A 55,547-nucleotide genomic window follows, 5' to 3' on the forward strand; every position below is an offset into this window, starting at 1 on the left:
CGAGGCCATTCCCTTATTTATTATTGGTGCCGAGAAATCTGTGCGTATCATTACCGAGGATATGGAGCGACCGCCGGAGCAAGGGGAGAAAATTGTCGCGTTGCAGCCGCCGAAAATGTCGCTGATCAAAGATGCTCAACAAAACGGCTCAAGCAAAAATCCGCAGTTGCAGGCAACGAAGAATCCGAATTAAAGGAATAAAAATCAGGCAACAAAAAACCCGACATAAAGTCGGGTTTTTTAGCATATGCTGTAAAAGCTAAGAATCAAATTACTTGATTTTCGCTTCTTTGAAGATCACGTGCTTACGAACTTTAGGATCGTATTTTTTGATCTCCATTTTTTCAGGCATGTTACGCTTGTTTTTGTCGGTAGTGTAGAAGTAACCAGTACCGGCAGTTGAAACTAGACGAATCTTATCGCGCATGACTTAGGTTCCTTAAACTTTTTCGCCGCGAGCACGGACTTCTGCTAGAACCGCGTCGATGCCTTTCTTATCGATAATACGCATACCTTTAGTAGTAGTACGTAGTGATACAAAGCGTTTTTCGCTTTCAACCCAAAAACGGTGAGTTTGTAGGTTAGGTAGGAAACGACGCTTAGTCGCATTGCGCGCGTGTGAGCGGTGATTACCTACCACTGGGCGCTTACCTGTAACTTGACAGACTTTAGACATGTCTATTTATCTCCAATAACTTCGCTCGAGCTTAATTTTCCCTTATGGCCTTTTTGTATACTGCCCCGGGATAAATCGAAGGGCGCTCTTTATACAGCATAGACAGGCAAAGTTCAAGAAACCTGATCTCAGAATCAGCTCATGTATGAATTTTGATAGCGGCCAATTATAGAGATCTAGGCGGCAAAGGGAAAGCAAAAACTGCATTTAAATTGCACTAAAGGCGTTTATTTTTGTGCTTTACTCTGAGCGCCATCTAAACGCCTTCTGCTCGCTGTGTGAACTAACTACATACTCTGAAACGAACAACAAATAACGGAAAGAGTTTAGAGCAGTCCCTGCTCGGCAAAAGACACGCATTGACTGCCGCCTACAACCAGGTGATCCAGCACCCGAATATCCACCAGCGCCAACCCCTGAGTGAGTTTATGGGTGATCAGTTTGTCCGCCTGACTGGGCTCGGCCACGCCGCTGGGATGATTATGAGCCAAGATCACCGCTGCGGCATTGTGCTTCAGTGCCGCCTTTACCACCTCGCGCGGATAGACGGACGCTGCATCTATGGTGCCCTGAAACAAGACTTCCCTGGTGATTAAGCGGTGCTGCGCATCCAAAAACAGCACTAAAAACTGCTCCCGCTGCTGAGTTTTTAGCTCAAGCAGCAAAAAATCACGCACCGCCTGCGGCGAATCAAACAAGGTGTCGCGCTCTAAGGCGCTGAGCAAATGTCGTCTTGCCAACTCGATGGCCGCCTGTAATTGCACATACTTAGCCGTGCCCATACCGCGCCAGCGGCAAAAATCATCATGCTCGGCGCTCAACAAGGGCGACAGCCCCTGGCTGTGGCTTAACACCTGCTGCGCCAGCTCCACGGCATTGGCGCCGGGCACACCGGTACGAAAGAAAATGGCCAGTAATTCGGCATCGGATAAGCTGTGAGCGCCGCTGGCAAGCAGCTTCTCACGCGGCCTTTGCGCCTGGGGGATGTCGGTGATACGCATAAGCACTCCTTGCTTTGCTAATTGCTAAACTATAGTGCAAGGGGCCGACATCTGGTATCTTTTACCCCAGTTTGGGGCGTTATACCCGTTTAAATATCAACTGAATTATTGTTCGCTATGCAAAACAAAAAAGTGGTCCTTGGGATCAGCGGCGGCATTGCCGCCTACAAATGTGCCGAGTTAACACGTCGCCTTAAAGAGCGCGGTTGTGAGGTTAAAGTGGTGATGACCGACAGTGCCAAACACTTTATCACGCCACTGACCATGCAGGCGGTATCCGGTGAAATGGTGTCGGACTCCCTGCTCGACCCTCAAGCCGAAGCGGCCATGGGCCATATCGAATTTGCCAAATGGGCGGATCTGATTTTAGTTGCCCCTGCAACGGCGAACATAATTGCCAAAATGGCTGCCGGCATTGCCGATGATCTCCTCACCACCCTGTTGCTGGCGACGGATGCCGACGTTGCCATCGCCCCGGCGATGAATCAACAAATGTATGCCCACCCGGCCACCAAAGCGAATTTAACCACCTTGGCTCAACGCGGTGTCGCCATTTGGGGCCCGGGCAGCGGCGAGCAGGCCTGTGGCGATGTGGGTGCCGGACGTATGCTGGAGCCGATGGAATTAGTAGAGCTGATCTGCACTCCCGCGCACGAGCAGGTGTTGGCGGGCAAAACCGTCACCATCACCGCCGGACCAACCCGCGAGGCGCTCGATCCGGTGCGCTACATTACCAATCATAGTTCGGGGAAAATGGGCTATGCCCTGGCCGAAGCGGCACTGGCTCTGGGCGCTAAGGTGAATTTGATCTCCGGCCCGGTGAGCCTGACGCCACCGGCGCAATGCCAAGTGTATGGTGTTCAAAGCGCACTGGAGATGCACCAACAAGCATTGGCCTTAGCGCCGCAGTCGGATATTTTTATCGGCTGTGCCGCGGTGGCGGATTATCGTGCCGCCGATATCGCCGAACAAAAAATGAAGAAACAAGGGGAGGAGCTGACCCTGACTTTGGTGAAAAACCCGGACATTATTGCCGACGTGGCCGCCTTAACCAAACAGCGTCCGTTTACCGTAGGTTTTGCCGCCGAAACTCAGGATGTTGCCACTTATGCCAAAGGCAAATTGCGCAATAAAAACCTGGATATGATCTGTGCCAACGACGTGGCAAAACAGGGACAAGGCTTTAACAGCGACAGCAATGCCCTGACCTTGTTTAGCGCCGACAGCGAACTAAGCCTGCCATTAACCGACAAGCATAAGTTAGCGCTCACTGTCATGGAAAATATTGCTGCAAAGTTGATTTAAAGCATGTAAAAAACTGGAAAGGGATTTCAGAAAGCATTAAGATGGCGTTCATAATAAAGGTCAAAGACCACTAAAGAGCTTTAAAAAGGAACGCCATGGCTGCCACACGCCGCACTAATCGCAAAGAGCAGATTCTCCAATCACTAGCGCAAATGTTAGAGACTAGCCCAGGTCAACGTATTACCACCGCCAAGCTGGCAGCTGAGGTGGGGGTATCGGAAGCGGCGCTGTATCGTCACTTTCCAAGCAAGGCACGTATGTTCGAAGGCTTAATCGAGTTTATCGAAGACACCCTGCTCTCACGCATCAACATCATTTTAGAAAACGAAAAAGAAACGCAAAGCCGCGTGTATAACATGCTGATGCTGGTGTTGGCTTTTGCCGAGAAGAATCCGGGCATCACCCGCATCCTGACCGGCGACGCCCTGCAAGGGGAAAATGAGCGTCTGCGCGAGCGCATCCAAAGCCTGTTTGAAAAGCTGGAAACCCAGTTTAAGCAAGTTCTACGTGAACGTAAGCTGCGCGAAGGTAAGGCTTTTGCCAGCGACGAAGCCACATTGGCCAACCTGTTCCTTGCCTATGTGGAAGGCAAGATGAACCAGTTTGTGCGCTCTAACTTTACCGCCAAGCCCAGTGCTCAGTTTGAGAAGCAGTGGCAAGAGCTGCAAAAGATCTGGTTGTAGCTCCCCCCCTCGCACCTTATAGGTCGGTGCTTGCGCCGACATATCAAAAAATGGTGCATCTTTGTCGGGGTGAACCCCGACCTACAGGGGTAATGGCCAGCGCTGCATCTCGATCAAACGCGACTGGGTACGGGCAAATTCAAACGCCAAACGCTCGCCCTGGTATAAATGAGTCAGCTCCCCCTGAGCGGCAATGACAATCAATTTCCCCGTATCGTAAAACTCATCCACCAGCGCAATAAAACGCCTTGCCTCATCGTCAAACAGGGCATGACTGATCTGCTCCCGCTCACGTATGTAGCCCTCTTCAATGCCTTGAGCGGTAAAGTGTTGTACTTTTTCCACGCCCATTAAGGGTACCTTATCCACGTAGAGCACATCGAAACGCTGGGCGAGAAACATATAATCGGCACTGGATCGCCCCAACCCACATAGCTCAAGGAAATCGATACAGGCGGCGCGCTCACCGAGGGCTTGAAAACGCACGGCCCTATAGTGGATCAACAAGGCCTGGCTGTGGGCAGCTTGTTTTTGCTCCTTGCTAAAACGCTGCAACAGGCGCTCCGGCTGATACTCGATAAAATGCCGAAAGCCGTTAAACCCGTGCAGACGATAATCTTGCTCGCCGCTGACATCACAGACCTGACAATGAGCTTCAATTAAGGCAATTGTCGGCTCAAAACGGGCGCGCTGTAGGCCATTGCGGTATAACTCATGGGGCTGGCAGTTACTGGTTGCAACCAGTACCACGCCTTCGGCAAACAGGGCTTCGAACAGGCGTGCCATGATCATGGCATCACCGATATCGCTGACAAAGAATTCATCAAAGCAGAGCAAGCGTGTCTGCGACGCATAGTCATTGGCAAGTTGTCGCATGGGATTTTTAGTCCCTTGCAATGCCTGCAAGCGCTCATGCACCCAGGCCATAAAGTGATGAAAGTGTAGGCGCTGTTTATTTGCTATCGCTATCTGCTCATAAAATAAGTCCATCAGCATGGACTTGCCCCGCCCTACCGGACCATGTAAATAAAGCCCGTGAATAAGGCGTTTGCGCTGCCAGAAAAAGCGAGGGGATGCTTGGTCTGCCTCCAAAGCCGACGCCAGCTTTGCCAGCGCCTTGATCGCACGCAACTGCACGGGATCGGCGAGGATCTCTTTATTGCCAATAAGCTGGCAGTATTGGTCGAGGATTTTACTCAAGGTGGCTGTTTTCACTATGCGGCATGGGCTATACTCGCGCCATTGTAACCAAGTTTAAGCCCGTCCCCAATGAAGTTCCCCTGCCGATTAGACAAGTTTATTAGCAACCTGGCGGAAATTCCGCGCACTCACGCCAAAGCCGCCATTAAGAAAAAGCGTGTCACCGTCAACGGAGAAGTCACTAGGCAGCTTGATCAAGCAGTGACTGAACAAGATGAAATTATGCTCGATGGTGAGATTCTCACCTATCAAGGGATACGCTACTTTATGCTCAATAAGCCGGAAGGTTATGTGTGCGCCAATAGCGATGAGCTCCATGCCACCGTGTTTGAACTGCTTGATGAGCCCAACCTGAGCGAGTTACACATTGCCGGACGCTTAGACATAGACACCACGGGTTTGGTGTTGATCAGCAATGATGGTCAATGGAGCCACCAGATCACCAGCCCGAAAAAGCAAAAATTCAAAACCTATCTGGTCGAGCTGGCCGAGCCGCTTTCAGAGCAAGCGGTTAGTGAACTTGAGCAAGGTGTGCAGCTTCATGGTGAGCGCGACCTCACCCTACCCGCCAAGGTCGAAGTGTTGGCGCCATACCAAATTCGCCTGCATATAGTCGAAGGCAAATACCATCAGGTTAAGCGCATGCTGGCCGCGGTTGGTAACAAGGTGGTGACCTTGCACCGCGAAGCCATTGCCGGCATAGAACTTGACCCGGATCTCGCCCCGGGTGAGTACCGTCTCCTGAGCGAAGAGGAAGTCGCGCTCTAGCGCTAAGTGTCCTCAGGAAAAGTCCATTGCACTGGTGTGCGGTTCACCTATAGTAATAGGTATGTACCGATTAAGCCTATGAGTAGCAATGGAAATCATTCACCACGGAGCGGTAAATGGCGTGACCGGCTCTTGCCACCAGTTGAAGGTGAGCGAGAGCGAGTCCTTATTGGTCGACTGCGGCCTGTTTCAAGGGCTTGAAGCGCGCCAGGAGCTCGGCATCGAATTTGATATCAGTACGGTGCGGGCACTCCTAGTAACCCACTGCCATATCGACCATGTGGGTCGTATCCCCTACCTGCTTGCCGCCGGTTTTAGCGGCCCGATTTACGCCTCCGAAGCCACTGCCGCCCTGCTTCCCCTCGTCATAGAAGATGCTCTCAAACTTGGCGTCACAGAAGATGAGCAACTGGTTGCCACCTGCCTGCGCCTTATTCGCCAGCAACTGGTACCCATCGCCTTTAAACAATGGCAGGCACTGGAGTACTTTAAGACACCAGTTCGCTTTCGCCTGCAACGGGCCGGACATATTCTCGGCTCCGCCTATATCGAAGTCGATGTGGGCCAAGGAAAGCAAGCGCAACGAGTCGTGTTTTCCGGAGACTTAGGCGCACCTCACACGCCCTTGCTGCCAGCGCCTAAACCACCCTACAAGGCCGACACCCTGGTGATTGAGTCCACCTATGGCGATACCCTGCATCAGGGGCGTAAAAACCGCAGTAAACGACTTAAGGAAGTAATTGAAAAGGCGGTGCGCGATAACGGCGTGGTGCTTATTCCCGCCTTTAGCATAGGCCGTACTCAGGAGCTACTCTACGAGCTGGAGCAGATCATCCACAGCGCTCCTAAAAGGTCGTTTTGGCAGGACATTGAGGTGATCATCGACTCCCCCATGGCCGCTAATTTCACCAGCGAATACCGACGCTTTAAATCACTCTGGGATCAAGAAGCCAAGGCACGTGTGGCCAAGGGCCGTCATCCCCTTAACTTTGAACATTTGTATACACTGGATAGTCATCAGGAGCATTTACAAACCCTAAACTATCTTAAGCAGAGGCAAAAGCCGGCGATTGTGATCGCCGCCAGTGGCATGTGCAGCGGCGGGCGCATAGTGAATTACCTAGAAGCTTTTTTAGGAGATCCCCGTACCGATGTGATCTTTGTCGGCTATCAGGGCCAGGGAACTCCCGGACGTGATATTCAAAAATACGGCCCGCGCGGTGGTTATGTGGTGTTAAATAAGCAAAGGATCGATATTAAGGCACAGATACATACCATTAGCGGTTACAGCGCCCATGCGGATCAGGCCAATTTAGTGCGATTTGTTAGCGGCATGACGAAGAAGCCAAGACATATCAAAATAGTGCATGGCGATACAGAGGCAAAGCAAGCGCTTGCGGATAAACTTAAAGAAAGCCTCAAAGGCGAAGTGAAGATAGAAATCGCGACCTAAGGCGTTGTAGGTCGGCCTTTAGGCCGACAAATATGCACATAATTAGTTTTGTCGGCGCAGAGCACCGACCTACAAAGGGGGCGCAAATGCACGTTGTAGGTCGGCCTTCAGGCCGACAAATATGCACATAGTTAGCTTTGTCGGCGCAGAGCACCGACCTACAAAGGGGGCGCAAATGCACGTTGTACGTCGGCCCTCAGGCCGACAAATATGCACATAGTTAGCTTTGTCGGCGCAGAGCACCGACCTACAGGTTATTACTCATAACCATTGGGGTTTTGGCTTTGCCAGCGCCAGGCATCCTGCATCATTTGCATCAAGCCGCGCTCTGCCTGCCATCCCAGCTCATTCAAAGCTTTTTGCGCACTGGCATAACAGGTGGCGATATCGCCATCACGACGCGGGGCAATTTGATAGGGTACGGGTTTATCCGCCGCCTGCTCAAAGGCCTGCACCATTTCCAATACCGAGTAACCGTTGCCGGTTCCCAGGTTATAAATATGCACGCCGCTGTGATCAAGAAGCCAGTCCAGGGCTTTAAGGTGACCCAAGGCCAGGTCGACAACATGAATGTAATCGCGCACTCCAGTGCCGTCTTTGGTTGGGTAATCATCCCCAAATACCGCCAGCTTCTCCAGCTTACCTACGGCTACCTGAGAGATATAAGGCAAGAGGTTATTGGGAGTGCCGTTAGGGTCTTCACCTATTTGCCCGCTATGATGGGCACCAACCGGGTTAAAGTAGCGCAAGATAGCAAAACGCCAACGAGGGTCGGACTTGGCTACATCTTCTAGAATCTGCTCCACCATCAATTTAGAGGTGCCGTAAGGGTTGGTGGTGCCGCCTACCAGAGCGTTTTCATCTATGGGCAAGGTTTGCGGGTCGCCATAAACCGTAGCGGATGAGCTAAATACCAAAGAGAACACTTCGGCTTCGCGCATCGCATCAATCAGGGTAAGCGACCCTTGGACATTATTTTGATAGTACATCACCGGCTTGCTCACCGACTCGCCCACAGCCTTAAGGCCAGCAAAATGTACCACGGCGGTGATATAATGATCGCTAAACACCTTATCCAAGGCCGCTTTATCGCAAATATCGCCCTGAACAAAGGTCACGCTCTTACCCGTTAGCGCCTCAACGCGACGTAGCGACTCTTGCGAGCTGTTACAAAGGTTGTCGAACACCACTACTTCACTGCCCTGTTCGAGCAGCTCCAGTACCGTGTGTGAGCCGATATAACCGGCTCCGCCGGTAACTAAGATTGTCATACCTTTTCCTGCTTTAAATTAGGCGTAAAAACCTTTATACCATTGCACAAGCTGCTTAACCCCGGAGGTAACATCGACCTGCGGACGGTAACCCGTTGCGACAAAAAGGTCTTCGGTATCGGCATAGGTTTTATACACATCGCCCGGCTGCATTTCGCGGAAGTTTTTCACCGCTTCGATACCCAGCTCGTCTTCAATCGCCTTAATAAAGTCCATCAGATTAATAGGGCTGCCATGGCCGATGTTGTAAACCTTGTAAGGAGCCGAGCTAGTCGCAGGCGAGCCAGACTCAACCTTCCACTCCGAGTTTGGCTCGGGCACCACATCGGCAATACGCACCACACCCTCGACAATATCGTCGATATAGGTAAAGTCACGCCACATATCGCCATGGTTATTCACGTCTATAGTTTCGCCGTTAAGGATTTTCTTGGTAAAAATATAAGGGGCCATATCCGGGCGACCCCAGGGGCCATACACGGTAAAGAAGCGCAGCCCGGTTGTCGGCAACCCATATAAATGAGAATAGCTATGAGCCATTACTTCATTAGACTTTTTGGTCGCCGCATAGAGGGAAACTGGGTGATCCACCGAGTCACTGGTAGAAAAAGGCGTGGTTTCATTTAAGCCATAAACAGAGCTGGATGACGCATAGACTAGGTGCCCAATCCGGTTATGGCGACAGGCTTCTAAGATATTTAGGTGGCCAACCAGATTGCTTTCGGCGTAGGCATGAGGGTTATCAATAGAGTAACGCACACCGGCCTGGGCCGCTAAGTGAATAACGCGGTCAAACCTTTCCTGCTCGAATAGTTGCGCCAGCGCCTGCTGCTGAATAAGATCCAACTCAATAAAGGTAAAACGTTCGTGCTTTATGTGCTCAAGGCGCGCCGTTTTTAGGGCAACATCATAATAATCATTAAGGTTATCTATACCAACAACTTCATGGCCCTGTGCCAGTAGCTTGTCACTTACCGCGGCGCCAATAAAACCGGCGGCGCCCGTTACCAAATACTTCACGGATAGCCTCTATTAATCACTGCCAAACAGATAGCGAGTATACACCTAACTGGCAACATCACTCAATTCATCGGTCATACGATTGGAGATTATGACATCCGAGCGCTGTTTGAGTTCCTCAAGCGAGGTGTGACCTTATGACCTGTCCCCCAAAATTAACATCATGACTTTGAGGAGATTTCCAATAAACTGGAGACAATGGAGATCTCAAAATGAAAAAACGTTACGCAGAAGAATAAATTATCGAGCAATCAAACATCGTGAAGCTGGCGCTAAAGTTGATGATATTTGCCGAGAGATGGGAATATCGACAGGCACTTTTTATAACTTGCGCAGTAAATATGAGGGCCTGGAAGTAAATGAAGCCAAGCGTTTAAAAGAGCTTGAATCAGAGAATAATAAGCTCAAGCGTTTGTTGGCTGAAAGATGCTTGAAGTTGAAGGTATGAAGGATGTGCTCTCAAAAAAGTGGTGAAGCCTTCGGATAAGAAACGGATCGCTCGCCACCTCATCGAGCTATTTAACCTCAGTGAACGAGCAGCATGCCAACTATCAGGGGTTAGCCGAACCGCATTTCGATATAGCCCAAGAACGATGGCTGATAACACACTAAGAGAGCAACTAAAGCGCTTAGCTACTGAATACCCTTGTTATGGTTATTTGATGCTTCACGGCCTGTTAAAAGCAAAAGGCTTAGTGAGGAATAAAAAGCAGACATATCGAATTTATACTGAAGAAGGACTTCAAGTTCGCACCAAAAAGCGAAAGAAATACAGCGGCCAAGACTACCTTTGGAAGTACCATCAAAGCCGAATCAACGCTATTCTATGGATTTTTTGTTTCAGTTCAGCTAGCCAATGGACGACGCTTAAGAACGCTTAATGTGGTTGGTGATTATTCACGTGAAATGATCGGGCAACTCGTGTGTGTGTCAATTGGTGGCAGACAGGTCGCTCGATTATTATCTGAGATGATAGTGTAAACCTCCCCTAATTATTTGCATCCGTAATTAGAGTTTTCAACCAGTTCATTCTTCGCTAAAAAGCACACTTGAACAAGCCGCATAGCTAAAACATGCCGACCATTTCGCTTTTTTTCAATGGGTTATAGCTATTTGTAGTAAACCGAGTCGGTATAAAGAAAATTTGAACAACCGTGTTAATCCCACTTAAGAACAATCTACACGCATCCCGCTCTTTGTTACTTGCCACATAACATAGAATAACTATGCTGCACAGCTCATATCAAGAACAGAATGCATGTGGATTTAATATATAGCAAACGGCAACGTAGAAATTTTAACGTTGTGCACTATCTGCAAGATCTGCTTTTAAAGAGCCTCTATACGATGTTCGTTCTTTCGATAAAACACCAAAGTGTCGACCTGCTTCTCTTGCACCGCTTTCAAGATAGGCACTGCCCCCTCTTCCACACTCATAATATTTGGGTTTTGAATGAGTAAGCCATTACGAATTTTGGTCTCAATGGCTCCAGGGCACATTACAGTTACGGAATAACCGTCTTTGTACATGCCCCTTGAAAGCGTCACCACGCCAGCCTTTGCTGCACAATACGAGGTCCAGTCTTTGTAACTATTAAATGCCGCTGTAGACGCTACATTGACCAAGTGAACGTCTTTGTTAGCGCGCACAGCTTCACGACTCACCAAATAAGTGCCAATGAGGTTGGCTTCAATATCACGAATCCACAAAATAGGATCCGATTCAGCAACCAAACTTGAGTACAAGGTACCAGCGTTGTTGATCACCGCATCATATCGTTTGCCTGTAAAGAAAGTATTGACTCGCTGGATTGAGGCAACATCAAGTTCTTGACGCGTTGGCGCATCCACCACATGCCCTAGCTCACGCAGCTTAACCGCTACATATTTAGCTAAGTCACCACCGCCCCCTGTGATTAAAATATTCATGACTTGGGCTCTGGGATAGGATGATCGTCGCTCGGCTTAATCAACTTCTTATACTGGTTGTAAATTTTCTTCTTAAGGTTTGTTGAGCTAACACCTTTACCATAAGGGAAATAGAAAACCTTTACACCTTGATCTTTTAAATAATCATATTTGCCTTTCCAATCATCTCCGATGACGAACACATCAATGTTTAAGTTTTTAACAGTGTCTTTATGATCGAGTGTATGTTGGGGGATTACAACGTCAGGTGCACGCAAACCTTCAATAATAGCAATGCGTTCCTCAAACGGTACAGCAGGCGGGTTTTTGTAAGAACACACTAGTTCGTCGGTACTTACACCAACAATAAGAGTGTCGCCTAAACCTAGGCCGTATTCAATCATCTTTAAATGGTTACTGTGGAACAAATCAAATGTTCCTGATACGTAAACTACTGTATTACTCATTACAATATCCTTTTATATTACGAAGCCTCGCCAGCTGCCCCCATTCAGCTTTTGAGCCCTCACTAAAAGTGTCGAAATACACTAAACTCAACGGCAACAAGCAAGAGCCAATTGTCAAATTTAGGCCCCAAACGGTTAGTGACGCGTCGCGAAACCATACAGCGATAGTACAGCAGCAGGGCGTAAAGACACGGATAATACACCAAACAGCTTGACTCGCCCACCGCAAATAAAGTGGGCGTTGGCAAACTCCTAGACGGCAAAGAAGCGATTGTGCTTACTTAAAATTTGACCGGCAAGAGTGATTAAGACGACCAACTTCCAATATTTTGAGGTGTTCGATAAAACTGCTTTAGGCATAGGGATGAGGGATACCTATAGAATAACGAACTCCGGCTTGGACCGACAAGTGGATAACGCGGTCAAACTTTTCCTGCTCGAACAGCTGCGCCAACGCCTGCTACTGAACAAGATCTAACTCAATATAGGTAAAACACTCATTGGTTATGTGCTTAAGGCTGGCTTTTTTAAGTATAAACATAATAATCATTAAGGTTATCTATACCTACAACCTCATGGCCCTGTGCCAATAGCTTGTCACTGACCGCGGCGCCTATAAAACCTGCGGCGCCCGTTACTAAATACTTCATAGCTACCCTTATTAATCACTGCCAAACAAGTCGCGAGTGTACACCTTATCCGCGACATCACTCAATTCATCGGTCATACGATTGGAGATTATGACATCAGAGCACTGCTTGAGTTCCTCAAGCGAGGTGGTGACCTTAGAATGGAAAAAGGTGTCCGACTCGAGTGTAGGCTCATATATCAGCACTTCGATACCCTTGGCTTTAATACGCTTCATTACGCCTTGAATCGCCGATGCCCTGAAATTATCCGATCCGGCCTTCATTACCAGGCGATACACACCTACAACCTTAGGTGCACGCTTAATAATTGAGTCGGCGATAAAATCCTTACGCGTGGTGTTGGCATCAACGATAGCGCGGATCATATTGTTAGGTACATCCTTATAGTTGGCCAGCAACTGCTTGGTATCTTTTGGTAAGCAGTAACCACCGTAACCAAATGAAGGGTTATTGTAATGGCTTCCGATACGCGGGTCCAAGCCCACCCCCTCAATTACCTGACGGGCATCCAAACCGTGCGACTCCGCATAGCTGTCCAGCTCGTTAAAATAGGCGACACGCATGGCTAGATAAGTGTTGGAGAACAGCTTAATGGCTTCGGCTTCGGTGGAATTTGTCAGTAATACCTCCACATCCGGCTTTTCTGCCCCTTGCTGCAAAAGGGCCGCAAACTTAGCTGCACGCTCGCTTTGCTCACCAACGATGATGCGTGATGGATATAGGTTATCTTGCAATGCCTTACCCTCGCGCAGAAACTCAGGCGAAAAGAGAATATTATCAACGTCAAACCTTTCCTTGATGCTTTTGGTGTAACCCACGGGCACGGTTGACTTGATAACAATCAGCGCCGCTGGGTTGATGTGCAGTACATCCTCAATCACCTTTTCCACGGTTTGGGTGTTAAAATAATTGGTCTCTGGGTCATAGTCGGTGGGGGTTGCTATCACCACATACTCAGCACCCTGCAACGCCATTTCTTTATCCGTAGTGGCGACTAGGTTAAGCGGTTTGTTTTGCAAAAAGTGACTGATTTCATTGTCGACTATGGGTGATTCTTGATTATTCAGTAAAGCAACCTTGTTACTGTCTATATCCAGAGCAACGACTTCGTTGTGCTGCGCTAAAAGCACCGCATTAGACAAACCGACATAGCCGGTACCAACAATAGTAATTTTCATAAAAACCTATAAATCTTCTTCAAGGACCATCAACAAAGAGAGAATGGATAGCATCCTTGTTAACTATAAACAATAAGAGATTTGTGTGCATTGGGTCTTAAAACTCGACAAAAGTACACAGCGCGAAAAAATCTCATAACCGACCGCAGCCTAGCTTGCTGCACATGCTCTAAAGGCTTTTGAGATGCGCGGTAAACGCCTCGCCTAATTCCGGATGTTGCTGAGCATAGCGTACAAATGCCTTGAGGTAGCCTAACTTATCACCACAGTCGTGTGATTTTCCGCTCATGCGAAATGCCTCAACTGGCTCTTGCTCAATCAGCATATCGATAGCGTCGGTAAGTTGAATTTCTCCACCCGCCCCTATGGGCGTTTTTTTCAATAGCGGCCAGATATTATGGGATAGCACATAGCGACCAACCACAGCCAAGTTTGACGGCGCTTCTTCCATCTTGGGCTTTTCCACCATGTGTTTGATAACGGCACTTTCACCAGGTTCAATTTGTGCGCCATTGATGACTGCAACGTTCTTCTTAGCTACCGCCTCAAGCATAACTTGGCTGGTCTAAGTATTTTATTATAAGAGTACGTTACCGGCACAAATTCTTTAATCCTCACATATAAGAATTCCTTTGGTCGCTAGTATGATGCTCGTATCAAGATCAGCTACAAGGATAACGACTTCCATATTATTTTCACGTAAGCACTTGAGAAACCTAAATAGCTAGATGAAAATCTCGCTACCAAGATTACTGAGACGAGTTGATTAACGTTTAATTTTTTCAACATCGGCCATTGCTTTTTTGCCGCACTAACGAGCGAGAGCACAAGCAGCTGTTTTTAAAAGTTTATTTCCTATTTCTCTTGATATGCTCGATTTTTTTCTTTCGCTGCAAAATTGAATCCACTTCAGGAGCTTCCAAATATGCAGAATGGCGTAATTATAAACCGCAAACAGAGCTAAAAAGCCAAAAAACATTACGCTTTCAGCCACTTGGTGATATTCACAAATGATACCAATCGCAGCAAGAAAAATAGAAGCACTACAAATAACGGCAAGTGCCCCTTTTGAGGTCATACCCGCACGCATAAAAATATGATGCAAGTGTTCCCTATCTGGTTTAAACGGAGACTGACCCTTTTTAATACGTCTAAAGACTATAGCCACCATATCCATTAGAGGTATGGCAATAATCCACAACGCTGTAACTGGGCGAAATGAAGGATTATCTCCTTGCGTGCCTAATGTCAGCATCCAAATCACACTCAGGCCAATAAACATGGAGCCGGCATCACCCATAAAGATTTTGCGCGCTTTACCCGGAAGCAAAGATAAGTTGAAAAGTAAAAAAGGTACAACGGAGAAAGCAATAATCACTGGTAACATAGCCTGTTCACGGTTACCACTAAGGTAGAACAAGACGGCAATGGCAGTGAAGGAGTTAAGTGCCAAGCTTCCGGCCAAACCATCAATCCCGTCAGTCATATTGAAGGCGTTAATTGCCGCAATAACCGCAACAATCGTAAAAACAGTTCCGATAACACCTAATTCAATATCACCAAAGTAGAATAAATTACCTAGATTGTGGATGTAGTGACCAGCCCCATAAACGAGGATGCCACCTATTAGAATTTGCGCAACAATGCGCGTTCTTACTGGCAAGTCTTGTTTGTCATCAAGCATCCCTAAAAAAACGATAAGAGCGGCTGACAACAAGAACAGTCTAATGGTAGCATCGTTAGGAAACGCAATAAGCGCCGCAGTTAATGTTCCTAAAAATATGGCGATTCCTCCAATTAGCGGTACTGCACCTTCATGGTGCTTGCGCGCGTTAGGAAGATCCACCAATCCTGCCTTTATAGCTAAAGGTTTAAGAATCGGTATAACAATCAACGTTGTCAAAAGAGCAACGAATAACTCCATTCTTATTTCTCCGTAATCTCTCAAAATCCTTGAGAGGCATGTATCCAGATATAAGCCGCAATTATAACATCAAAGAACCAGTAAGCTAGCTCCATAGATTATTTGGATGCTGGACGGGTGATTCAAATAAAACTATCAGCTAACCTTTGAAAGGTGACACAGGCCCCTTTTGCGTATTCCTATTATCGCAATACTTATCGTATACAACCCTTTATTATCAAGGTATCCCCTTTCCAAATTAGAAGAAGACTCTCGGATACTAACCTTGACTCAAAAATTTGGAAAACTCCTTCCCAAGCTCGGGGTGCTGTTGCGCATAACGTACAAAAGCCTTGAGATAGCCCAATTTATCACCGCAATCATGGGATATACCGCTCATGCGAAACGCCTCTACCGGCTCTTGCTCTATAAGCATATCAATGGCATCGGTAAGTTGGATTTCACCTCCCGCACCTATAGGAGTTTTCTTCAGCAGCGGCCAAATATTATGAGAAAGAACATAGCGGCCTACCACAGCTAGGTTCGAAGGCGCTTCTTCCACCTTCGGCTTTTCCACCATATGTTTAATAACGGCACTCTCACCGGGTTCAATTTGAACTCCATTTATATCAGCAATACCATATTTGCTTACGTCCTGCTTGACTACCGCTTCAAGCATAATTTGACTGATTTGAGTCTCTTTAAAGCGTTTCATCATAGCAGCCAGGTTTTCGCTGCTTTGATCTGCGCTGAATTCATCGAGGATCACATCCGGCAAGATCACCGCAAAGGGGTTATCTCCGACTATGGGTCTGGCACACATAATGGCATGGCCCAAACCTTTGGCTTCACCTTGGCGTACGTGCATCACAGTTACGCCTTCAGGGCAAATAGAGCGCACTTCATCAAGCAATTGACGCTTAACCCGCTTCTCTAATGTTGCTTCCAGTTCAAAACTGGTATCGAAATGGTTTTCAATGGCATTTTTAGAAGAGTGCGTTACCAGAACTATCTCTTTGATACCCGCTCGAACACATTCACTGACTATATATTGAATAAGCGGCTTGTCCACCAAGGGGAGCATTTCTTTGGGAATGGCTTTGGTCGCCGGTAACATGCGAGTACCAAGGCCAGCTACTGGAATTACTGCTTTCATGGTCAATCCTTGAAGTTAAAGTTGAATGGCCAGCTAGCGCTGGCCATTAAGATGCCTAATAATAAATACAATACACTTGATTAATCTAGTCTGTATCAAAAATATCTCTGGTATAAACCTTATCTTTTTCGTCAGCAAGAGAACCAAACATGCGGTTGACGACAATTACATCGACTTCAGCTTTAAACTTAGCCTCATCTGAGTAAACCCGGAATTAAAAAAGCTATCGCCTTCGAAGCTAGGTTCGTAAATGATAACACGGCTGCCCTGAGCTTTGAGGTGCTTCAATAATTTCTTAAATCGCAGAAGCCCTCAATTTATCAGGACCAGATTTCACAATTAAATGGCAGAGTTGTACAACTTCAGGCTCTTTCACCAAGATTGCTTCGGCAATAAAGTCTTTGCGCGTTCTAATTGCGTCAACGATTGCTGAGATAATGTTATTAGAGACATCTTGGTAATTTGCCAGCAGTTGATTGGTGCTTTTAGACAAACAGTACCCACCGTAACCAAAAGGTGGATTATTGTAGTGGTTATCAATACGCGGGTCTAAACCTACACCCTTTATAATTTGCGTAGTATCTGAGTCATGAGATTCAGCATAACTATCCGGTTTATTAAAATAAGCGACGCGCATTGCAAGATAAGCGTTAAAAAAATTTTATGGCCTAAGCTTCAGCAGAGTCGGTAAATAGCATAAGAGTAACTTCCTTAACAGCGCCTTGAGCCAGCGTATCTGCAAAGCCCGAATTCAGATAATAAGTGCCCCCACTATAATGCGAATGCGCAATTGGTAAAGATTGTCATATAACGCTTTCTCTTCACGTAGAAACTCTAGAGAAAAATAACATTTTCGGTACCAAACTACAGCCCGACCTTTTGATTAAAGCCAACCGGGACAGTTTATTTTGCGACCATTTCAGCTTATGAATTAAGCTGTAAAACATATTGACTCACTGACTCTACAGAAAGAGGTATCGAAAAAATCAGTGTCAGAGTCATAATCAGTAGGTGTAGCGACTATAACTCAGTCGGCATCTTGATATACTCCTCTACTTAAAGTTGTTGCGCGTAAATTTAACTGTTCATTTGCTAAAAAGCGCTCAACCCTGAGGTAGGAGATTGATTACCATTAATGAGTGATACTATTTCTTCTAATATATCTAATGCAATCACTTTATTATGCTGTGCCTATAGGCCAATATAGCCAGCGCAAACAACCGCGAAATTTATACCCTTTACCTGATTATTTTTGCTGGCAATCCAGCTATAACATTACCTTTCGTGAACTTTTTGGACACACAAGCCCCTGCCGCTACTGCGCAACCTGGTGGGACTTCGGCACCAGCAACAATTGTTACATTTGCGCCGACCCAAGCACCTTTATGCACTACAATAGGTGCTAACTTAGACTTTCCAAAACGGTATGAGCCGTCTACTTTTGTGTGATTTCCACTAACAACAACAGTGGCAAAACCCAACATAACCTCATCTTGCAATGACACAGAGTCAATACAATTTAAGATGCAATTTGGTGCTATATAAACATCAGAACCAACCTTTAATTTTGTCAGTCCCCTCAATATTACATTAGATGAAACTTGAAAATTTTTACCGGCCTCAATCATCGCAAAGCTATATAACCAGCCACGGAATCGCATAATTTCTGGCTGGTCTGGCAACCAAATCAACAATAATCTTACAAACCAGGTATATAATAAAGCGAACTTATGTTTCAAAACGCCTCATCCTTAAAATTATCATTTACAATATCTTTTAATTGTGCTACCCAATAAGATTGCAAGGAGTATTGAACCATATCATCCACCCCATCTTTAATTTGTTGATAATTTTCTTCAACAGAAAGATAGGTAAAAGCTTCTGCAATCTCTTTGGGCGAACCAGGTTTCACTACAACAGCATTATACTTATCTTTTACAAAGGCAGATATTCCCCCAACTTGACTTACAATCAAAGGCGTCTTATGTACCCAGGATTCCATAATAACTCGTGGAAACCCCTCGTTAGTTTTAGAGGCTATTACCACACAATCTGCCGATTCAAAATATTTGGGTAATTTATTAAATGCAACCTGTCCTTCAAATTTAACACGACTCTTAAGCGTGGGAGATTCAGCTACCACCGCCTTTACCTGTTCTAAATCAGGCCCTTCACCAACAACCGTTAGACTGATATGAGGGTGGGCACCCATCGCTTCTAAAATCTCAAAAACCCCCTTGTCATGCACTACACGACCAACGAATAATATTGTCTTTAAGCTCTGACTTTGTTTGCTCGTCACACTTTTGGACTTAGTCATCATATCCACAAACTGATGAGTACGGGATGGTGCCTTCGTCTTGGCCCACTTTTCAAGCTCAGAGCCGGAAGCCAAGTTTACAGCTCCTTCATACTTACAGATATAGTTTATTTGCAGCCTTACAATAAATGAGAAAACAAGTGCTAATAGCTTATTAATCCCACGATACTTCCTATCCTTCCATGTATGGCGCGCATCACCGCATATATGATGAAGCAGAGGTTTACCCGCTTTAATGACTCTTAATGCAAATATGATACTTCCAGGGGAAGGTGTTCTAGCCCAAAAAAGTGCATGTGGGTTCTCAGCAATAACTTCATCACAAAAATTTATAAAGGAACGAAAAAAACCAGGTCTCAGTAGTGCATTCTTATAAAAATCTTTTGTAGTGCAATTTGCGGGTAAAGGGGGTATATAGAAACGCTTTTTACTCACACATGTGCTGGACTTTTGAATACTCAAACGCTCTGGATTAGCCAACTTATCAACGGGCGAGCATACCTTAACGTTATCTTGACCGAAACAATCTTGAAGAAAAGCAGCAGAGGTCGGCGTCGCGTAGTAAGAACCGTCCACCTCGTTAAATGTTTCTCCTACAAATGCGACTATCTCAGGCATATAACCCTCCTTTCTTATGATAAATTACCCCGACTACAGCATTTGCTAAAAAAACCTCTCTAAAAAGAGCAGGCACTAAAAAATGCGAAACTGAATAATACTTTAACGTCAGCAACATTTCTTTACCCTATCACAGTAAGTTAAAGAAAATACAATAAGAAGCAAATAGATGAAAAACGCATCCTGAAGGATATACCCTTTTAACATAAAAACGAGAATATAACTTAACAAGAGCAAAGAAAAAACCCGAACCTCTCCTGAAAGAGAAATTGGCCTAGTCAAAAAAAACAAAAAACCTAAAAGTAAAAACAAACCTATATACCCTGATGAAAATAGAACCCTAAAATAACCAACATCAGTCCCCATATAATACCCACCACTTCCGTTAAGCAAGCGAGCATCGCCAAAGATAGAAAAATCATAAAGCGTATATTTATACATCTCTAAATTTGATTTTACTGACCCAGTCTCTGCACCTGATTGAAAAAACTCAAAAACCCACCCCTTGAAAAATTCGTATTGATTTTCAGGCAAAACAAAAGACAAAGAAAAAACTACAGAAATCATCATAAAGATAAAAAACAGGATGAAAAAGATATTACTCTTTAAATTCCTTCTATCAAACGCCCCAAAAAAAAGCAAAAAGGCGACTCCCACGATTGTACTTCGAGAAACAATAAAGGAAGAAGAAATTACAATGAAAAATAATATGTAGTCAGATTTAAGCATTTTCTTTTGTTCTCTAAACTTCATAATGTAAACATAATACAAAATCAAGCAAAGCATCTGAGTAAAGGCTGTTGAATAACCTGAAAAACCACTTACTCCAACCATCCTTAGTAGCAATAACGAATCTGCCACTCCACTACCAAACAACTCATAAACTTCCAACTTCAAAAAGCTCAGATAGAAATCTCGAAAGCTTGGCGATATAAACATAGAGAAAATAAAGATCGAGTTTATAAAAGCAGCATATCCAAAATATCTCAACCCCTGCCCCACCTCTGCACCAGAAGAAATTAATTTAATGAACGCTGGAACAGAAACCACACAAAGAGACACTACAAAATAAACTTTCAAATAAGTTAACTCGTAATGACCATTGTGGATTGCATTTAAAATAGAAAAAGAAAGTAAAAACAAAGATATTAAAAAAGCCACCAAGGTAAACTTATTAACACGCCGCACTAAGAACAAGGAAACTAGAGCAAGCCCCCCCAGAATTAGGTACCGACTACCCAAGCCAAAAAAAAATGTATATTCGACATTGTAAAGAAGAAACAAAACCATAAGGCTTATTAAAAAACCACCCGCAAAGCCACTTCTATTACACCTTTTCAAGCTCATATTAAACTACCAAAAAAAGAACCAAAAAAATCACAAGCCTACTCCACATGAAAATCTGGATAAAATACAAATAATTAATAGGAAATTAATTTTTTACATTCGCAAGAATTAAAGCCAAACTTCTCATTTTGAAATATTAATTAAACCACCAACTAAGTAAACCTCTAAGGAACTTTCACCTTTCTCTTGGTTATCATTATCTTAATCTATTCTTTAAGGCCAAAAGCCACCAGAACACATGGCTAAATTTAGACGCAAAAAACATAAACACCTGTGTTTTGTTAACAACAAAATTAATTTTTGAAGAGCGACTATAAAGTAGATTAGCTGATGTAAACTCCTTTTTTTTAAAAAGAGTGAATGCCAAAAAGGCCAGTTCTGCTGCTAATCTTTTATTAAAACTAGCTGATTTCTCTGGATAACTTTTTTTCAACTCACTAAAACATAGCTGATAATTATCGGCCTCATTCATCAACTTTTCTACGGGAAACTTTTCTCGGTTACTAGACCAAGAGTTTACTGCCTGCACTCTGTATGCAGCTGTAACCTCTGGTAAATAAATGGCACCTTTTTCAGCACCTAAAATTTGTAAAAAATAGTCACCGACAGGTGCGCCTTTAAACCAATCGGGTAAACGCTCCACCACTTGCCTACGAACCATCAGTGCAGGGGAAGGAATCATGCCCCCCCCACCATTGATAATATCTGAGAAGCTAAAAACTCTTTGTTCCTTTCCATAAGATGCAAGGACTCCTAGGGCCTCCGAACCAAGCACCTTATTTGCAGGAGTAAAGCACAGCTCAGAATTACTATCCTCAAAGGCGTCCAATTGCTTCTGAATCTTACCAGTATCTATCCAGTAGTCATCACCATCACAAATAGCAATAAAGTCACCTTGCGCGGCCTTCAGTACTCTAGTGAAGTTCGCTTGCGCTCCAACATTATTCTGTGAGGTCACAATTTTTACCACATTAGGGTGCTGACGTTGATACTCCTCAACTATTTTTGCCGTGTTATCAGGGCTGCAATCTTCACCTATTATAATTTCTAGCCGCCCTTCAAATTCCTGAGAAAGGATGCTCTCTATTGTTTGAGCGATATACATTTCTTGGTTATATGTAACTACACACACTGAAACCAAAGGTGAATGTTCATTAGTCATATTACTTTATCTATATGTTGACATGGACTAAGATTTCGCATTCAGGAGACATTCGACCATATCTACTGAAAACGTTGGGATACCTAGCTTACTTCTGACATCAGCCCGCTCACTAAAAGCATCATCAATAAAAATAGCTCCAGAGGCGTCAATGTAGTCTGACTTTGGGCTCTTATCTTGTATGTGAATTACCTCATCAAAAATACCGGATAAGCGATACTCTCGCAGTGTTTGCTCTATATCGCGCTCATGACGGGTAATCAAACTCACTTTCCCCCCTTTATTTATGCATTCATAAATTAACTTAAGCAGCGATGTGTTAACTTTGTCATTTACGATCAAGCAGTCATCAAAATCTGTGTAAAGGTGAGTAAAATTCAGATCACTGTGAAATTGATAAGATAGATTTCGGTAAAGCTTTACCTTCTGCTTATTAGGCAGTGCCTTTACCGATACACCTTCAGCAACTAACAATGACAACTCTGTAAAATTAATGCCATTGAAACGATTCGTAATCATAGAACCAGCAATACGCGTTGCAACCTCTAACAGACACAACTCGCCATTTTCATCTTCTTTAACCTGAAAAAACCAGGCTCCACGGAGCTCTAACCGCTGAGAAATCTTTAATGCAATATCGTAAAAGCGATCGTCGTTAGTTACTAGTTCAGTTTCAACGGCGATGCCATTTCTCATTGAGCAGCGACGGCGAGGCCCTGCATACAACAGCTCGCCACCAGCATCACTTACACAATCCACTGTATATTCCGAACCAGGCAATAGCTCACAAAGTAAATCGTTGTCATTTAAGGCTTCTAAATCTGCACGGCTGTCAATTCGCTTGGTTCCAACGCTACCTTGGCCAACATCGGGCTTAGCAAAAAGAGGAAACGTTAAATTTTCGTCCCAGTGATTAAATAGAGTAGGAACGCGCACCACGTCTTCAAGACAAGCATAGGTTTTTTTCTTTGAGCGGCAAATATCATTTGTCTCGAAGCTTGAGGAGACTACCTTTGCATCTAATTGCTTTGCGTACTCAGTTAACTTAAGTGCGGCAGAGTCGTGTGCAGGAAACACGTGAGTAATTCCATGTTTTCCTATAAGCGCATTTAAAGAATCAATAAAATCAGCTTCATGTATAAAAGGAATGCCCAAAAATACATTTGCGTTTGAAATTTCAGTGTAGCAGTTTACGCTGTTAGCCCCGAAGACCTCGACACCTTTGACACCATACAATGAACGTACAATTTCATGCGCTATTTCTGTACCACATGGAACAACTAAAACTTTCATCATCGCCAATAAACATCCTCATAGTGAACCGCTTGCTGTATTTCTTCTTTAGTCGGGATTTTTTCCCAATCACCATATCTTTTAACCAAAAAATCTTCCGGATTATTTGGGATTTTAAAATTAAAACCGTCGAAGTTACACGTCTTTAAATCATCAAAAAGTTGCTTTCCATAGTATATTTTCCCGGCATTTGTGTAGTAACTTCCTTGAAAATTCACAGCTCTCAATCTCTCTAAATTACACGCTATACTTTTTATAAATTTAGATTTCAAAACAAAAGAAAGCTTATGAAGGTAAGCGGAAGACTTGGTGAAAAAAGAATGCAAAAGCCTAGCGAACCTGTTCTGTGGTCTAATATAAAAAGGGTATATATCAATACACAACCCCAAGTCATTATTAATCATAGTATGGTTATACAACTCCCATTCAGTTTCCTTAGCATCAACCTTTGTTTTTTGATCAGAAACCCTCATAACCCAATCATAATAGTTATGATTTTTTTGCGAATAGAAATTGCAACCAGATAATGAAGTAAATATTTTATTTAACTTATATTGATACCTTGCAGGAATGGCGATATCAAAGTCATCATCCCATGGAATAAAACCTTTGTGTCGAACAGCACCAAGCAATGTGCCATAAACAAGAATATATGGAATGTCATTCTCATCCAACAAATCAGTTATTAAAACAGCCATATCCAATAGCTTTTTTCTTGTCTCTTCTTTTGTTAATTTAATAGCCACTCTTAATCACCGTAATTTACTTTCTTTTGTACCTATCTCATTCTTGATAAATATCTTTAAATCCCATCTAAATCAAATTTTTCAAGTCATAAAAAAGAGATTCACTCTCAGCTTCGAAGATAGACTCCATTTTGGGTGAATAGACTACTTCAAAAATTTTTTCAAATCATCCTTCTCAATCACCAGCAATAGCGAACAAATCTATATTATGCTTGTTAAACGTATCCCTACATACTTCCATAACCACACGCTAATTTTACAACCTCAACAACTTTCTCTACTTCCTCTTTAGCTAAACAGGTGTGAATAGGTAAACAAATAACGCAGTCAGAAATCTGTTTAGCAGAATTGAAGATTTCATTGTTGTTTTTATAAGCATCAAAATCAGTGATTAATGGGTAAAAGTATTTCCTTGCCAAAATATTATTACCTTTTAAATATTCAAAAAGCTCATCACGAGAACAACCAAACTCAGATTCATCTACTAATATTGGAAAATACGAATAATTGGGCTGCACATTATCAGTTGGTGTAAATAATTTAATACCTTTCACCGTCCCTAGATGCTTATGATAATAGTCAGATACGTCTTTACGTTTCAAAATGGCTTGATCGATATGGTTTAAGGTAACAAGACCAAACGCTGCCTGTACCTCATTTAGCTTGGCATTCATACCGCACTGAGAAATAGCTGTTTCAGATTCGAATCCAAAGTTTTTCAATTGATCGAGCTTTTCTTTCATCTCTAAGCTATGACAAACAACTGCACCGCCTTCGATGGTTGAATAGGTTTTCGTTGCGTGAAAGCTCAGTATTGCAGCATCACCATAATTTAAAATAGAGATCTCATTTTCTTTAACACCAAAGGCATGAGCTGCATCATAAATAATTTTTAAATTATGCTTATCTGCTATTTTTTGAAGCGCCTGATGATCGCATGGGTTGCCATAAACATGGACAGGTAAGATAGCACAGGTTCTTTCAGTAATTGCCTGCTCTACTTTATCGGGAGAGATGTTAAAGGTATCTGGATCAATATCAACAAAAATTGGGGTTAACTTATTCCATTTTATTGCATGACTGGTTGCAACAAATGTATATGGAGTTGTAATTACCTCACCTTCTAAATCTAATGCTTGTAACGCAGTGATCAATGCCAATGTGCCATTAGAAAATAAGCTGATATAAGGCACATCCAAATAGTTACACAAGGCTTGCTCTAACTTTTGATGGTACTGACCGCTATTTGTTAACCATTTGCTGTCCCAAATATCTTTCAGTAAAGGAGTAAGCTCTTCCAAAGGTGGCAAAAGTGGTGATGTCACGGTAATTTTATTCATAACTTGTTATGCCTTGCTCGGCTTAATAAGCCGGGTAAACTGTTTTATAAGATCTCGTTCAAACAATACGAGCATGAGAAAATACAATGAAATAGCGACAATAATAGTACCCAGCAACTGCTGTGAATAACTTTGTGTTATGTTGTTTATGGTCCAATAAGCAAGAGCATTTGAAAGTAATGCAAAGCACCATATAGGAAAGATGTTTATCAATTGTTTTATTGGCGATAGAGTCGTTAATTTTCCGGTGTAGTATGTATTAATTAACAATGCGATATAAGACTGAATAGCTATGCCTATGCAGATGGCCTTAACGCCCAAAGGAACAGTGACAATCAACATCACAGTAGTAACGCTTTTTTTAATAATCTCAAGCTTTAAAAATAAATCAGAACGCCCTTTCACTTGCAAAATATTTAAATTAATCGCATGTATAGGCATCAGCATAAAGCCAATACAAAGCAGCATCACATATGGAATGGAATCTACCCATTGCTCCCCTAAGACTAAGTGAATTAGGGGCGTAGCAATGGCTCCTATACCAACAATCAGCGGAAAAATAACAAGTGCTGCTAAGCGCAATGTCATTAAGTAAGCTTGATCCAGTCGCTTTGCCTCGTTTTGAATATGACTTAATAGTGGATAAGTAACACGCTGAATAACAGTTGTCAGCGTTGCTGCTGGCACCATAGTAAGTTGATTTGCCTGGGTGAAATAACCTACATCTTTTGCACTAAAAGCCTTGCCAATGATCAACTGGTAAATATTTTTATAAAGGGTATCAATTAATCCCGACAACAAAAGCTTCGAGCCAAAGCCAAACATATAGTTAAATGAATCTCTTGAAAATCTTTCTTTTGGCCACCAAGGATGAAACAGCATTAAAAAAAGGCTATTACAAGCACTCATTATCAGCATTTGTGCTATTAGGGCCCACACGCCAAAACCATGATATGCCATGCTAATAGCTACTGAGCTACTTAAAAGTGCGCTTAGCAAAGATGCTTTCGCTTGTGTTTTAAAGTCCATTTCTATGGTTAATTTTGCACGCTGTATAACCGAAAAAGCACTAAAAACAACATTTAAACCTAAAATGCGTAGTAACTCTGTCAGTTCATCAAGCTGATAAAAGCTCGCAATCAAAGGGGCCGCTATATACAAAACAGCGTAACAAGTAACAGCAACCAGCACATTAAAATAAAATGCAGTTGAAAAGTCAGCTTCGGTGCAGTCTACTTTGCGAATCAACGCTGAGCTAAAACCGGCATCAACAAAAACTTGTGAGAGGGCAATAAAAACTGCAAGCATGCCTACTAAGCCAAAAGCTTTTGGCCCTATCATATTGGCTAAAACCAACATCACAATCAGTTGCATAGCTTGAGTGGTTAAGCGTTCTATAGCACTCCACTTTAAGCCACTTGCCGCTTTAGCCCTTAAGTCCATTTACTTTAATAATCCAGCCAAATACTCGCCGTAATTATTCTTACGTAATAGCTGTGCTTGCCCTTGTAGTTGCTCAGCAGTCAACCAGCCGTTATGAAAGGCTATTTCTTCTAAGCAAGCAATTTTAAAGCCCTGGCGCTTTTCTACCGTTTCTACAAACTGTGCGGCTTCCAGTAAACTTTCATGTGTGCCTGTATCTAGCCAAGCGAAGCCACGACCTAGCATTTCGACGTTTAACTTGCCTTGTTGTAAATACATTTCGTTTAAACATGTAATTTCCAGCTCACCACGGTCTGATGGCTTAACCTCTTTTGCCATTTCAATAACCGAATTATCATAGAAATAAAGCCCTGTTACCGCGTAATTCGATTTAGGCTGAGCTGGTTTTTCTTCAATAGAAATAGCTTTTAGTTGGCTGTCAAACTCCACGACACCAAAACGTTCAGGGTCTTTCACTTGGTAGCCAAAAACAGTAGCTCCTTGACCTTGCTTGGCTTGTTCAACAGCATGTTTTAGTTTGGGTGAAAAGCCTTGGCCATAGAAGATATTGTCGCCTAACACCAAACAAACATCATCTTTACCAATAAAATCTTCACCAATAATAAAGGCTTGAGCTAAACCATCAGGGCTTGGTTGAATAGCATATTCAAGTGCAATCCCGAATTGAGAACCATCTCCTAATAAGCGTCTGAACGAGTCGCTATCTTCAGGAGTTGTTATAATTAATATCTCTTTTATTCCCGCGAGCATCAATACTGATAGCGGGTAATAAATCATCGGTTTATCGTATATGGGTAGCAGCTGCTTTGATACTCCCATGGTGATTGGGTACAATCTCGTTCCAGAACCGCCTGCTAAAATTATTCCTTTCATTACTACCTCTATACTTCCTTAAGCGCCAATACGCTCTAGGCGATATGAACCATCCAACACTCGTTGCCACCAGTTTGGGTTATCTAAATACCAAGTTACTGTTTTACGAATGCCAGACTCAAATGTTTCTTCCGGTTTCCAGCCCAGCTCTTTTTCTATTTTGCTCGCATCAATGGCATAACGAACATCATGCCCTGGACGATCGGTAACATAAGTAATTAAGTCTTCGTAATTAGTTACACCTATTGGCTTATTTGGAACCAGCTCTTCCAATAACCTACAGATCGTTTGCACCACATCAATATTGGCTTTCTCGTTATGCCCGCCAATATTATATGTTTCACCAATTTCACCTTGTGTGACCACTGTATATAAAGCCTTTGCATGATCTTCAACGTAAAGCCAATCTCTAATTTGCAAGCCATTGCCATACACAGGTAACGGCTTCCCTTCCAATGCGTTTAAAATCATGTGAGGGATTAGCTTTTCAGGAAAATGGTATGGGCCATAATTATTCGAACAATTTGTGATAATTGTCGGAAGCCCAAAGGTTCTGAGCCATGCACGTACTAGGTGATCACTAGATGCTTTACTTGCAGAATAAGGGGAGCTTGGCGCATAAGGCGTGGTTTCTGTAAATAAATCATTAGTACCTTCTAGGTCACCATATACTTCATCTGTAGAAATATGATGAAAACGAAACGCCGCTTTTTTATCCGCACTTAAGGTATCCCAATAATTTTTCGCTGCTTCAAGCAATGTAAATGTGCCAATAATATTGGTTTGCATAAAGTCGCTTGGACCATCAATAGAGCGGTCAACATGAGACTCAGCGGCAAGGTGCATCACAGCATCAGGTTGATGTAATTTAAAAACCCGGTTTACCTCAGTAGCATTACATATATCCACTTGTTCAAACGCATAACGCGAGTTTGATGATGCAGGTAATACCGATTCTAAATTACCTGCATATGTCAATTTATCAAGGTTAACGACTTCATCATTCGTATTTTCAATAATATGACGAACGACAGCAGAACCAATAAAGCCTGCCCCACCTGTTACTAAAATTTTCATAATTACCTAAGATATTTAATAAAACCGTGTAAGGCATAGTGCATTAATAAATAAAATGAAAGAAATACATTTAGATTTAAATGACTTCGATAGAAAAACCACTGGCTTTTAATGATTTTGAACTTATTTTTTGTCATACCTGTATCGGTAGAGTAATACGCCAAAACATCAGGCAACCCTTTTGCAACCACGCCGGTTTTTAAAATACTTAGCCACAATGCGTAATCTTGACGTTTTCGAATTTTAGGCATGTAAATTTTACCTAAAATATCAGTATCATAAATAGCAGTTAAACAACCTATATAATTTGTTTTTAGCAACTGCTTATAAGTCGCGCTTTCAGGTGAATAAACAACTCCTCGTTGACCTGAAACATTAAATTTTTGATAAGCGTGATACGTAAAAGCATAGTTATTTTCAAGCATGAAGTTAATTTGCTTAATTAGCTTGTCTCGATGCCAATAATCATCTGCATCCAAAAAAGCAATAAAACGTCCTGATGCTTTTTCAATCGCTTTATTACGACTTACGCCAGCTCCTGAATTAGATTTGTTATTAAAAAAATGGACTCTGGGATCATCGAACTTTTTAACAATATTTGCTGAGTTATCGCTTGAGCAATCATTGACAATGATCAACTCCCAATTACTGTATGTTTGCTGGATAACACTATTTATGGCTCTTTCAATCGTTTTTTCTGCATTGTAACAAGGCATAATAATAGAAACTAAGCTCATTATTTTTCCATCCCCAATAAAACCACCTTGGCATTTTCAAATAAAATTTTCAGGTCTAAAAAGCCTCTTCGGCTTTAGTATAATAAATATTAGTTTCCTGTGTGAGTTTTGCTTGCCTTGTCGACATAAATGAAGTGGCCGATTTACATCCGAAAGCCACTAACTTACTATCAAAATCACCAGGCATGTATTAATCCTTTACGATAAAGCGAATAAGAACTAATAATGTAGAAATCCCCCCGCCCAGCAAAACGAAAATAACTACGACCAAAGCTCGGTTAGGCTCTGATTTATTTTCTGAAACTACTGCAGGGTCTATCGTCTTAAGAGCATACTCTATACGTACACTTGCCAACATTTTTGTTTGCTGCTGTTGTTCTATTAACTGATAAAATACCTTCTGCATATCGGCGATCGAGGTTTCCAGCAGCGCATTATTTAGATATTCAATACTATTATCGGCATCTGCAATATCGTTTGCTCGCATTGTATTATTGAGCTGTTCAATTAGCTTATCTGTAAGTTCCTTAGCTGCAACCGGTGAATAATGTTTAACCGATATTTTCACTAACCCTGTATCTTTGTCTTGCGTAACATTTAAGAACTGTTTAGTGAATTTGTAATGCACTTCTAGCAAACTAGGCTCAGCCTGTTTCGACGCCCTTACTTCACGCACCCACACACCTTTTTCAGCATCATACACCTCTGGATCGTACAGAATCTTGTTACTTGCTTGATCCCAGCCAATAGCCGCCATAATCATGGGCTTCAGATTATGTTCTTTTACAAATTCACCAATAAAAGAGCGACTTTTTAATAACTCCAGTGCGATAGTGGTCTTATCAGCGCTTCCGCTTCCAAGGTTTACACCAGCAAGAGAGGCTAGACCGCCAAATTGGCCCGCTAAAGCTGATAGCCCACCACTTTGGTTATCTTCAGCGGGAGCTAAAAGTGCCTCACTTTTGTATATGTTTGGCAGACTCAATGCGTACACGACTGATATAACAGCTGCGAATATAGTTGTGCCGATAATGATCCACTTGCCTTGCCACAGTGCCAAAAACAGCTCTTTTAAATCAATCTCATCATCGGCAATAGTGACTTGTTGCATCTGAATATTTTGGTTATTCATTAATTGCTGTTCCTTAAATACCGCTAATAGCCGCAACACCTACACCGAGCTGATAAAAGATCTGCGTGGCTGTGCTCCAAAGGGTTAGATTATCCATGTGCGCTGTATCCATAGGCACCACTATGGTGTCTCCAGGCTCCAATTGCTTACTGGTATTAACGGCAAACCAGCCTTTGCTTTCGGGGATATAAACAGAGCCATTAGCTTTAATAACGTAGATGCGTTCTTCATCGGCTCGTGTCTTGGTACCGCCGCTAAGACGGATATAGGCATCCACATCTGTATTGGCATTATAAAGGTGAGATGTCGCGTAGTTTACCTCGCCAATTACACTAATTGAGTCGCGTTTAGAGGGGATATAGAGCGCATCACCATCTTGCAGTACAAGTTTTTGCTTATCGGCCAAAATGTCATCCAGGCTGATAACTAAACGCCCTAGCGTAGGCATCTGCGATAAATCAACTATCAAGCTAGTCATTTCATCATATGAGAGGTTGACGCTATTCATTGATTGTTCAAAGCTTTTTGACGCCAGATCGCGACGTAACTCGTTTGTTAAACGCTCAATTTGAGCACGTTCTTGCTCTTGAATGGTTTTACGCGTAAAGACCGCTGCATCTATTGCTGCGAAATCAGAGAAACCACCCGCTCGTTCAATCACGTCTTTCATGGTTTCACCACGACGAATGGTGTATTGCCCTGGGAAAACAACCTCGCCTTCCAGGGTAACCTTAATATTCTCCTGCCAATTTGGAATGGTTAGAATATTAAGACTGTCTTTACTATGTAAAAGTGGGTTTTCCTCTAAAGTGCCCTCTAAGGCACCTTGAAGGTTAAAGGTGATATGCTCAATATCATCATTTGTGCCGGTTTTCGAGCGTGTGATTTCAGCCTTGTCTAGGTATGCTGACTCGGTTAGGCCACCACCGGCGGTAATTAATTCGATAACAGCCATATTATTGGCCAGCGGATATACACCAGGGAAGCGAACATTACCATTTACTTCTACCAGCTTGATGCGCTCACCGGCACCGGCTTGTAACTGTAACTTTTTAATAACCTTATCAAGCAGTTGATTACGGCTAAAGGTTGCGTATTCAATTTCCTCTTCTTCTTCATTTGAGCGCGCAGCAATAAGATCGGTGAGCTTTTGCTTACCTTTTAGCTCTGTCTCTACTTCTTCACTAAAGAGTGGCTTTTTCGCGCCCACAAATTCTTCGAACTGACGTTGTTCAAACAGGTGCCACAATTTTACCTTTTTCTGTAATTCCTGCTCTTCTTCCGTTAACGCCAACTGCTTTAATGCATCTTGTTCTTCTTCTTTTGACTCAAAACGGCTAAAGACTATGACCTTATCGCGCGGGTTTAGTATCAGATTATGAGCAAGATCACCTGCAACTGCCTTAGCCAGGCTGAATTGATACACATCGATATTGCCATATACATCCACTTCTCGAAGCAGAATTGCATAATTCAAGTCGGCCTGCGGCAATAGCGCACCACGGATTGAACCTATGATATCGCCAATACGCTTGCCCTGATGCCAAGAGTATTCACCCGGGCGCGTAACGGCCCCGATTACGGTCACCGCTTGGTTATAGGCACTGCTGGCTTCGCTAACACGTACCACGTCTCCGTCTCGTGGAGTGTAGCCGGCACTTCCTTTAGAGAAGTCAAAGGAAAGAATTTGCTTATAGTCGCCTTGGCCGGCGCGCTCTACCGTAACTTTTTCTCTATAGGCATTAGCCTTCATTCCGCCCGCCATGGCCAGTAAGTCAGCCGTACTTTCACCTTTTTTCAGCTCGAAAATGGCCGGACGCTTTACAGCACCAGCAACGCTAACCTGAGCACCAACAGGGGGAATAAACACTACATCACCTGGTTTTAGGATGATGTCGTTACTGCTATCGCCTTTAATAAGCAGGTCATACAGATCGAAACGGTTAACAACCTTACCGCCGCGCTTAATCTCGATATTACGTAAAGAGGCGATATCGCTTACACCACCGCTGGCAAACAGCGCGTGAGTTACTGTGCTTAGTGAAGACAAGGTATAACTGCCTGGCTTATATGCTTCACCTACTACGAGTACACGAATGCTGCGCAGTTGGCCAAGTGAAACAAAGGCTTTTACGCCTATCATCTCGTTACTGACCTTTTCGCTTACCAGGGCTTTTAATTCTTTGAAGGTCATGCCAGCTACATGCACTGGGGCCAGTTTAGGAATGCTTAAACGACCAGAACGATCGATGCTCGCGTCTACCGTAGCCGACTCTTTACCATACAGGGAAATTTGTACTTGGTCGCCGGGGCGTACTATGTAGTCATCAGGAACCGGGGCGCTTTCGCTCGGCATAAAGCTGGTTGGCTCACCGGCAAAGATGTCATAGCCAAATGGTTCTAGCTCTTCTTTCTTTGGCTTAAACTTTTCTTCTGGTGTTTGTGGCTCAGCATTTTCAGCATTAAGCCTACGCTCGCCAATGGTGCTTTCAACTTCTTGGTTGTTTGGAGTGGTTTTAGCTGAGTTGCCTAAAATAGTATCAACATCAACACCATACTGGCGTGCTAAAGCTTCTTGTTGAGCGCGAGGTAGCTTTTTAAACTGTTCGATTTGCGCAGGTGAAGGGGTCAGCGCCTGAACGGCAGTGGCATAAAACAAAATAAAAATGGCGGACAAGGCGCCCAGGTAGGTCTTAAACATTTTTCCCTGCATGTTTGACTCTCAAAAAGATGGCATATCATACACGACAAAACCCACGAAAAAAATGAGCAAAAAGCAATTTCAACGTGGGTTTTTGTGAACTTAGAAGTTATAAACTAGGGTCAATGCCGTTTCAGTATCGGTATTGTCTTTGTCATCTGCAACATCTGAGTTGTGCGTAACATTGAAACCAACTTTCATTTGTAATGAGCCGTTGATTTTAGTTAGCAAAGCTGTCTCAGAGCGAGTTTTGGTGTTGGTATCACCATATTCCACCGCCAAAAGCTGAGTAAACTTGGCACCTTCAGAGATCTGCCAGGTATAATCTGCTTTAGCTAGGGCGATCACTTCACCTTCCCATTCATCGGCAAGCGACTGACCGTTGTCATCAACTTCGGTGCTGTCATCCGGGTATCTAAAATACTTATAACCAGGACCAAATTCGGCATTTAATACCATGGTTTCATTGTCGATTAGGCGTAAACCATAACCGCCCGAAATCACAGCTTCCTCACGATAGGCACCAAAGTAATCGCTCAGATATGAGCCATAGATGAATAAGTGCGCATTCTTCTCGTTTAATTTGTAATTACCCTGTGCAGAACCAAAGTACTTTTCATTGGTGCGCTCGGTAATTTTAGTGCCATCGTCCTGCTCAACTTCATCTTCTTTGTACAGGCCGCTTAATTTGTACTCGTTATTCCACTTTTCTAAATTGTGTTTAACGGTTAGCGCGCCTTTAAAGGTCGTTGTTTCGGTGTTACCACTGGTGATAATGGCACCTAGTTCGGCGTTTGCTTCCCAGGTTTTTTTCTCTTCTGCAACAACATTAGTTGCAGCACAAGCTGCAACTAATAGAGATAGGTACTTCAATTTCATGTTAGCGATATTCCCCTGATTATTCGCCAGTTTTATGTAAGTGCACATCCATTTGTGGGTATGGAATGCCAACATCATTAGCGTCTAGTTCAATCTTAATATTTTCCATTAGATCGAAATACGTTGGCCAGTAATCTGCTGTGTTCACCCAAGGACGAACAACGAAGTTAACGCTTGAATCGGCCAACTCGCTCACAGCCACTGTGTAGGCTGGGTCTTTCAAAATACGGCTCTCGGCATCAAGTACCGACTTTAATACGCTTTTCGCTTTTTTCAGATCCGCATCGTAGCTTACACCAATTACCAAGTCGATTCGACGAGTCTGTTCGCGAGAATAATTCACGATAGGGCCAGACATAATGGCTGAGTTAGGCATTACGATGATTTTGTTATCTGGTGTATTTAGCTCAGTTGAAAAGATTTCAATCTTGCGTACCGAACCGGCTTTACCACCCGCTTCGATGTAGTCGCCTGATTTGAAAGGACGAAGGATGATAATAAGCACGCCTGAAGCGAAGTTTGATAGCGAGCCTTGTAGCGCTAAACCAACCGCTAAGCCAGCGGCACCTAAAATAGCGATAAAGGATGTTGTTTCAATACCAACCTGAGACAAAGCCATCAGTATGGTACCAACAAAAACCAGCGCATAAATAATGCTACCGCAGAATGAACCTACAGCCTTATCGACATTACGCTTTGCAAATGCTTTTTGAGTTAAGTTGCTACACCATTTAGCAATGCGCATACCAACAAAGAAGACAACGAGTGCAAGTACAAATTGTACCGCATAGTGTATTAGTAGATCCGAGTTTTCAGAGATCCAGTTAGTTACAGTTTCCATTAGCGCTCCTATCATCCGCTTTTTGTTTGATACAACGATGAAATTAAACAACTTCGTTGTACCTAATCCGTAATTATCTCAAAACTTTCTCATAAACCGCAACCCAACATTGCTGCGGCTCACCTAATAATAAAAGCAAGTGGTGCTTTTTGCCTATTTTTTATCTAGTTACGTACCTTTAGTGATTAAATTTACAGCAAACGGAAAAAACTCGCCAATTTACTCTTCACAACCTCAATTAAACTATGTATTATGCGCGCCACACATCGAGAGGTGTGTAACTTCTTTATGGCGGCTGTAGCTCAGTTGGTAGAGCCCTGGATTGTGATTCCGGTTGTCGCGAGTTCAAGTCTCGTCAGTCGCCCCATCTCCCCCTTATTTTTTAAATCTCCATTTGATTACCTAAGTAGATACCTTCTAAGCTGAAGCTCTATTCGAAGCCAAACTGCGTTTAAAAAATGCCGACCACCCGGCCGACACCCATACTCTATAGCGACTAAGCTCGATCAACATCGAAACTTAAGACTTCCTTGATATGCTGTTTGTTACACGCCAGCATCACCAGGCGATCTATTCCTAATGCCACGCCGGCACAGGCTGGTAAGCCAGCTTCTAGTGCACCCAGCAGATGCTCATCCATATCCACTTGCTGCAATCCGCGCTCCAGGCGTTTTTTGTTATCCTTTTCAAAACGCTGTCGCTGTTCGCTGGCATCGGTTAATTCATTAAAGCCGTTGGCCAGCTCCAGATTCTGATAATACAGCTCGAAGCGGCCGGCAACGCGCGGGTCTTGCTCATTAAGCCGCGCCAGTGCGGCTTGGGATGCAGGAAAGTGATACACAAAACAGGGGCGCTCTTGCCCTATCTGCGGCTCAATCACCATACAGAAAAGTAACTGCAGCAAAGTATCTGCATCGCGCTCCGTAGCGGCAATGTTTCCAAAGCCCTGCGCAGTGGCCACCTGTTTTAGCTCTTCTAGGGTAACGGTTAATGGATCTATGGCCAGCACCTGAAGAAACGCCTGCTGATAACTGATACGCTCGGCGCGCTCGGTATCGAGCACCAGTTGCATCAGCTCGTCAATTTCATCCATCAGTGCAAACTCATCAAACCCAGGGCGATACCACTCGAGCATGGTAAATTCGGGGTTATGATGGCGACCATTTTCTTCGTTACGAAACGCCTTGCAAATTTGGTAGATTGCGCCGCTACCCGCCGCTAGTAGACGCTTCATGGCGTATTCCGGCGAGGTTTGCAGATACAGGGGTAAACCTTGAGCGTAGCCCTGGCCGACAAATTCGGTGGCAAAGCCTTGCAAATGCTCATCGGTCACGCTCGCCTGGGACAAAGATGGCGTGTCCACCTCCAACACCTGACGCTCAAAAAAGAATTCGCGAATGGCCCGTAAAATAGCGGCGCGCTGCCTCAGCGTTTCAATACTCGCACTCGGTTGCCATAAAACATCTTGCTGACTCATTCGTTCTTTCCTCACTTTGCAAAACTGAGACATAAAAAATCCCAGCGCGGCTAGCCGGGCTGGGCTTATCCCTAAGGGCTTGTCCCGAAGGGCTTGTCCCGAAGGGCTTGTCCCGAAGGGATTGTAACGCTAAAAGCGTTTATTTTACACGGCTTACGTATTCGCCAGAGCGCGTATCAACCTTGATCACTTCACCGATTTGGATGAACAAAGGAACGCGAACTACCGCACCCGTGTTAAGGGTTGCAGGCTTGCCACCGGTACCGGCTGTGTCACCTTTTAGGCCCGGATCCGTTTCCGTTACTTCCAGCTCAACAAAGTTAGGTGGAGTCACAGCAATCGGGTTACCGTTCCATAGGGTGATGGTGCATGAGTCGTTTTCAACTAACCATTTCACGTTGTCGCCAACCGCTTTTTCGTCTGCGGCGATCTGCTCAAAGGTTTCGTTGTTCATGAAGTGCCAGAATTCACCGTCGGTGTACAGATACGCCAGATCGGTATCCATTACATCGGCCCCTTCAACCGTCTCACCTGATTTAAAGGTTTTTTCTAAAACCTTACCAGAGATCAGCTTACGTACTTTTACACGGTTAAACGCTTGACCTTTACCAGGCTTAACAACCTCATTTTCAAGGATGCTGCAAGGCTCGCCGTCCATCATAAATTTAAGGCCACCCTTGAACTCGTTGGTGCTATAATTCGCCATCTTGTCCTCTAATACAATTTCTCGAGTAATTAACCTGTCAATGATACAAAGAATCGAAGTAAATTTGCATAAAAACTGGCAAAAAGAATTGGCCGAGGTGGTTACTCGTCCAGAAGAGCTGCTCTCATTACTCGAATTACCCGAAGCCGACTTTCTTCCCGACAACGAGGCAAGAAGCCTGTTTAACCTGCGCGTGCCACGCCCCTTTATTGCCAAAATGCAAAAGGGAAACCCTCGCGACCCCTTGTTATTACAGGTTTTACCGCGCCGACAAGAGTTTCAACAGGCCCCCGGCTACAGCACAGATCCGCTTGAAGAGCAGGACAATACACAACCCGGTTTACTGCATAAATATCGCTCCCGGGTACTCTTGGTATTTAAATCTGCCTGCGCCATTAATTGCCGCTATTGTTTTCGTCGCCATTTTCCCTACGCAGATAATCAGCTTAATCGCTCCGCTTTAGAGGAAAAGCTGGCGTATATCGCCGCCCATGATGAAGTGAATGAAGTTATCCTAAGCGGCGGCGACCCATTAATGGCCAAGGACGAGCATATCGCCTGGTTTGTCGCGCAATTAGAGGCCTTGCCCAATATTAGGCGCCTGCGCATTCACTCCCGTTTACCAGTGACCATTCCCGCCCGCATCACCAAAGCGCTGTGCGAGATATTCGCCAACACCCGCTTGCAGGTAGTCTTTGTGCACCATATTAATCACGGCAATGAAATAGACGATCATTTTGCTAAGGCCTGCACTCAGCTTAAAGCCGCTGGCGTGACCCAGTTAAATCAGGCTGTGCTGCTAAAAGAAGTGAATGACAATATCGATGCGCAGGTTACGCTCAGCGAACGTTTATTCGAAGCCGGTATTCTTCCTTATTACCTGCATCAGCTCGACAAGGTGCAAGGCGCCGCCCATTTTGAAGTTAGCGATGCCGAAGCTAAAGCGCTGATGGCGCAAATGCTCAGCGCCCTACCTGGCTTCTTAGTACCCAAACTGGTAAGAGAAATAGGTGGCGAGCACAGCAAGACACCGATAGATCTTCATCTAGAGCCCTAATCAATTGTAGATCGGTGCTTCGCGCCGACAAAGGGAGAGTTATGCGCATTTTTGTCGGGGTGTAGGTCGGTGCTACGCGCCGACATTTCAAGCAATGGTGCAAAGGCCATAGCAGGAAATGCGCTCGCCGGTATATTCATAGCCCTTACCTGACTTTTTAACCGAATCCACGTACCATATCAGCCAAATGTGTTAGCTCTTTAGCTAATGCGTTTAGATTAAACGTAAAGTAAACCGCAAAGAGAAACAGATCCGGAATATGAACTCGATTATTGAAAAGCTAAACGAAAACCTTAAACTCGCCTACCGACAGGCGCTCGACGCGGATCAAAAGTTAGATCAATTGCAAAAAGACGGCCATGGTAAATTCCAAGCTTTGTTTAATGAAGACGCGGGCTTCTCCTTCGCCGCCAAACGGTTCAAGCCGTATGTTCTTGATGTAGCTGCCGATATTGAAGCGCTAAGCGAGGCACAAGAACTGGACGAAGCCCTGTTGAAAAAAGCCGTGCTTAAGCTGCAAAACCTGCTTGCTCTGCTATCGACCTTTAAATAGTTCGGCCTTTGCCGCCAGGGATGGCGGTAGTAGAGCATGCAGGAACCCATTGCCGAAAGGCCTACAAGGTAAGCGTACTATGCCTTTTGTCGGGGTGAACCTCAACCTACAACCCAACTAGCGATAAACCTTTTTCGGCTCTATGCCTAGCTCAGGGTACAGGGTATCCGTAAACCAGGAGCTGAGCAGGCGGAAATCATAGTAAAACTCGTCATCGCCACGTATCGAGCGTATATGATCCATATAGGCCATATCTTTTATGTCTACATCGCCGCTACTTAAAACCTTGCCGTCTTTATCAAGCAGTTGGTAACTAAATTCTATGCGCGGAAAATAAATAGGCTTCATCACCCGAAACTCGTTCATGCCGTGGCGCACTTCACCAGCCAAATCCAAATCGGTTATTTCGACATTAAACACGCTACCCTCGGGTAAGTTTTGCGCCTCAAAATTAAAGTGCTTGTCAAAATTTTTCATCAAGCGCTCGTGAAAAGGCTTTTTCACATCGTTGCCGGGACGGGCATCCGCGTAGTCATTTAAATCCTGCCACTTAATTTTGGCCTCACCGGCATAGGTCACCGCCGATGCAGCCATGGCCATTAAGGCCACTAATACTGTACGTACTTTCATAATGCTCTCCGTTTAAGTCTGCTATACCAATTCTGTTAAGTATGTGATCAGATATAGCGCTGGATAAATGATGTGATAACAAGGCGGAATTTTTCTTATGTAGTTATTCTACATAGAAAAATTTCAACGCAGTTAGCACGATATTTAGCCCGCTAGAATGATTAGCTATTTAAGTGAATTGGTATTTAATATAGACCCGTTCACATGGATTTAGATCACAAATCAATCAACAAGTTCGTTACCAAACGTAATCATCCATTATGGTTTGTACCCTGTCTTTACCCTAATAGTAAAGATCTACCTTCTGAGGAAGGGGGCATTGTCAGCATAGCCCATAGGGTTACGCCTTCCTAGGCTGTTATCTGGTCTCATCCATGAGCCCCTCGTTCATTCTTTTTGAGCGACGAAAAAGAACGAACCAAGAAAACGTCGCCCCGACATCACACTCTTTCCTGAAAGTGAAAATTGAAATGTACGCAACCACTATGTACGGCACTTCCCTGTCCCGGACATAGCTTTGCAAACGTCCACGTTTGCTAATTGCTCTTCAATTTTCTCTTTTCGGGTGTGATGGAGGGGGGATATGACGTCTGAAACACTGCAAATACCGACTAAGGCCAGCAGTTAATAGGCAAACCTAAATGGATAACAACCTCCTATTGATGTAAGTGGTTAAGGGGCTGAAAATGAAAAAACCCAGCCGAAGCTGGGTTTTTTAACGAACTAGATGTTCTGGGGGATTACATCATGCCGCCCATGCCACCCATTCCGCCCATGCCGCCCATATCTGGAGCAGCTTCATCTTTAGGAATTTCAGCAACCATGGCTTCTGTGGTGATCATTAAACCAGCAACTGACGCGGCGAACTGTAGTGCAGAGCGCGTTACCTTAGTTGGATCTAGGATACCCATTTCGATCATGTCGTTGTATTCGCCGTTTGCAGCGTTGTAACCATAGTTACCGTCACCGGCTTTAACTGCGTTAACAACTACTGATGCTTCGTCACCGGCGTTAGAAACGATTTGACGAAGTGGTGCTTCCATGGCACGAAGTGCAACATTGATACCGTGGTTCTGGTCATCGTTGTCCGCTGTCAGTGAAGCAATCTTTGAAGCAACACGTACTAGCGCAACACCACCACCAGGTACTACACCTTCTTCAACCGCGGCGCGAGTTGCGTGAAGCGCATCTTCTACGCGGTCTTTCTTCTCTTTCATTTCAACTTCAGTTGCTGCGCCAACCTTGATTACTGCAACACCGCCGGCTAGTTTAGCCATACGCTCTTGTAGCTTCTCTTTGTCGTAGTCTGAAGTCGCTTCTTCGATTTGCGCCTTGATCTGACCTACGCGTCCGTCGATAGCAACTTGCTCGCCAGCACCATCGATGATGGTTGTGTCGTCTTTAGTGATCACAACGCGCTTAGCAGTACCTAGGTCTTCCAGGGTCGCTTTCTCAAGCTCAAGACCGATTTCTTCAGAAATCACAGTACCGTTAGTCAGGATAGCGATGTCTTGCAGCATGGCTTTACGACGGTCGCCGAAACCAGGTGCTTTAACCGCAGCAACTTTAACGATGCCACGCATGTTGTTCACTACTAGTGTTGCCAGTGCTTCACCTTCAAGGTCTTCGGCAACGATAAGAAGAGGCTTGCTAGTCTTAGCAACCGCTTCAAGAGTTGGAAGTAGCTCACGGATGTTTGAGATTTTCTTATCAACAAGAAGAATATGCGGGTTATCTAGCTCAACCTGGCCTTTCTCTGGGTTGTTGATGAAGTAAGGAGACAGGTAACCACGGTCGAACTGCATGCCTTCTACAACGTCTAGTTCGTTTTGTAGTGACTGGCCTTCTTCAACCGTGATAACGCCTGATTCGCGGCCTACTTTTTCCATTGCTTCGGCAATGATGTCACCGATTTCTGAATCAGAGTTTGCTGAAATAGTACCTACCTGAGCGATTGCTTTGGTGTCTGCACAAGGTACTGAAAGAGCTTTAAGTTCTTCAACGGCTGCAATCACCGCTTTATCGATACCGCGCTTAAGATCCATTGGGTTCATGCCCGCAGCAACGGCTTTAAGGCCTTCGTTTACGATGGCTTGCGCAAGAACGGTTGCAGTAGTGGTACCGTCACCGGCGGCGTCATTGGCTTTAGAAGCAACTTCTTTGACCATTTGTGCGCCCATGTTCTCGAACTTGTCTTCTAATTCGATTTCTTTTGCTACCGATACACCGTCTTTAGTGATAACTGGTGCGCCGAATGACTTGTCTAAAACAACGTTACGGCCTTTAGGACCTAAAGTAACTTTTACCGCATCTGCTAATACGTTTACGCCCTTAAGCATTTTTGCGCGAGCGTCATTTGCAAAACGAACTTCTTTTGCTGCCATTATTCTTTCCTCTAAATTCTGTTTAATCCGGGTATTAATACAACACTAGGGAGGCTAATTTAGCCTACGATACCGAGAATGTTGTCTTCACGCATGATCAGGTATTCCTGGCCTTCGATCTTCTCTGTTTTTTCAACATAAGAGCCGAATAGCACTGTGTCACCCGCTTTTACTTCTAACGCGCGTACTTCGCCGTTATCCAATACACGGCCATTGCCCACTGCAATTACTTCACCACGTGAAGATTTCTCTGCGGCAGAACCGGTAAGCACGATGCCGCCAGCAGACTTGGTTTCTTCTTCTAGACGCTTAACGATCACGCGATCATGTAAAGGACGAATGTTCATTTGTTTAGTTCTCCTAACAGTTTCTGAACAACTACAGAAAATCTTAAAATTTGATTGTGTACTTTTATGGGGGTGAGCAAATTAAAACCCAAGAGTAAAAGTTAAAAATTTTACTCTTTACGTTCAAATTCACCTTCAATTGTGGTGTTTGATTGGCCGCGCTCTGAGTGTACTGAATGCTGCTCTGAGCTGTGATGGCTTGTACGCGAACTATGATAATGTGCGCTGAAGCCACCACCTTGAGTCATATGCACCTGCGCTTGTGAGGCAAAGGCAGCCGACATGCGTTTACGCACCGCCGGAGTTAACAATAGAAAACCGAACACATCGGTCACAATACCCGGTGTTAATAATAAAACCCCGGCGATAATCACGCAGATACCGGTAAACATTTGCTCTGCCGGCATTTGTCCCTGCGCCATTTGCAGCTGAGCATCACGCATAGCACCCATGCCTTGTTGCTTCACTAATTTTGCACCTAGGATGGCGGTCACCACTATCAGGGCTATGGTCGCAAAGCCACCAATAACGTCACTTACCTGAATTAGCAGGGCAATTTCTATGATGGGGATAATGATAAAAAGTAGGAATAATGCTCTAAACATACTGAGTCTCGTTTAATTCAATGAAATAAATGTGCGGCTGACAAGGTCACTTTTCAAGTCTTCTGCCGAGCTTCTATAGGTTTTAACCTTGCTATCGGCTAGTATGGGGTTAGAAAAAGAACGTATAAAAAGGTTCATTATGACTACCCATTATCGGCTGATATTTACTACCTGCGCTAACAAACAAGAGGCGCGGGCCATGGCAGAACAACTGGTGCAGTTAAAGTTGGCGGCGTGTGTGAACATCCTTCCAGAAGTAGAGTCTATCTACATGTGGCAAGATGAGGTGACCAGCGCTACCGAAACCAAACTGCTGATCAAAACAAAATCCGAGAAGATGAACCAAGTGATTCAAACCATTAAAAAATTACACAGCTACGAGGTACCTGAGATTCAGGTAATCGATGTAACAACGGGAAATTTGGCCTACTTCAATTGGATGGACGAGGTACTTAATTAATGCAATTGCTCATGCGTATCTGGCTGATCATATTTACCCTTGCCTTTAGTGCTGGCTCCTGGGCCAATAACTCGGTGCTTGATAGTTTACTCAAGACCCAAGCAACCACCTTTTTACCCGTTGACCAGGCCTTTAAGCTGGACTTTGATCAACAAGGTGAAACCCTGCTTATCAATTGGGATATAGAGCCCGGCTACTACCTCTACAAGCATAAGTTAGAGTTTGTCGGCAAAGGCGCGACCGTGACGCCCCCCGCCCAGTTGCCCGGCGGTGAAATGATTGAAGACGAGTTTTTCGGTCGCACCGAAGTCTATTTTAATGCCGTAAGCTTTAGCTTAAAGGTCAGCAATATTTCCGACGGTGCCTTGGTAAAAATGCGCTATCAAGGCTGTGCGGAAGCCGGGCTTTGCTACCCGCCCGAGGTTATAGAAATTCCACTTTCCCTGGTCGGCGGTGCAGCTCCAGCAACGACCGGGGCTGTGACCGATGCCCTTATGGCGCAAGGCACACCCGAGACTAAAGCAAAAGATAACGGCAGCAAAAGCAACAACAAAGGTGAGCAATCGCTAACCGAGCGTTTGGCCAGTCAAAGCCTGTTCACCAACTTGGTGTTCTTTTTTGTGGTCGGTATTGGCCTGGCCTTTACCCCCTGCGTCTTCCCCATGTTCCCTATTCTGTCCAGTCTTATCGCCGGACAAAAGCACCTCTCGACCCGCAAGGCCTTTAGCCTGTCCTTCGTCTATGTACAGGGTATGGCCATTACTTATGCGCTGCTGGGGTTAGTGGTTGCCTACTTTGGCGGCCATATTCAGGGTTATCTGCAACACCCTTATGTGCTGATCAGCTTTAGCCTGCTGTTTGTATTGCTGGCACTGTCTATGTTCGGTTTTTACGAAATTCGCCTGCCACAGGGCATGATGGAGCGTTTAACCAAGGTCAGCAACAAGCAACAGGGCGGTAATTATGCAGGGGTTTTCCTGATGGGCGTGCTGTCGGGTCTTATCGCCTCGCCTTGTACGACCGCACCGCTTTCCGCGGCCTTACTTTATGTGGCGCAAAGCGGTGACTATATGATTGGCGCCCTCACCCTGTATGCCTTAAGCCTGGGCATGGGTCTGCCGCTGCTATTACTTGGTACCTCGGGAGGTAAACTTCTGCCTAAGGCCGGTGGCTGGATGGAGCAGGTAAAAACCCTGTTCGGCCTCTTGATGTTATTCGTGCCTTTAATTCTGCTTGAGCGCATTTTGCCGTTCGAGGTGATTTTACTTATGGCCGGTATATTAAGTATAGCTACCGCCATCTACCTGCATTATTGGCAAAGTGGCCAAACTCAGGGCCGAGGCAAAACGATTCTTTGGGCCATGGCCATGACCTTGTTTATTAGCGGTTTAATGCTGGTTAAAAACTATGTGTGGCCTCCAACGGTCGTACAACAGGTGCAAACACAGCAACAAGCCGCCAGTGGCGAGTTCGTTCATGTTGCCGACCTAACTGAGCTCAATGAGCTGCTGGCCAATACAGAAGGCCTGGTTATGGTCGACCTTTATGCCGATTGGTGTGTGGCCTGTAAAGAATTTGAGCACTACACCTTCCCCAAGGAGCAGGTGCAACAGCAGTTTAAGCACTTTACCCTAGTGCAAATCGATTTAACCGACACCAATGACAGCTCCATTGAGCTGATGGAAGCATTTACCGTGTTCGGCTTACCCAGCATCTTGTTCTTTAACCAAGATGGTAAAGAACTTCCGGAATTACGGGTCACCGGCTTTATGGGTGCCGACGACTTTGCCGCGCATCTACAAAAAGTACGCGATCAGGCAGGAAGCTAACCAAGCCTAAATAAAGCAAAGTGTCATTTAGGGCACTTTGCTCCTTTCTTTTGCCAGCTCTGCAAATTTAACCTCCAAGGTGATTAGACCAGTATTTTGCTGCTATTTTCCTCGAACTCACTATAATAGTTCGCTAAAGTGAGAAAAATTTGCTATTTGCAACTTTTACCCTTAAGTTTACTACTGATATTTGTATAAACGCTTATAACTCACAAGTTAAAGGATTTTAGTCGCATTATGACTGCAAAGTTTAAGATTTTAGTTATCAACGGCCCAAATTTAAATATGCTGGGTCGTCGTGAGCCGGATAAGTACGGTTCCAAGACATTGGTACAAATTACCGATGAACTAAATGATGCAGCCGCGGCACTCAATGTTGAACTAGAGCACTTTCAAAGTAATAGCGAAGCGGCCCTGATTGAGCGTATACATGATGCCTGGCAGCAAGTTGATAGCATTATTATTAACCCTGCCGCATTTACGCACACCAGTGTCGCCCTGCGTGACGCCTTACTAAGCGTTGCCATTCCTTTCTTTGAGGTACACCTGAGCAACATTCATCAACGGGAAGCCTTTCGCCACCACTCTTATTTTTCCGATGTGGCGCAAGGTGTTATCTGTGGTTTTGGTGCAATGGGCTATCACTTCGCGCTGCAAGCAGCGGTTAGCCGGTTGCAAGATTCGAATTAAAAAACTAACTAATAGGCGGGTTTTTCATGGACATTCGCAAAATTAAAAAATTAATCGAGCTTGTTGAAGAAACAGGTATTGCTGAGCTAGAAATCACCGAAGGTGAAGAGTCGGTACGTATTAACCGTCACAGCCCAGCTCCAGTAGCTATGCCACAACATTACACAGCTGCAGCCCCTATGGCCGCTCCTGCTCCAGCAGCAGCTCCTGCCGCTGAAGCACCAGCCGCAGCACCAGCACAACCTGCTGGCCATCAGGTTAAATCACCTATGGTAGGTACTTTCTACTCTGCTTCTTCACCTGAAGCGGCTGCATACGTAGAAGTAGGCACAAAAGTAAGCGTAGGCGACACCCTGTGTATCGTTGAAGCGATGAAGATGATGAACCAGATCGAAGCGGACAAAGCCGGTACGGTTAAAGCTATCCTGGTTGAAAATGGCGAGCCAGTTGAGTTCGATCAACCACTTTTCATCATCGAATAATCGCGTCCCCCAAACAAGGCATCAACTATGTTAGATAAAGTTGTTATCGCAAACCGAGGTGAAATTGCACTTCGCGTATTGCGCGCCTGTAAAGAGCTAGGTATTAAAACGGTAGCGGTTCACTCAACCGCGGACCGCGACTTAAAACACGTGCTCCTTGCAGATGAGACTATTTGTATCGGTAAGCCGGCCGCCAGCGAAAGCTACCTGGACATTCCTCGTATTATCGCCGCCGCCGAAGTAACCGACGCGGTAGCCATTCACCCTGGCTACGGTTTCCTTTCTGAAAACGCGGATTTTGCCGACCAAGTCGAGCAAAGTGGCTTTATCTTTATCGGTCCAAAGGGCGACACCATTCGCCTTATGGGTGATAAGGTATCGGCTATCGAAGCCATGCGTAAAGCCGGCGTACCTTGCGTACCGGGTTCAGACGGCCCGCTAACGGAAGATAACGAGCGCAATATGCAAATCGCTAAGCGTATCGGTTATCCGGTGATCATCAAGGCCGCAGGTGGCGGTGGTGGTCGTGGTATGCGTGTGGTTCGCAGCGAGAAAGAGCTTGTAAACTCGATCGCCCTGACTCAGCAAGAAGCCAAGCAGTTCTTTGGTAATGGCATGGTTTACATGGAAAAATTCCTTGAAAACCCACGTCATATCGAAGTTCAGGTACTGGCCGATGGTCAAGGCAATGCTATCCACCTGGGCGAGCGTGACTGTTCAATGCAGCGTCGTCACCAAAAGGTTGTGGAAGAAGCGCCAGCACCGGGTATTACCGCGGAAATGCGTAAGTACATCGGTGACCGCTGTACCCGTGCCTGTATCGAAATCGGCTACCGTGGTGCCGGTACATTCGAATTCCTGTATGAAAACGCGAGTTCTATTTCATCGAAATGAACACACGTATTCAGGTAGAGCACCCTGTAACTGAGATGGTAACCGGTATTGACTTGATCAAAGAGCAGCTAAAAATTGCTGCCGGTCAGCCACTGTCTATCACTCAGGACGATGTTGTGATCCGCGGTCACGCCATCGAGTGCCGTATCAATGCGGAAGACCCGAAAACCTTTATTCCTTCACCGGGTAAAATCACCCGCTTCCACCCTGCCGGTGGTCTAGGAATTCGTTGGGACAGCCACATTTATGCGGATTACACTGTACCGCCGCATTACGATTCGATGATTGGTAAGCTGATCTGTTACGGTGAAAACCGTGATATAGCCATTGCTCGTGCGCGCAACGCGCTCAATGAGCTGGTGATCGACGGCATCAAGACCAACACCGAACTGCACAAGATTATTTTAGCGGACGAGAACTTCCAAAATGGTGGCACCAACATCCACTATCTAGAGAAGAAACTAGGTCTGTAAATTAAATTGTTAAGCAAAGCCAAAGCCGACATGATGTCGGCTTTTTTTGTATTGAGCCTTTGAAAACAATGGTGAGTGGCTGATAGGCCAATAAGTAAGCAGTTGATTTATACAAACTTAAATAATCCCCTTCCAGCTAGTGACAAGGCCTGGAAAAGTTTTTATACTGCTCGGCGCTTACTTGAGGATATCTCCTATCCTGTAAAAACAAGGTAAGCATCAAGAATACAAAATGGCCCTATAGCTTAGGTGATAAACGTAAGCCAAAGGCTTTGAGAAGTGATTTAACATCACTTCGAAAGAGAAGAACGCGAGGTCGTAGATGACCGAGCTGAGTGCAGATCATCATGGACGTGTATACTCCGACTGCACCAAGTACACAAAATGGCCCTATAGCTCAGTTGGTTAGAGCGCACGACTCATAATCGTTAGGTCCCTGGTTCGAGTCCAGGTGGGGCCACCATTTTTCCTACTTCCCTTGTAAATCATTCCCTGAAATAACCGAACTTTTGTGTCTTTGGCATACAAAAAGCTTAGTCAGCTTTTATTCCAACTAAGCCTTATAGCTTAAAACCACTTCGATAAACTAATTAAAATCAGTGAGCGCTTCGGCCAGTGAGCCCTCAGGTTTTTCCACCACTCGCACTAGTTCTGTGTCGCCATCGAGGACGATAAAGGTGGGGGTGTATTTAAGCGCAAATTGCTCGGCCAAGCCCCTGTCATCTTTTTTACTGTAATCCACGGCCACCAGCTCAAGCTGGGCGAGTTCAACCTTGCTCAGTGCCAGTAACTTTAGCAGTCGCGGTACTTCACGCTCGCTGTCGTGGCACCAGGTGCCGAATAGCACCAACAGAGACTTACCCGTTAGCTTGTGCATCTGCGCCAGATCGTCATCGCTTGGAGCAAAATCATCGTAGGCGGTGGCAAAGGTTTTATATTCACTCAATAAGCTGGCGCTATCAATCACGCCGATATAGGGCTTATCGTCGGCGCAGGCCGCTGTCGTCGACAAGGCCATAATTAAGAAACAAAGTTTTAAAAAAGTTCGCATAGTTATTAATTCTTAGAGTAAATACCTACGCCATTATGACCTTGTTACCAAGCCTTGTCTTGCCTTATCGAAAGCTGACTCACGAAGCGCTGGCGCCAGTTCAGCTAGCGACAAAGGGGAAATCGACTAAACTTAACATGGTGGTGCGGGGGTTCTATGCTGGGCATAAATGACGATGTTTTTTCACAATTAGAGACGGGCTATAAGCTACCCGTTAGGCCTGCGGCGCTGAATGAATTGCAGGCTGAGCTAAACCGGAGCGAGCCCAGCCTGAATAAGGTCAGTGAATTGATCACCGCCGATGTCGCCCTGGCAGCCTTGGTGTTACGCCTTATAAACTTGCCCGAACTCATGTCCGAGCTGGAAATCACGGATGTAAAACAGGCGGTTAAATTACTGGGACTCAATACCATTAGTCACCTCACCTCCGGCTATTTGGTTAAGCAGGTTTTTCCTCAGCCTAGTTGCTGTATCTCCTTAGACAGGTTTTGGGATAGTGCCACCGAGATATCGCGGCTGTGCTTGTATCTGGCTCAAGGACAAAAGCACGGTATCGCTCTTGATAATATACAAACCCTGGGCCTGTTTCATGATATCGGCATTCCGGTTATGGCCATGAATTTTCCTGACTATGTGCAGGTTCTTAGCGCCGCCGATGATAACTGTCAGGCCTCGCTTACCGCACTGGAAGACCAACGTTATCCCTGTAACCACGCCATGCTCGGCTTTTATATGGCGAATTCCTGGCATTTGCCAAGCTCCCTGTGCAGCATAGTGTTGCACCATCATGATCTACACTTTCTGGATGAGCCGCATAGCGAAGAAGAAAAGCTGTACTACGCTATTTTGAAGGTCGCCGAGAATATCGCTCATGTGCATAAACGGCATCGTGATATCAATCATTGGCGCCAGCTTGAGGCAAAAGTATTTTCAACCTTAGACTGGCAGCAAAGCGACTACAAACATTGCCTGGAGAATGGCCAGAACCTGCTGCTCCTTGGTGCCCATTAAAGAGTCCTTCGACCTTAACCTCAGACTTCCCTTGGGCCTGTGTGCCCCTCCCTGCGGCCATGATACAATGACCAAAAGCACCTAAAAGGACAAGGAAATGGCCATAAGTTCCGCAGCAAAACAACTTAAGTTGATCGTCGGCTCCAAAAACCCAGTTAAAGTAAATGCCGCAAAAGCCACGCTTGCCACCTACTTTCCCGATTACCATATCGACTGCCTAGGTGTCGACGCCCCTTCCGGGGTGGCCGATCAGCCCCTTGGTGAACCAGATACCCTACAAGGTGCCGAAAACCGCGTGCGTTATTGCCAGGAGCATTATCAGGGGGACTTCTATATGGCCATGGAAGGAGGCGCGGCCCGCTTCGACTATGGTGCCGCCACCTTCGCCTATGTGGTGATCGCCGATAATCATCAATTGAGCGTTGGCCGTAGCTGCAACCTCCCTTTACCTGAATCGCTGTTCGAAAAGTTACAACAGGGCCAGGAACTTGGCGATGTGATGGATGCAGCCTTTAATACCACCAATATCAAGCAGCAGGGCGGCGCCATTGGCCTTCTTACCCGCGGCCATGCCACCCGCCAAAGCACCTATCAACAGGCGCTTACCCTGGCCATGGCGCCCTTTAATCACCCCGAACTATTTTCGAGTTAAGTCATGCGTTATCCCTGGATATTATTTGATGCCGATGAAACCCTGTTTCATTTCGATGCCTTTGCCGGCTTACAGGCCATGTTCGCCAAACTCAATGTTGCCTTTAGCGAGCAGGACTACCGCACCTTTGAGCAGATCAATAAGCCGCTGTGGGTGCAGTATCAGAATAACGAGATCAGTGCCAAACAATTGCAGGAGAGACGCTTTATGTCCTGGGCCGAGCGCCTAGATATCTCGCCCCAGCAATTAAACTTGTGGTTTATGGAGGCCATGGCGCAAATATGCCAGCCACTGCCAGGCGCTATCGAGCTGTTAAACGCCCTACAGGGCAAGGCTCGACTGGGGATCATTACCAATGGCTTTACCGAGCTGCAAAGCGCCCGCCTGGAGCAAACGGGTTTAAAGGGCACCTTTGAGTGGTTGGTGATCTCCGAGCAGGTGGGCTATGCCAAGCCGCATATGGCGGTGTTTGAGCACGCCTTTGAGTTGATGGGTAATCCGCCGAAAAACGAGATCCTTATGGTCGGCGATACCCTGGAGTCGGATATTCAGGGTGGTATCAATGCCGGTATCGACACCTGTTGGCTCAATCGCTTGGAAAAATTAGCGCCCGCGCATTTAACCCCGACCTATGAGGTTAAGTCCTTGTGCCAACTGCGCACCCTACTATTAGACTCTTAGCCATAAAAAATGCCAGCATACGCTGGCATTAACACGGGATGGTTGCCACTAATCTAGATTCCGATCACTTCCAGGAAGTCATCTTATGGCCTTTGATAGCATAGAAAAGAATGAACAGATAACAAGGTAACATGACTAAATAAGCGCTCTGCTGTCCCTGAGCACCGCCATCGCTACCGCTTGCCAAGCCCCAGAATAACGGGCCGAATGCACCACCGGCTATACCCATAATTAACAGCCCTGACCCCACACTGGTCAGCTTACCCAATCCAGAGAGCGCCAATGGCCACACCGCTGGCCACACAATGGCATTGGCAAAACCAAGCACGGCGATCAGCAATAGAGGATCAGGCAGTGCCACGCCACCAAAAGGCACCAACAGAGCGTTGGCAATCATAGTCGATTGCGCATCGCCAAGCACAATGGCCAAGGTAAGCACACAGCCCAAGATCGCCGAGATAGTCAGCGCCATTTGTTGTGACAGCACTCGTGGGATCAAGAGGATACCCAGAGCATAACCCAGCACCATACAGACCATGGTATAGGAGGTCATCACACTGTATTTTTCAACGCCCAACGCCAGGGCAAAGGTGCCTATGGTGTCGCCGGCAATGACCTCAACGGCCACATACACGAACAAAGCAAGTACACCTAAGGCCAGATTAGGACGAGCCAAGGCGGCTTTCACCATGCCCTTTTCATGGGCTTGGGTGTCGTCATCGATTAGCTCAGGCAGGGGGGAGAATTTAACGGCCAGCGCCAACACACCGATAAACAGTGCCATACCGATGTAAGGGAAGATCAGGCTGTTGGCCATTTGGTCAATTTCTTCCTGGCTTAAGTCCTTGCCCACAAGGCCTGTAAAGTTAATTAGGATCAGTGCGGTAAAGACCATGGGTGCGAGTACACCGGCACTTTTATTTAAGATACCCATAACACTGACGCGTGCCGCCGCCGACTCTTCCGGGCCGATACGCACCACATAAGGGTTAACCGCGGTTTGCAACAGGGTTTGGCCTATACCCATCACCAGTTGCGCAAACAAAAACAGCGCAAACACCTGGGTTTTGGCCGCCGGCACATATAAAAAGCCGGCCAGCATCATCACCGCCATACCCAATGCCATGCCATTCTTATAGCCAATCTTCTTGATGATGATCGCCGAAGGCACCGCGGTAAAGGTCACGGCGATATAGAAGGAGAATAAAATAAGTGATGCCTGTAGGGGCGTTAAATCCAGGATTTGCTTTAGATAAGGCATCAATGAACCATTGAGCCAGGTCGCAAACCCGAGGATAAAGAATAGGGTGGCAACAATAGCCATAGGCACAAAGTTGCTTTGTTTTTTGGTTGTAGACACTGTTGCTTCCATAACACTTTCTCGTTGTCGAATTGTTTACCTTTAAGGCGCTTGCACTGCTTGAGCAAACGGCCATTAAAAGCGCTATTTATTATTATTTTTTAGTCGTAAAAATGAGCAGTTCAGAATACCAATTAATTGATACTTTTGGCAGCGCTGACATGCTCTCTTGTCTTTACTGCACGAACACCGACGTGGTGCGACTCACCTGATCTTGCACTCGAGTACGAAGCAAGACCTCACCACCCTCAGTCAGCGTAAGCGGCTGCTGATAAAGCTGCCAGCTAACGCCCTTATCCAGGCTGTATTCTATCGCCAAGCCGGCAAAAGCACTGTTGGCCACCACGCGACCCTCACTCAACTTAGCACCGGGCACAGGCAAATTCAGCGCTATGCCGTCACGATTCAGCTTGGCCAACTCTTTGAGCGCCAAGGTAGCAGCAAACTCCTGCCAGTCTTGCTCGCGTGCGCCCACTTTAACTTGTTCTCCTTCCCAAGGGGCCTTGCTCCAAGCGCGCTCGGCCACGGCCAGCATACGAGGGAACACCATGGCCAGCAGCTGCGCCTCGGTACGTATGGTTTCTGACCACACCTGACCCTGCATGCCGAGAATATTTTCCGGCTTTTGCAAAGCAGGCATGGGCCTTCCCACCAAGGCTTCAAGGTTGTCTATGGCGGCGCCGGTGCGGGTAAAGTCGGCATTGGCGTAAACGTTATCCGGCATATAGGTAAAGACCTTTTTGGTATCGGTATAGCGAGTCGCCCAGTAATAGCCGCGCTCCTCGGGATGCGGCTCATAGGGATGGTCAAAATATAAATGCGTACCATGAGAGAGCACCACCTGATAGCCGTCATTGGCCAGGCGATAGGCCCTGTCGGCTACGCCCCACTCCCAAATATTATCCCAGGCATTGGTAAAGAAGGTTTTGTTCGCGTATTCATCGCGATTAAAAGAGTTCACCTTGTCGTACATAATGCCGTCTTCCCAGATCCCGGGGGCAATGCCGCGTTTGTGCAATAAGTCGGCCACGCGCTTGGTAAAATACGGCTTTAAATCAGCAACCCCGGCTACGCCATTATTAGGCTCGGCAAAAAGCGCCTGACAGGCGGGAGAGCCCACCCAGGAGCCAGCGCCGACCTCGTCGCCACCGATATGCAAATAGTTCAGCTTGGTGCCGGCCTCGCGGTACATCTGCTGTAATTCATAAGTGACCTTGTCGATAAAGGCATAGGTGGAGTCCATGCAGACATTCATCGAGTTATCCGTGTAATTCTGCACCGTAATATAACTGGAGCTGTCCTTGGGATCGGTCAGCAGGTATTGGGTCGCCTTAGATAAATCCGCGCCTGAAAACTCCTGGTCCCCGCTTTTTGGGGTGAGCAGCGAGTTGCTGGCCACGGCTTCAGCCTGCGCTTTTAGTTTACGGTAACGCGCCTCCATGGCCTTAATGGAAGCACGAGCATGACCTGGGCCCTCAATTTCCGGAATGATATCGATATGGCGAGCCTTGGCAAAGCGCAGTAATTCAATAAAGTCGGCGCGGCTCAAATAGCCATTGCCCGAGCCTGATTTAAAGGGCCCGGTACCCAGCTGAGTCAGCAAGCAGCGGTTTTCAGCCAGATCAAAGCAGCGGTAGGCGCCGACCTCGGTCAGCTCTTCCAATCCAGGGATCTGCAAACGCCAACCCTCATCTTCCGAGAAATGCCAGTGCAAGCGATTCATCTTGTATCGCGCCATTTGCTCGACCAGCTTAAACATGGCCTCTTTACCATGGAAGTTACGACCATTGTCATAATGCATGCCCCGCCATGGATAGCGTGGCGCATCGCTTATCTCCACATTGGCCAGGGTTGGACTGCCCGTTGCCGGCAATAAGGCCAACAGGCTTCGCATGCCATAAAAGGCGCCGGCATTGTCGGCTCCCATAATGCGAATATGCTCGCCATCTATCTCCAGCCGATAGCCTTCTTTGTTACCGATTTTGCTATCAACACCTATGCTGATCAGCTTGTTGTTGGGCGCGTCGATATGATCGGCCTGCGCCTCGAGTGCCAGTTGGTACTTCTTCTCTAAATCACTCTGAAACAAGGCCACTTCCGACTGCAGTTGCCCGGCATAACGAATTTGCCAGGCATCGGAAAGGGTGGTTTTGCCGCGATTAACCTCAAATTCCTGGGGCTTAGGAACTATGCGTGTTTGCGCCTGCTCGGCATCCGCCTGCTGGGTGCTGGCGTTAAGTTCGTAGCGCAGCTCGGCGGTCATTAAGGGGGTGAGATCTTGAGGCTGATTATAGCGACGCAGCTGCTGCTCCTGGGTAAAAGGAGCAACAAAATCGCTGAAGTCTTCGCTGTTGGTATTGGCAAAAATGGCTGGCTCGGTATTGTGACCCACCATAAAGGCCCGGGGCATAAAGTCGCTGTAGGCAACTACCCAGACCGCCGCTTCAAAAGGAATTTCTAATTGTTCACCGGCCGCCAGGCCGTTGAAGCTGGCCGTCGGACTCAGGCGATGCAAATCGCCATTCACATGCTCAATACGCAGGCCCTGACTGACTCCCTCTTTTATCTTGCGCACACTGTGCAGGTAAATCTGCCAGGGCTGCTCGCCGGCAGGCAGGCTGACTCTAGAGCGGTTAGTAAGCCTAATACTGCCAAGAAAGCTCTTATCCTCATTATGGAAGTTGCTGTTTACCGCAAACGTGAACTCGGTGTTTGTGGCAAACGCGTTTATTTGCTCCTGGCTTAGCTTTTCCTGGGCATGGGCCTGTGCAGCCAAGGGCATCATTAACGCCGCAATAAGGCTCGCTTTGAACATGCTTACTCCTGGTCCTAGACCTTAGATTCTGATTGTCGCGTGTTAGCATCATATAAAATATAAAATGACAGCGCTATCATTTATGTTAAATAATCGTCAATTAAAGATAAAAGGCGGCCGTAGCCGCCCTGAAAATCTGGCTTTCATTCATAGGGTCTGTTTATCTTTGCGGTTTACTTTATGTTCAATCTAAACGCATTCTGATGAATATAATCACTGATTCATGTGGTTAAATTCATCCA

General features: G+C 45.4%; 49 protein-coding genes, 2 tRNA genes and 5 pseudogenes (1 of these 56 only partly in view). 18 read left to right on the plus strand and 38 right to left on the minus strand.

Annotated elements, in window-relative coordinates:
• Nucleotides 1-193: the 3' portion of a cation:proton antiporter gene (locus tag C2M34_RS03000; RefSeq protein ID WP_105213394.1), read on the plus strand. Its footprint begins 1,661 nt before the window's first position; the window shows 193 of its 1,854 coding nt (coding positions 1,662-1,854); its start codon lies beyond the left edge, outside the window; the stop codon is at nt 191-193.
• 78 nt (nt 194-271) lie between these two features.
• On the opposite strand, the gene rpmG is transcribed toward C2M34_RS03000, so the two are convergent.
• From rpmG to radC, 3 genes are all read right to left on the minus strand, one after another.
• The gene (gene rpmG / locus C2M34_RS03005) at nt 272-427 is read right to left on the minus strand and encodes a 50S ribosomal protein L33 (RefSeq protein WP_005493124.1); all 156 of its coding nucleotides are present in this window, start codon (nt 425-427) and stop codon (nt 272-274) included.
• Between the two features lie 12 nt (nt 428-439).
• Complete coding sequence (rpmB, locus tag C2M34_RS03010) at nt 440-676, minus strand: 50S ribosomal protein L28 (RefSeq protein ID WP_105199421.1); 237 nt, start codon at nt 674-676, stop codon at nt 440-442.
• A 326-nt stretch (nt 677-1,002) separates the two neighbouring features.
• Nucleotides 1,003-1,677, minus strand: coding sequence for a RadC family protein (gene radC / locus C2M34_RS03015; protein ID WP_105199420.1), 675 nt, complete (start codon nt 1,675-1,677; stop codon nt 1,003-1,005).
• Nucleotides 1,678-1,794: 117 nt separating this feature from the next.
• On the opposite strand from radC, the gene coaBC reads away from it, so the two are divergent.
• Nucleotides 1,795-2,982 (plus strand): bifunctional phosphopantothenoylcysteine decarboxylase/phosphopantothenate--cysteine ligase CoaBC, encoded by a 1,188-nt coding sequence (gene coaBC, locus C2M34_RS03020; protein WP_442792776.1) that lies wholly within the window; start codon nt 1,795-1,797, stop codon nt 2,980-2,982.
• A gap of 95 nt (nt 2,983-3,077) precedes the next feature.
• Nucleotides 3,078-3,665: a nucleoid occlusion factor SlmA gene (gene slmA, locus C2M34_RS03025; protein WP_105199418.1), complete on the plus strand. Its 588-nt coding sequence runs from the start codon at nt 3,078-3,080 to the stop codon at nt 3,663-3,665.
• Between the two features lie 81 nt (nt 3,666-3,746).
• Here the strand turns inward: slmA and zapE are convergent, their stop codons facing one another.
• Entirely contained in the window at nt 3,747-4,880 is a 1,134-nt protein-coding gene (gene zapE, locus C2M34_RS03030; protein ID WP_234398761.1) for a cell division protein ZapE, read from the minus strand.
• 54 nt (nt 4,881-4,934) lie between these two features.
• Between zapE and rsuA the strand changes: the two genes are divergently transcribed.
• Both rsuA and C2M34_RS03040 read left to right on the plus strand, forming a co-directional pair.
• Entirely contained in the window at nt 4,935-5,633 is a 699-nt protein-coding gene (gene rsuA, locus C2M34_RS03035) for a 16S rRNA pseudouridine(516) synthase RsuA (protein ID WP_105258026.1), read from the plus strand.
• An 88-nt stretch (nt 5,634-5,721) separates the two neighbouring features.
• Entirely contained in the window at nt 5,722-7,086 is a 1,365-nt protein-coding gene (locus tag C2M34_RS03040) for an MBL fold metallo-hydrolase RNA specificity domain-containing protein (protein ID WP_105258027.1), read from the plus strand.
• A gap of 257 nt (nt 7,087-7,343) precedes the next feature.
• On the opposite strand, the gene galE is transcribed toward C2M34_RS03040, so the two are convergent.
• Both galE and C2M34_RS03050 read right to left on the minus strand, forming a co-directional pair.
• On the minus strand, nt 7,344-8,357 hold the full coding sequence (gene galE / locus C2M34_RS03045) for a UDP-glucose 4-epimerase GalE (protein ID WP_105258028.1): 1,014 nt from the start codon (nt 8,355-8,357) through the stop codon (nt 7,344-7,346).
• An 18-nt stretch (nt 8,358-8,375) separates the two neighbouring features.
• The gene (locus C2M34_RS03050) at nt 8,376-9,377 is read right to left on the minus strand and encodes an NAD-dependent epimerase (RefSeq protein WP_105258029.1); all 1,002 of its coding nucleotides are present in this window, start codon (nt 9,375-9,377) and stop codon (nt 8,376-8,378) included.
• Between the two features lie 212 nt (nt 9,378-9,589).
• On the opposite strand from C2M34_RS03050, the pseudogene C2M34_RS15855 reads away from it, so the two are divergent.
• A pseudogene (locus C2M34_RS15855) lies at nt 9,590-10,352 on the plus strand (transposase); the annotation flags it as partial.
• Nucleotides 10,353-10,706: 354 nt separating this feature from the next.
• Here the strand turns inward: C2M34_RS15855 and C2M34_RS03065 are convergent.
• The 23 genes and pseudogenes from C2M34_RS03065 to C2M34_RS03175 form a co-directional block, all read right to left on the minus strand.
• Nucleotides 10,707-11,306 carry an SDR family NAD(P)-dependent oxidoreductase gene (locus C2M34_RS03065; protein WP_105258032.1) on the minus strand — a complete coding sequence of 200 codons (600 nt, stop codon included), beginning with the start codon at nt 11,304-11,306 and terminating at the stop codon, nt 10,707-10,709.
• A complete protein-coding gene (locus tag C2M34_RS03070; protein ID WP_105258033.1) occupies nt 11,303-11,752 on the minus strand; it encodes an adenylyltransferase/cytidyltransferase family protein in 450 nt (149 codons plus the stop codon). Before C2M34_RS03070 ends, C2M34_RS03065 begins: the two co-directional genes overlap by 4 nt.
• A gap of 355 nt (nt 11,753-12,107) precedes the next feature.
• Nucleotides 12,108-12,402: pseudogene (locus tag C2M34_RS16035) on the minus strand (GDP-mannose 4,6-dehydratase); the annotation flags it as partial.
• 11 nt (nt 12,403-12,413) lie between these two features.
• A complete protein-coding gene (locus C2M34_RS03080; protein ID WP_105258034.1) occupies nt 12,414-13,580 on the minus strand; it encodes a nucleotide sugar dehydrogenase in 1,167 nt (388 codons plus the stop codon).
• A 169-nt stretch (nt 13,581-13,749) separates the two neighbouring features.
• A pseudogene (locus C2M34_RS03085) lies at nt 13,750-14,142 on the minus strand (sugar phosphate nucleotidyltransferase); the annotation flags it as partial.
• 249 nt (nt 14,143-14,391) lie between these two features.
• Nucleotides 14,392-15,504: a UDP-N-acetylglucosamine--undecaprenyl-phosphate N-acetylglucosaminephosphotransferase gene (wecA, locus tag C2M34_RS03090; RefSeq protein WP_105258035.1), complete on the minus strand. Its 1,113-nt coding sequence runs from the start codon at nt 15,502-15,504 to the stop codon at nt 14,392-14,394.
• Between the two features lie 259 nt (nt 15,505-15,763).
• On the minus strand, nt 15,764-16,639 hold the full coding sequence (gene galU, locus C2M34_RS03095; protein ID WP_105258036.1) for a UTP--glucose-1-phosphate uridylyltransferase GalU: 876 nt from the start codon (nt 16,637-16,639) through the stop codon (nt 15,764-15,766).
• 85 nt (nt 16,640-16,724) lie between these two features.
• Nucleotides 16,725-17,815 (minus strand): annotated as a pseudogene (locus C2M34_RS03100) (UDP-glucose 6-dehydrogenase).
• Between the two features lie 62 nt (nt 17,816-17,877).
• Nucleotides 17,878-18,378 carry an acyltransferase gene (locus C2M34_RS03105; protein ID WP_105258037.1) on the minus strand — a complete coding sequence of 167 codons (501 nt, stop codon included), beginning with the start codon at nt 18,376-18,378 and terminating at the stop codon, nt 17,878-17,880.
• On the minus strand, nt 18,375-19,577 hold the full coding sequence (locus C2M34_RS03110; protein WP_105258038.1) for a glycosyltransferase family 4 protein: 1,203 nt from the start codon (nt 19,575-19,577) through the stop codon (nt 18,375-18,377). Before C2M34_RS03110 ends, C2M34_RS03105 begins: the two co-directional genes overlap by 4 nt.
• A 108-nt stretch (nt 19,578-19,685) precedes the next feature.
• Nucleotides 19,686-20,924, minus strand: coding sequence for a hypothetical protein (locus C2M34_RS03115; RefSeq protein WP_105258039.1), 1,239 nt, complete (start codon nt 20,922-20,924; stop codon nt 19,686-19,688).
• 196 nt (nt 20,925-21,120) lie between these two features.
• Nucleotides 21,121-22,086: a glycosyltransferase family 2 protein gene (locus tag C2M34_RS03120; protein WP_105258040.1), complete on the minus strand. Its 966-nt coding sequence runs from the start codon at nt 22,084-22,086 to the stop codon at nt 21,121-21,123.
• A 27-nt stretch (nt 22,087-22,113) separates the two neighbouring features.
• On the minus strand, nt 22,114-23,382 hold the full coding sequence (locus C2M34_RS03125; RefSeq protein WP_105258041.1) for an ATP-grasp domain-containing protein: 1,269 nt from the start codon (nt 23,380-23,382) through the stop codon (nt 22,114-22,116).
• Nucleotides 23,379-24,125 (minus strand): LicD family protein, encoded by a 747-nt coding sequence (locus tag C2M34_RS03130; protein ID WP_105258042.1) that lies wholly within the window; start codon nt 24,123-24,125, stop codon nt 23,379-23,381. The genes C2M34_RS03125 and C2M34_RS03130 overlap by 4 nt, the downstream gene beginning before the upstream one ends.
• A 227-nt stretch (nt 24,126-24,352) precedes the next feature.
• The gene (locus tag C2M34_RS03135; protein ID WP_105258043.1) at nt 24,353-25,465 is read right to left on the minus strand and encodes a DegT/DnrJ/EryC1/StrS family aminotransferase; all 1,113 of its coding nucleotides are present in this window, start codon (nt 25,463-25,465) and stop codon (nt 24,353-24,355) included.
• 6 nt (nt 25,466-25,471) lie between these two features.
• Complete coding sequence (locus C2M34_RS03140) at nt 25,472-26,908, minus strand: lipopolysaccharide biosynthesis protein (RefSeq protein ID WP_105258044.1); 1,437 nt, start codon at nt 26,906-26,908, stop codon at nt 25,472-25,474.
• Nucleotides 26,909-27,781 carry a glucose-1-phosphate thymidylyltransferase RfbA gene (rfbA, locus tag C2M34_RS03145; RefSeq protein ID WP_105258045.1) on the minus strand — a complete coding sequence of 291 codons (873 nt, stop codon included), beginning with the start codon at nt 27,779-27,781 and terminating at the stop codon, nt 26,909-26,911.
• Nucleotides 27,782-27,799: 18 nt separating this feature from the next.
• A complete protein-coding gene (gene rfbB / locus C2M34_RS03150) occupies nt 27,800-28,858 on the minus strand; it encodes a dTDP-glucose 4,6-dehydratase (protein WP_105258046.1) in 1,059 nt (352 codons plus the stop codon).
• Nucleotides 28,859-28,860: 2 nt separating this feature from the next.
• A complete protein-coding gene (locus C2M34_RS03155) occupies nt 28,861-29,595 on the minus strand; it encodes a glycosyltransferase family 2 protein (protein WP_105258047.1) in 735 nt (244 codons plus the stop codon).
• 190 nt (nt 29,596-29,785) lie between these two features.
• The gene (locus C2M34_RS03160) at nt 29,786-30,727 is read right to left on the minus strand and encodes a Wzz/FepE/Etk N-terminal domain-containing protein (protein WP_105258048.1); all 942 of its coding nucleotides are present in this window, start codon (nt 30,725-30,727) and stop codon (nt 29,786-29,788) included.
• 13 nt (nt 30,728-30,740) lie between these two features.
• Nucleotides 30,741-33,428: an SLBB domain-containing protein gene (locus C2M34_RS03165; RefSeq protein WP_105258049.1), complete on the minus strand. Its 2,688-nt coding sequence runs from the start codon at nt 33,426-33,428 to the stop codon at nt 30,741-30,743.
• A 102-nt stretch (nt 33,429-33,530) separates the two neighbouring features.
• On the minus strand, nt 33,531-34,307 hold the full coding sequence (locus tag C2M34_RS03170; RefSeq protein ID WP_105258050.1) for a DUF481 domain-containing protein: 777 nt from the start codon (nt 34,305-34,307) through the stop codon (nt 33,531-33,533).
• Between the two features lie 19 nt (nt 34,308-34,326).
• A complete protein-coding gene (locus tag C2M34_RS03175; RefSeq protein ID WP_105199395.1) occupies nt 34,327-35,148 on the minus strand; it encodes a mechanosensitive ion channel domain-containing protein in 822 nt (273 codons plus the stop codon).
• A gap of 291 nt (nt 35,149-35,439) precedes the next feature.
• Here C2M34_RS03175 and C2M34_RS03180 point away from each other — a divergent pair.
• Nucleotides 35,440-35,515, plus strand: a tRNA-His gene (locus C2M34_RS03180).
• A gap of 129 nt (nt 35,516-35,644) precedes the next feature.
• On the opposite strand, the gene epmA is transcribed toward C2M34_RS03180, so the two are convergent.
• Together epmA and efp are read right to left on the minus strand one after the other, a co-directional pair.
• Nucleotides 35,645-36,625, minus strand: coding sequence for an elongation factor P--(R)-beta-lysine ligase (epmA, locus tag C2M34_RS03185; protein WP_105258051.1), 981 nt, complete (start codon nt 36,623-36,625; stop codon nt 35,645-35,647).
• Between the two features lie 139 nt (nt 36,626-36,764).
• Entirely contained in the window at nt 36,765-37,331 is a 567-nt protein-coding gene (gene efp / locus C2M34_RS03190) for an elongation factor P (RefSeq protein ID WP_105213424.1), read from the minus strand.
• A gap of 40 nt (nt 37,332-37,371) precedes the next feature.
• Here efp and epmB point away from each other — a divergent pair, with 40 nt between their 5' ends.
• Nucleotides 37,372-38,388 carry an EF-P beta-lysylation protein EpmB gene (gene epmB, locus C2M34_RS03195; protein WP_105258052.1) on the plus strand — a complete coding sequence of 339 codons (1,017 nt, stop codon included), beginning with the start codon at nt 37,372-37,374 and terminating at the stop codon, nt 38,386-38,388.
• A gap of 259 nt (nt 38,389-38,647) precedes the next feature.
• Nucleotides 38,648-38,941, plus strand: coding sequence for a prephenate dehydrogenase (locus C2M34_RS03200; protein WP_105199391.1), 294 nt, complete (start codon nt 38,648-38,650; stop codon nt 38,939-38,941).
• A gap of 117 nt (nt 38,942-39,058) precedes the next feature.
• On the opposite strand, the gene C2M34_RS03205 is transcribed toward C2M34_RS03200, so the two are convergent.
• The 4 genes from C2M34_RS03205 to C2M34_RS03220 all read right to left on the minus strand — a co-directional run bounded on the left by C2M34_RS03205 (nt 39,059) and on the right by C2M34_RS03220 (nt 42,907).
• Nucleotides 39,059-39,571 carry a DUF3016 domain-containing protein gene (locus C2M34_RS03205; RefSeq protein ID WP_105199390.1) on the minus strand — a complete coding sequence of 171 codons (513 nt, stop codon included), beginning with the start codon at nt 39,569-39,571 and terminating at the stop codon, nt 39,059-39,061.
• A 740-nt stretch (nt 39,572-40,311) separates the two neighbouring features.
• Nucleotides 40,312-41,955, minus strand: coding sequence for a chaperonin GroEL (gene groL, locus C2M34_RS03210; RefSeq protein WP_105199389.1), 1,644 nt, complete (start codon nt 41,953-41,955; stop codon nt 40,312-40,314).
• 59 nt (nt 41,956-42,014) lie between these two features.
• Complete coding sequence (locus C2M34_RS03215; protein ID WP_105199388.1) at nt 42,015-42,302, minus strand: co-chaperone GroES; 288 nt, start codon at nt 42,300-42,302, stop codon at nt 42,015-42,017.
• A gap of 110 nt (nt 42,303-42,412) precedes the next feature.
• Nucleotides 42,413-42,907: an FxsA family protein gene (locus C2M34_RS03220; protein ID WP_105258053.1), complete on the minus strand. Its 495-nt coding sequence runs from the start codon at nt 42,905-42,907 to the stop codon at nt 42,413-42,415.
• A gap of 139 nt (nt 42,908-43,046) precedes the next feature.
• Between C2M34_RS03220 and cutA the strand changes: the two genes are divergently transcribed.
• The 6 genes and pseudogenes from cutA to C2M34_RS03250 all read left to right on the plus strand — a co-directional run bounded on the left by cutA (nt 43,047) and on the right by C2M34_RS03250 (nt 48,198).
• Entirely contained in the window at nt 43,047-43,367 is a 321-nt protein-coding gene (gene cutA / locus C2M34_RS03225; protein WP_105199386.1) for a divalent-cation tolerance protein CutA, read from the plus strand.
• 11 nt (nt 43,368-43,378) lie between these two features.
• Nucleotides 43,379-45,196 (plus strand): protein-disulfide reductase DsbD, encoded by a 1,818-nt coding sequence (locus C2M34_RS03230; protein ID WP_105258125.1) that lies wholly within the window; start codon nt 43,379-43,381, stop codon nt 45,194-45,196.
• Between the two features lie 237 nt (nt 45,197-45,433).
• Nucleotides 45,434-45,886 (plus strand): type II 3-dehydroquinate dehydratase, encoded by a 453-nt coding sequence (gene aroQ / locus C2M34_RS03235; protein ID WP_105213430.1) that lies wholly within the window; start codon nt 45,434-45,436, stop codon nt 45,884-45,886.
• 26 nt (nt 45,887-45,912) lie between these two features.
• Complete coding sequence (gene accB / locus C2M34_RS03240; RefSeq protein ID WP_105199384.1) at nt 45,913-46,368, plus strand: acetyl-CoA carboxylase biotin carboxyl carrier protein; 456 nt, start codon at nt 45,913-45,915, stop codon at nt 46,366-46,368.
• A gap of 27 nt (nt 46,369-46,395) precedes the next feature.
• A pseudogene (gene accC, locus C2M34_RS03245) lies at nt 46,396-47,735 on the plus strand (acetyl-CoA carboxylase biotin carboxylase subunit).
• A 386-nt stretch (nt 47,736-48,121) separates the two neighbouring features.
• Nucleotides 48,122-48,198: transfer RNA gene (locus C2M34_RS03250), tRNA-Ile, on the plus strand.
• Nucleotides 48,199-48,321: 123 nt separating this feature from the next.
• Here the strand turns inward: C2M34_RS03250 and C2M34_RS03255 are convergent.
• Nucleotides 48,322-48,786, minus strand: coding sequence for a thioredoxin (locus C2M34_RS03255; protein ID WP_234398762.1), 465 nt, complete (start codon nt 48,784-48,786; stop codon nt 48,322-48,324).
• Between the two features lie 156 nt (nt 48,787-48,942).
• Between C2M34_RS03255 and C2M34_RS03260 the strand changes: the two genes are divergently transcribed.
• The 3 genes from C2M34_RS03260 to yjjG all read left to right on the plus strand — a co-directional run bounded on the left by C2M34_RS03260 (nt 48,943) and on the right by yjjG (nt 51,130).
• Nucleotides 48,943-49,797, plus strand: a complete 855-nt coding sequence (locus C2M34_RS03260) for an HDOD domain-containing protein (protein WP_105258055.1) — start codon at nt 48,943-48,945, stop codon at nt 49,795-49,797.
• A gap of 97 nt (nt 49,798-49,894) precedes the next feature.
• On the plus strand, nt 49,895-50,449 hold the full coding sequence (yjjX, locus tag C2M34_RS03265) for an inosine/xanthosine triphosphatase (RefSeq protein WP_105199380.1): 555 nt from the start codon (nt 49,895-49,897) through the stop codon (nt 50,447-50,449).
• Nucleotides 50,450-50,452: 3 nt separating this feature from the next.
• Nucleotides 50,453-51,130, plus strand: coding sequence for a pyrimidine 5'-nucleotidase (gene yjjG, locus C2M34_RS03270; RefSeq protein ID WP_105199379.1), 678 nt, complete (start codon nt 50,453-50,455; stop codon nt 51,128-51,130).
• Nucleotides 51,131-51,194: 64 nt separating this feature from the next.
• On the opposite strand, the gene nagP is transcribed toward yjjG, so the two are convergent.
• Together nagP and C2M34_RS03280 are read right to left on the minus strand one after the other, a co-directional pair.
• A complete protein-coding gene (gene nagP / locus C2M34_RS03275; RefSeq protein WP_105258056.1) occupies nt 51,195-52,502 on the minus strand; it encodes an N-acetylglucosamine MFS transporter NagP in 1,308 nt (435 codons plus the stop codon).
• Between the two features lie 163 nt (nt 52,503-52,665).
• The gene (locus tag C2M34_RS03280; RefSeq protein WP_199878768.1) at nt 52,666-55,305 is read right to left on the minus strand and encodes a family 20 glycosylhydrolase; all 2,640 of its coding nucleotides are present in this window, start codon (nt 55,303-55,305) and stop codon (nt 52,666-52,668) included.
• Nucleotides 55,306-55,547: the final 242 nt, after the last annotated feature.

Origin of the sequence: Pseudoalteromonas sp. T1lg88 (assembly GCF_002964765.1) — a bacterium.
Classification (GTDB): Bacteria; Pseudomonadota; Gammaproteobacteria; order Enterobacterales; family Alteromonadaceae; genus Pseudoalteromonas.

Bases quoted from the DNA above. Each gene is read 5' to 3' on its own strand.
- rpmG (WP_005493124.1), bottom strand. From the start codon at position 427: ATGCGCGATAAGATTCGTCTAGTTTCAACTGCCGGTACTGGTTACTTC.
- rpmB (WP_105199421.1), bottom strand. From the start codon at position 676: ATGTCTAAAGTCTGTCAAGTTACAGGTAAGCGCCCAGTGGTAGGTAAT.
- radC (WP_105199420.1), bottom strand. From the start codon at position 1,677: ATGCGTATCACCGACATCCCCCAGGCGCAAAGGCCGCGTGAGAAGCTG.
- coaBC (WP_442792776.1), top strand. From the start codon at position 1,795: ATGCAAAACAAAAAAGTGGTCCTTGGGATCAGCGGCGGCATTGCCGCC.
- slmA (WP_105199418.1), top strand. From the start codon at position 3,078: ATGGCTGCCACACGCCGCACTAATCGCAAAGAGCAGATTCTCCAATCA.
- rsuA (WP_105258026.1), top strand. From the start codon at position 4,935: ATGAAGTTCCCCTGCCGATTAGACAAGTTTATTAGCAACCTGGCGGAA.
- C2M34_RS03040 (WP_105258027.1), top strand. From the start codon at position 5,722: ATGGAAATCATTCACCACGGAGCGGTAAATGGCGTGACCGGCTCTTGC.
- galE (WP_105258028.1), bottom strand. From the start codon at position 8,357: ATGACAATCTTAGTTACCGGCGGAGCCGGTTATATCGGCTCACACACG.
- C2M34_RS03065 (WP_105258032.1), bottom strand. From the start codon at position 11,306: ATGAATATTTTAATCACAGGGGGCGGTGGTGACTTAGCTAAATATGTA.
- C2M34_RS03070 (WP_105258033.1), bottom strand. From the start codon at position 11,752: ATGAGTAATACAGTAGTTTACGTATCAGGAACATTTGATTTGTTCCAC.
- C2M34_RS03080 (WP_105258034.1), bottom strand. From the start codon at position 13,580: ATGAAAATTACTATTGTTGGTACCGGCTATGTCGGTTTGTCTAATGCG.
- wecA (WP_105258035.1), bottom strand. From the start codon at position 15,504: ATGGAGTTATTCGTTGCTCTTTTGACAACGTTGATTGTTATACCGATT.
- galU (WP_105258036.1), bottom strand. From the start codon at position 16,639: ATGAAAGCAGTAATTCCAGTAGCTGGCCTTGGTACTCGCATGTTACCG.
- C2M34_RS03110 (WP_105258038.1), bottom strand. From the start codon at position 19,577: ATGCCTGAGATAGTCGCATTTGTAGGAGAAACATTTAACGAGGTGGAC.
- C2M34_RS03115 (WP_105258039.1), bottom strand. From the start codon at position 20,924: ATGAGCTTGAAAAGGTGTAATAGAAGTGGCTTTGCGGGTGGTTTTTTA.
- C2M34_RS03120 (WP_105258040.1), bottom strand. From the start codon at position 22,086: ATGACTAATGAACATTCACCTTTGGTTTCAGTGTGTGTAGTTACATAT.
- C2M34_RS03125 (WP_105258041.1), bottom strand. From the start codon at position 23,382: ATGATGAAAGTTTTAGTTGTTCCATGTGGTACAGAAATAGCGCATGAA.
- C2M34_RS03135 (WP_105258043.1), bottom strand. From the start codon at position 25,465: ATGAATAAAATTACCGTGACATCACCACTTTTGCCACCTTTGGAAGAG.
- C2M34_RS03140 (WP_105258044.1), bottom strand. From the start codon at position 26,908: ATGGACTTAAGGGCTAAAGCGGCAAGTGGCTTAAAGTGGAGTGCTATA.
- rfbA (WP_105258045.1), bottom strand. From the start codon at position 27,781: ATGAAAGGAATAATTTTAGCAGGCGGTTCTGGAACGAGATTGTACCCA.
- rfbB (WP_105258046.1), bottom strand. From the start codon at position 28,858: ATGAAAATTTTAGTAACAGGTGGGGCAGGCTTTATTGGTTCTGCTGTC.
- C2M34_RS03155 (WP_105258047.1), bottom strand. From the start codon at position 29,595: ATGAGCTTAGTTTCTATTATTATGCCTTGTTACAATGCAGAAAAAACG.
- C2M34_RS03160 (WP_105258048.1), bottom strand. From the start codon at position 30,727: ATGAATAACCAAAATATTCAGATGCAACAAGTCACTATTGCCGATGAT.
- C2M34_RS03165 (WP_105258049.1), bottom strand. From the start codon at position 33,428: ATGTTTAAGACCTACCTGGGCGCCTTGTCCGCCATTTTTATTTTGTTT.
- C2M34_RS03170 (WP_105258050.1), bottom strand. From the start codon at position 34,307: ATGAAATTGAAGTACCTATCTCTATTAGTTGCAGCTTGTGCTGCAACT.
- C2M34_RS03175 (WP_105199395.1), bottom strand. From the start codon at position 35,148: ATGGAAACTGTAACTAACTGGATCTCTGAAAACTCGGATCTACTAATA.
- epmA (WP_105258051.1), bottom strand. From the start codon at position 36,625: ATGAGTCAGCAAGATGTTTTATGGCAACCGAGTGCGAGTATTGAAACG.
- efp (WP_105213424.1), bottom strand. From the start codon at position 37,331: ATGGCGAATTATAGCACCAACGAGTTCAAGGGTGGCCTTAAATTTATG.
- epmB (WP_105258052.1), top strand. From the start codon at position 37,372: ATGATACAAAGAATCGAAGTAAATTTGCATAAAAACTGGCAAAAAGAA.
- C2M34_RS03200 (WP_105199391.1), top strand. From the start codon at position 38,648: ATGAACTCGATTATTGAAAAGCTAAACGAAAACCTTAAACTCGCCTAC.
- C2M34_RS03205 (WP_105199390.1), bottom strand. From the start codon at position 39,571: ATGAAAGTACGTACAGTATTAGTGGCCTTAATGGCCATGGCTGCATCG.
- groL (WP_105199389.1), bottom strand. From the start codon at position 41,955: ATGGCAGCAAAAGAAGTTCGTTTTGCAAATGACGCTCGCGCAAAAATG.
- C2M34_RS03215 (WP_105199388.1), bottom strand. From the start codon at position 42,302: ATGAACATTCGTCCTTTACATGATCGCGTGATCGTTAAGCGTCTAGAA.
- C2M34_RS03220 (WP_105258053.1), bottom strand. From the start codon at position 42,907: ATGTTTAGAGCATTATTCCTACTTTTTATCATTATCCCCATCATAGAA.
- cutA (WP_105199386.1), top strand. From the start codon at position 43,047: ATGACTACCCATTATCGGCTGATATTTACTACCTGCGCTAACAAACAA.
- C2M34_RS03230 (WP_105258125.1), top strand. From the start codon at position 43,379: ATGCGTATCTGGCTGATCATATTTACCCTTGCCTTTAGTGCTGGCTCC.
- aroQ (WP_105213430.1), top strand. From the start codon at position 45,434: ATGACTGCAAAGTTTAAGATTTTAGTTATCAACGGCCCAAATTTAAAT.
- accB (WP_105199384.1), top strand. From the start codon at position 45,913: ATGGACATTCGCAAAATTAAAAAATTAATCGAGCTTGTTGAAGAAACA.
- C2M34_RS03255 (WP_234398762.1), bottom strand. From the start codon at position 48,786: ATGCGAACTTTTTTAAAACTTTGTTTCTTAATTATGGCCTTGTCGACG.
- C2M34_RS03260 (WP_105258055.1), top strand. From the start codon at position 48,943: ATGCTGGGCATAAATGACGATGTTTTTTCACAATTAGAGACGGGCTAT.
- yjjX (WP_105199380.1), top strand. From the start codon at position 49,895: ATGGCCATAAGTTCCGCAGCAAAACAACTTAAGTTGATCGTCGGCTCC.
- yjjG (WP_105199379.1), top strand. From the start codon at position 50,453: ATGCGTTATCCCTGGATATTATTTGATGCCGATGAAACCCTGTTTCAT.
- nagP (WP_105258056.1), bottom strand. From the start codon at position 52,502: ATGGAAGCAACAGTGTCTACAACCAAAAAACAAAGCAACTTTGTGCCT.
- C2M34_RS03280 (WP_199878768.1), bottom strand. From the start codon at position 55,305: ATGTTCAAAGCGAGCCTTATTGCGGCGTTAATGATGCCCTTGGCTGCA.